Source organism: Siccirubricoccus deserti (assembly GCF_014283215.1).
Lineage (GTDB): Bacteria > Pseudomonadota > Alphaproteobacteria > Acetobacterales > Acetobacteraceae > Siccirubricoccus > Siccirubricoccus deserti.
Map to the genome: position 1 here is coordinate 1 of NZ_JACOMF010000036.1, position 53,037 is coordinate 53,037.

Here is a 53,037-nt window from a genome sequence, read left to right on the forward strand (position 1 = left end):
GCGATGCGGTCGGCGGCGTGACCCAGCAGGTCACCCTGGCCTCGGGCGAGTTCAACGGCACGCTCGATGCCGGCTTCTACCGGCCGGCCTCGCTCGGCGACTATGTCTTCGAGGACCGCAACGCCAATGGCATCCAGGACAGCGGCGAGGCCGGGATCGCCGGCGTCACCGTCGAGCTGCTGGATGCCACCGGCGCCGTGGTGGCGACCACCACCACCGGATCAGCCGGCGCGTACATGTTCTCCAGCCTGGTTCCTGGCGAATACAGTGTCCACTTCGTGACGCCCTTCGGCTATGTGCCAACCGTGGCCAACCAGGGCAGCGACGACGCCAAGGACAGCGACGCCAACAGCGACGGGTATACCCAGCAGATCACACTGCTCTCAGGCCAGCACAACAGCACGGTAGACGCCGGCCTCTACCTCGGGATCAGCAGCCCCGGCGTACGGACGCCGGGCTTCTGGAAGCAGAATGGCTGGCAGGATTTCTGGGACGGGGATGCCAGCGCGCCAAAGCAGGCGGGAAAGGCAGGCTTTGCCAATGGCGACATCCTCTACCAAACATACGGCTCCGCCGGCGTGGTCGATCCGGTGGGCGGTGCCAGGAAGCTCGGTATCCTGATCGGCGACTTCAACAAGAACGGCAAGACCGACGCCGGCGAGGTGACGATCTTCTACACCCAGAGCGAAGCCCTCACGGCGCTGAACGCGGCGGATTCGGCCGCGGATGCGCGCTTCATCCTGGACCGGGCGCTGGTGGCGACCTGGCTGAACTACCTGGCCGGCAATCCGCTCACCGATCCTGCCAACAACCCCGCCATCTTCGACGCGAAGGATGCGGTGACCCAGGGCATCACCTGGCTGCAGCGCCACTCCGCTGATGAGAATGGCGACGGAATGGGCGATGGCAGCCTGTCCCTGAGCGCGTCCAGCTGGAAAGTCGCCGCCAGCTCCGCCGCCTGGAACTCCACGGCGAACGGCATCACCGGCGGCGAGACGATCAAGAACTGGCTGGACGAGTACAACAACGACGGCACTCTGACCTACAATGGCGTCAAGACGGTCATTGCGGTGGACGACAGCGTCTGGGGATAGCCCGCGCGGCGGGCGCCCCTGGAATTCCCTACAAAACCGCTGCGCAGCTTTTTGGGAGGGGACCAATGGTCCCTCCCAATCCGCGCTTCGACACGCCTTCCGCAGCAACGCCGCGGAAGGACATTGGCGAGCACCCGGTTCGATAGGCGTTCTTACTCAGGCCGGGGTCTGGGGGGGACGCTCGCCCCCCAGCAGGGGTTCAGGCACAGTGTCCCCGGACCTGCCGCTGGCCTCTATTCCCCAGCGAGCCGCGCGGCCATGATCGGCGCCGCCAGCCGCATCATGCCGTTCACATCGGCCATGCGCTCCAGCCCGAGCACCGCATCCGCGAGCTGCGCCGCCCGCTCCGCCCCGAGCACGGCATCGACCAGCCCGTGGAACTTCGCGCGCAGCTCGGGCTCGGTCAGGAAATTCTCGGGCTCGCCCTTGGCGACGGTGATCTTGCGGACGAACTCCTGGCCGCGCGCCCGGATCGTCAGCTTGCCCGCCATATGGGTCGGGAACAGCGCCTGGATCTCCGGGTCCTCGACGCAGTTCACCTTCGGCAGCAGGCTGCGCACCGTGCTGTCGGACAGCAGCGCGTAGCTGTCCCAGCCCATGTGGCCGGTCGCCAGGCCGCAGGAGACGACGAAGGGCCCGCTGAACTGGCCATCCACCACATTCTGCGGATTCTGCTTGTAGGCCAGCGGCGCGCCGACCAGCAGCATGCCCTTGTTCGGCAGGCCCATGGTCACCGCCTCGATCTCCTCCGGCTTCAGGCCAAGCTCGGCGCGCAGCGCGATGGCGGCGTCGATGCAGGCGTGACCGTAGCGGCAGGAGGGATAGGGCTTCACCGCTGTGTTCATCAGCTCGAACTGGGTGCCGAGCCCCTGCAGCGCCCGCTCCGGCGTCGGGTTCGGCGCATAGGCGCGGAGGAAGCCGGCCTTGCCCTCGAAAGCCTCGGCGGCGCCGCGGAAGCCCTCGCGCGCCAGGGTCGCGGCGGCGAGGCCGTTCATGGCGCTCCAGCCCACCTGGAAGCGCTTGGTCCAGGCGCCATTGGCAAGGAATTGCAGGCTGCCGGCGGCCTGCGACAGGGCGATGCCGAAGGCATCCTGCATCGCCTTGGCATCCAGCCCGAACACCCGCCCGGCGGCGGCGGCGGCGCCGAAGGCGCCGCAGGTCGCGGTCGGATGGTAGCCGCGGTCGTAGTGGTCGCCGCCGGGCAGGGCGAGCGCCAGGCGGCAGGTCACCTCATAGCCGGCAACGATTGCCGAGAGCACGGTGCGGCCATCGGCGCCGACCATCTCCGCCGCCGCCAGCGTCGCCGGGATCACCGGCGCGCCGGGGTGCAGGGTGCCGGCGGCGTGGGTGTCGTCGAAATCGAGGCTGTGGGCCAGGGCGCCGTTCAGCATCGCGGCCCCGGCCGGAGTGTAGCGGGCGCTGTCGCCGAGCACGGCGGAGCCGCCGGCGGCCAGCCCCAGGGCGCGGGCCATGGCCAGCAGGGCAGGGGTGCTCTCGGCGTCGTGCCGGCCACGGACGATGTTGCCAACCAGATCCAGCAGCAGGAACCGGGTGCGCTCCCGCACATCGCCGGGCAGGGTGGCGAAGTCCAGGCTTGCGCAGTAGGTGGCGATGGTTTCGGTAACGGCGGCCATGGGGTTCCTCCGGGCTTCCGGCCGATCCTAGCCACCGCGCGGGGGCGGGCCAAGCCACCAGGCCCGTCCGGGCCTTGGCGCGGTCTCCGGAGGGCTTGGTCAAGGAGCCGGACATACTCCTGGCGCAGAAGCTGGCGGATGATCCCCCGACTCTCCGCGTTGCGGCGGCGCCGCAGCCATGGCACCTGTGCACCGATGCACCCCAGGCGTTCCTTTCTCGCCGGAGTCGCCGCCCTGTCGGCGACCACCGATGCCTTCGCCCAGGGCGATGGCGGCTTCAACGCATTCCTCGACGGCGTGCGCGCCGATGCCCGGCGTGCCGGCATCTCCACCGCGGCCGTCAACCGGGCCTTCGCCGGGCTGCGGCCCAATGCCCGGGTCATCGAGCTCGACCGGCGCCAGGCCGAGGGCGGACTGACCTGGGAGGATTACCGCGACCGGATCATGGTCTCGCCCACCCGTGTCGCCAATGCGCAGCGGAACTACCTGGAGAACGCCACCCTGCTGCGCGCCATCGAGACGCGCTACCGGGTTTCGCCGCGGGTGGTGGTGGCGATCTGGGGTGTCGAGACGAATTTCGGCGGCAACACCGGCGGCTTCGGCATCATCGAGGCGCTGGCGACCCTGGCCTGGGAGGGCCGCCGCGCCAGCTATTTCCGCGCCGAGCTGCTGGCCGCGCTCCGGGTGCTGGACGGCGGCCATATCTCGCCCGAGCGGATGCGCGGCTCCTGGGCCGGGGCAATGGGCCAGCCGCAATTCATGCCCTCGAACTTCGAGCGGCTGGCGGTGGATTTCGACGGAGACGGGCGGCGCGATATCTGGGACAGCCGGGCCGATGCGCTGGCCTCCATCGCGCATTACTTCCAGCGCAGCGGCTGGCGCGAGGGCGAGCCCTGGGGGCGGGAGATCCGGCCGCCGCCGGGCTTCGACCGCGACCGCGTCGACACCGACAGCAAGCGCAGCCTGCGTGACTTCGCCCGGCTCGGCTTCCGTGCCGCCGATGGCGGTGCGCTGCCGGCCAGCGATCTCGAGGGACAACTGGTGTTGCCGAGCCGCGGTGCCGGCCAGATCTTCCTCGGTCACCACAATCTGCGGGTCATCCGCCGCTATAACTCGCCGGTCAATTACGGGCTTGCGGTGGGGCTGCTCTCGGACCGGGTGGCTTGACTGCTCTGGGTGCGGGAAGCACCGCACGGCAGGACAGGCTGAAGCGCCCGGTTCGGTTTCGCCTCGGGCTAGCGGTGGCGCTGGGCCTGACGGTACCGGCCGGCTGCAACCGCCAGCCGCTGCCGGTGCCCCAGGCCCGCTACGTGGTCGGGGAGCCCTATTCGCTCGGCAATCTCTGGTCCTACCCGCGCGAGGATTTCGCCCTGGTCGAGACCGGCCTCGCCAGCACCCTGCCGGACCGCCGCGCCGGGCGGCGCACCACCAATGGCGAGGTCTTCGACCCGGGCCGGCTGGTCGGTGCGCATCGCACGCTGCAGCTTCCCGTCATTCTGCGGGTACGGAACCTCGACACCGGGCACGAGATCCGGCTGCGGGTGAACGACCGCGGGCCGGTGCAGCCGGGCCGGATCCTCGGCCTTTCCGAACGCGCCGCGACGCTGCTGGGCGGGACACCGGGCGACGCCATCCCGGTACGCATCGAGGTGGATGAGGCGCCGAGCCGGGCGCTTGCCCGCGGCCTGCCGAACCAGGAGACCGCCACCCTGGCGATCGCCGCCGCGCCGCGCGGCGCGGTGCAGGCGGAGGCTTTGGCGCCGCCGCCCGGCGCCCGCGTCGCTGCTCGCGGCCCGGCGCCGGCGCCACGCGCCGAAGGCCGGCCGGCGGTGGAGGTGGCCATGCCCTTGCCGCCCGACCCACTGCCGGAGGAGGTCATCCATGGCCATGCCCAGCCCGGCCGGCTGTTCATTGAAACCGGCGTCTTCTTCCGCCACGACCAGGCGCAGCGCCAGGCGGCCCGCATAGCCGGGGCCGGGGCCCGGGTCGAGGCGGTCGGCAGCGGGCGGCAGGCACAGTTCCGGGTCCGCCTCGGTCCCTTTGCAGATGCTGCGGCGGCCGATCGCACCCTGGCGCTGGTGCATCGCGCCGGGGTGGCGGATCCACGAATTCTCATCGACTAGCCGGCCCATCCTCACCTCATGCTTGAGCCGTACCGGCAACAGCGCGTATCCGATGCCGCAACGCCCGCAGGAGCCCGCCCACCATGCCCCGCAGCCCAGCCCCCGAGACGGCCGGTCTGATACAAGCAGACCGGTCTACTGACTGGTCCGAGGCCGCGACGGGAGTCCATGAACGTTGCGACGCAACATCCATGGGCTCCCGGCATGCGGTCCGCGGCCAGTGCCGCGACGCTGAGCAAGCCAGAGGTTCGTGCCCGGCGTCCAAGGGGGGGGTGAACATGTCAATGTTCGGGGCCGCTGATGGGCTCCCGCGCCGCAGCCTCGTCGTACCTGCGGCGGCGGCCCTCACATCCGCCGTGCTGCCCCTGTCCGCCCTGGCACAGCCGCGCCGGGCAGGGACGCCGCGCCCGGCCCCGCCGCCCTCCTCGCCGGCGACGACGCCGCTCGGGCCGCTCGACACCCAGGCGCGCCAGGCGCTGATCATCGACTTCGACACTGACGCGGTGCTCCTCGACAAGAACGCGGATGAGCGGATGCCGCCCTCCTCCATGTCGAAGCTGATGACCATGTACATGGTCTTCGACATGCTGAAGCAGGGCAGGCTGAAGCTCGACCAGGAACTGCCGGTCAGCGAGCGCGCCTGGCGCATGGGCGGCAGCAAGATGTTCGTCCAGGTCGGCACCACCGTGCCGGTGGCAGCGCTGATGCGTGGCGTCATCGTGCAGTCTGGCAACGACGCCTGCGTGGTCTTCGCCGAGGCGATCAGCGGCAGCGAGCAGCAATTTGCCGAGGCGATGAACGACAAGGCCCGCGAACTCGGCCTGACCAGCAGCAATTTCCGCAACAGCACCGGCTGGCCGGATCCCGAGCACCGGACGACCTGCCGTGATCTGGCACGGCTGGCCAAGCGCATCATCCTCGACTTCCCAGAATACTACCCGGTCTACAACGAGCGCAGCTTCCGCTGGAACGACATCAGCCAGGACAACCGCAATCCGGCCCTGTCCCGCGTCGCGGGCGCCGACGGCCTCAAGACCGGCCATACCGAGGAGGCCGGCTACGGCCTGACCGCCAGCGCGAAACGCGGCGAGCGGCGGCTGATCCTGGTGTTCAACGGCCTCAACAGCATGCGGGCGCGGGCGGAGGAGAGCGAGCGGCTGCTGGAATGGGGCTTCCGCGAATTCGAGAATGTGGTGCTGTTCCGCGCCGCCGATGTGATCGAGGAAGTGCCGGTGCACCTGGGTGACCGCCGCAGCGTGCCGCTGGTGGGCGGCCGCGACGTGGTGGTCACCCTGCCGAAGCAGTGGCGCCGGAGCCTGCAGGCGCGGCTGCGCTACGACGCGCCGGTGGCGGCGCCGGTGCTGAAGGGGACGGAACTCGGCCGGCTGGAGGTTTCCGGCCAGGGCGTTCCGCCGATGTCGCTGCCGTTGATGGCGGGCGCCGACGTCGAGCGGCTTGGCCTCATCTCCCGCATCCCGGCGGTGATCGGCCGCTGGGTCTCCGGCGGCTGAAGCAGGTGGGGCGCGGCCGCTTCATCACGCTGGAAGGCGGGGAGGGGGCGGGAAAATCCACCCAGGCCCGGACCCTGGCCGGCGCCCTCGCCGACGCCGGCCTGCCGGTGCTGCTGACGCGGGAGCCGGGCGGCGCGCCGGGGGCGGAGGCGGTGCGTGACCTGCTGCTCGGCCGTGGCTGGGACGGCATCGCCGAATGCCTGCTGCATTTCGCCGCGCGGCGGGAGCATGCGGCGCGGATGATCGAGCCGGCGCTGGCCGCCGGCATCTGGGTGGTCTGCGACCGCTTCGCCGATTCCACCCTGGCCTATCAGGTGCACGGCCAGGGCGTGCCGCGCGCCGCCTTCGATGCCATCGCCGGCGCGGCGCTGCAGGGGCTGCGGCCGGACCTCACCCTGGTGCTGGACGTGCCGCCGGGCCTCGGCATGGCGCGGGTACAGGCGCGGGGCGAGGTCAACCGTTACGATCGGCTCGACGCCGGTTTTCATGAGCGTGTGCGGGACGGCTTCGCCGCCGTTCTCGCCGCCGAGCCGGGGCGGTGCCTGCGCATCGACGCCAGCGCCACGGCACCGGAGGTGGCGGCGGCGATCCTGGGCGCGGTTACCGCCCGCCTGCTGCCGGCATGATCCCGCCGGAGCCCCGCGCCAACCCCGATCTCGTCGGCCATGACGCGGCGGCCCGCAGCCTGGAGGAGGCGGCGCGGGCGACCCGGCTGCACCATGCCTGGCTGATCACCGGCCCGGTCGGGGTCGGCAAGGCGACCCTGGCCTATCGCTTCGCCCGCTGGCTGCTGGCCGGGCAGCCGCCCGCCATTTGTGGCCAGCCGCCGCTGGCGGTGCCGGAGAGCCACCCCGCCTTCCGCCGCATCGCCGCCGGCGCGCACGCCGACCTCTTCACCATGGCGCCCAACACCGGCGACAGGGGCAAGAAGGAGATCCTGCGCGCCGACGACGCCCGCGCCGCCGTGCGCTTCCTGGCGCATACCGCCGCCGAGGGCGGCTGGCGGGTCATCGTCGTCGAGGAGCTGGATCGGGCGGAGCGGGAGGTCGTGCCGAACATCTTGCTGAAGACGCTGGAGGAACCGCCACCACGCACCATCCAGCTCATTGTCACCAGCCAGCCTGGCGCGCTGCTGCCGACCATCCGCAGCCGGTGCCGGCGGCTCGACCTCTATCCACTGCCCGGAGAGGCCATGGACGGGCTGCTGGCGCGCTGGCTGCCGGAGCTGCCGGCGGCGGAGCGGGCCGGGCTGTGCCGCATTGCCGACGGCAGCCCCGGCCGCGCGCTGGCCCTGGCAGAAGGCGAGGGGCTGGCCTTGCAGGCGGTGGTGGAGGAGGTGCTGCGCGGCCTGCCGCAACTCGACCCGCGCGTCGCGCTCGATATCGCCGATCGGGTCGCGGCGCGGCGCGAGACCACCGCGCTTGGCACCTTCTTCGCATTGCTGCGGCGGGCGCTATCGGCCGGGCTGCGGGAGGCGGGGAAGGGCGGTGACCAGGCGTCCTGGCTGGCTGGCCGGTCGCTTGCTGACTGGGCCACCGTATGGGACAAGCTCGGCCTCCTCGCGGACGAGACCGAGCGGTTGAACCTCGACCGCAAGCAGGCTGTGCTGACCGGTCTGGGCCTGCTCTCCGTACGCTGAAAGATAGCCGTGATGGCAAAGACTTATCTGACCACGCCGATCTACTACGTGAACGACCGGCCGCATATCGGGCACGCGTATACCTCGCTGGCCACCGATGTGCTGGCGCGCTGGAAGCGGCTGGACGGGCAGGAGGTGTACTTCCTGACCGGCACCGACGAGCATGGCCAGAAGGTGGAGAAGGCGGCGCAGGACGCGGGCATGGACCCGCAGGCCTTCACCGACCAGGTGAGCCAGCATTTCCGAACCCTGGCGGATCGCATGGGCTTCTCCCACGACGATTTCATCCGCACCACGGAACCGCGGCACAAGGCGGCCTGCCAGGCGCTGTGGCGGCGCCTCGCGGAGCGGGACGAGATCTACCTCGGCGCCTATGAGGGCTGGTACGCGGTGCGCGACGAGGCCTTCTACGGCCCTGACGAGCTGGTCGAGCGTGACGGGGTGAAATACGCCCCGAGCGGCGCGCCGGTCACCTGGGTGAAGGAGCCTTCCTACTTCTTCCGCCTGTCCAAGTGGCGCGACTGGCTGCTGGACTACTACGAGGAGAACCGCAGCTTCATCGCGCCGGAAAGCCGGCGGAACGAGGTGATCAGCTTCATCAAGGGCGGGCTCAGCGACCTCTCCATCAGCCGCACCAGCTTCCGCTGGGGCGTTCCGGTGCCAGGCGACGATGCCCATGTGATGTATGTCTGGCTGGATGCGCTGACGAATTACATCTCCGCCCTCGGCTACCCGGATGAGAGCCATCCGCTCTGGCGCTTCTGGCCGGCCGATGTGCATTTCGTCGGCAAGGACATCATCCGCTTCCATACCATCTACTGGCCGGCCTTCCTGAAGGCCGCGGGCCTTGAGCCGCCGCGCCGGGTCTTCGCCCATGGCTGGTGGACGAATGAAGGGCAGAAGATCTCGAAGTCGCTCGGCAATGTCATCGACCCGCTGGCGCTGGTCGAGGAATACGGGCTGGATCCGGTGCGGTATTTCCTGCTGCGCGAGGTGCCCTTCGGCAATGACGGCGACTTCTCCCGCGCCGCGCTCATCGGACGACTGAACGGAGAGCTGGCGGACGCGCTGGGCAATCTGGCGAACCGCACCCTGTCGCTCATCCAGCGCAATTGCGACGGCAATCTGCCGCCGCCGGCCGATGCGGTGGAGGCGGATGCCGCCTTGCTGGAGCCGGTGGCGGGGTTGGCGGCCAGGGTCGGTGCCCATCTCGACCGCCAGGAATTCCATCTGGTGCTGGAGGCGATCTTCGCCGAGGTGCGCGGCGCCAACGGCTACATCACCCAGCAACAGCCCTGGGCGCTGAAGAAGACCGACCTGGTGCGGATGGCAGCGGTGCTACGGCATTTGCACACTGCGTTGCGCGGTTTCGCCACGGTGCTGCAGCCCTTCATGCCCGGTACCATGGCGGCGCTGCTCGACCAGCTCGGCGTGCCGGCCGAGGCGCGCAGCCTGGCAGCGCTGGCGGAGCCGCTGCCCGGTGGCATCGCCCTGCCACCGCCGAGCCCGCTGTTCCGCAAGATCGAAATGGTGACCTGAGCCGATGCTGGTCGATTCCCATTGCCACCTCGACTACTTCGTCGAGGCGGAGATCGAAGCCGTGCTTGCCCGGGCGCGGGACGCCGGCATCGGCCGCATGGTCACCATCGGCACCCGCGTCGGCCAGGCTGCCGCGGTGAAGGCGCTGACCGAGCGGTTCCCGGATGTCTGGGGCACGGTGGGTGTTCACCCGCACAATGCCGGCGAGCCCGAGGGACTGCCGAGCGTTGAGGCGCTGGCGGCGCTGGCCGACCATCCCCGGATCATCGGCCTCGGCGAGAGCGGCCTCGATTATTTCTACGACAAGGCCCCGCGCGAGGCGCAGCAGGAGGGCTTCCGCCGTCATATCCGGGCCGCACGGATCACCGGCTTGCCGCTGGCGATCCATGCCCGTCAGGCGGATGACGACATCATCGGCATCTTGCGGGAGGAGCATGCGGCCGCCGGCGGCTTTCCCTTCCTGCTGCACTGCTTCTCCTCCGGCCCCGAACTGGCGCGGCAGGCGGTGGCGCTCGGCGGCTATGTCTCCTTCTCCGGCATCCTGACCTTCCCGAAATCCACCGAGCTGCGGGCGCTGGCCGCCGAGTTGCCGGCTGAGCGGCTGTTGGTGGAAACCGACAGCCCCTACCTCGCCCCGGTGCCGCTGCGCGGGAAGCGCTGCGAGCCGGCCTATGTTGCTCATACCGCCCGCGTGCTGGCCGAGGCCCGGGGCATCGGCATCGCCGAGGTGGAGGTACTGACCACGGCGAATTTCTTCCGCCTCTACCCGAAGGCCGCCTGAGCCGTGCTGCGAGTCACCATCCTGGGCTGCGGTGGCTCCGGCGGCGTGCCGCTGATCGGCGGGGCGGGCGAGGGGGGTGAATGGGGGGATTGCGACCCGGATGAGCCGCGCAACCGCCGCACCCGCACCTCCGCCCTGATCGAAGGGCCGGAAGGCGGCCGGCTGCTGGTGGATGCCGGGCCGGATCTGCGGCAGCAGCTTCTGGCCGTGGGCGCCGCCCGGCTCGATGCCGTTCTGTTCACCCATGCCCATGCCGACCACATCCTCGGCATCGACGACATCCGTCAGGTCAATCGGATCACCGGCCGGGCGCTCGATGCCTATGGCACAAGGACGACCCTGCAGAAGCTGGACGATCGTTTCGATTACGCCTTCATCGGCCCGACGCCGCCATTCTTCTACCGCCCGGCGCTGGAGCCGATCCGGCTGGCCTATGGCGACCGGGTGATCATGGCCGGGCTGCCGGTCCAGGTGTTCCGCCAGGACCATGGGGTGATGGACACGCTCGGGCTGCGGATCGGTGGCTTTGCCTATTCGACCGACGTGGTGATGTTGCCGGAGGAGAGCCTGGAGGCGCTGGCTGGCCTCGACACCTGGGTGGTCGGCTGCTTCCAGCTTCGGCCGCACAAGGTCCATGCGAACCTCGACCAGGTGCTGGAATGGGTGGAGCGGCTAAAGCCCCGGCGCACGGTGCTAACCCATATGGGAACGGCCATGGATTACCGAAGCCTGCTGCGCAGCCTGCCGCCGGGGGTCGAGCCGGCCCATGACGGCATGATCCTGGAAATCCCAGAGATCTAAATCCTGGAAATCCCAGAGATCTGACCTGCCAAATCCCCAAATCCATCCACAGATTTTTATTCCATAATATACCTTATGCGGTGAGCCTGGATGTGAACGGACGCGTGGATGGAATTGCCTGCTGCGCCCTCTCCTTGCGGTGCTGTCCGAGTTGTCCCGACTCGGCGCGCCACCGCGTCTCTTGGTTTTCGTTAGGGACTTTTATATGGCCCATGGTTCGGCCGCTACCGCTTGCGAGGGATCTCCGATGACGACACCGCCTGAGGCAGCCCTGGCTCGGCTTCTTGAGATCATGGTGCGGCTGCGCGCACCGGTCGGTGGGTGCCTTTGGGACCGAGAGCAGAGGTTCGAGACGATCGCGCCCTACACCGTCGAGGAGGCCTATGAGGTGGCCGAGGCGATTGGGCGCGGGCCAGAGATGGGCGCCTTGCTGGATGAGCTGGGCGATTTGCTGTTCCAGGTCGTCTACCACGCGAGGATGGCAGAGGAGGCTGGCGTCTTCGGTTTCGCGGATGTGGCGGAGGCGATCAGCCACAAGATGATCCGACGGCATCCCCACGTCTTCGGTGATGCGGCGGCAGGGAATCCTGGTTGGGAGGCGCTGAAGCAGGCAGAGCGGAGTTCAGCGAAGGATGACGGGGTGCTGGCAGGCGTGCCGGCCGCCCTCCCCGCTTTGACTCGGGCGTTGAAGCTGACTCGGCGGGCCGCCCGAGTCGGGTTCGATTGGCCGGATACCGACTCGGTGCTCTTAAAGTTGACCGAGGAGGTCGAGGAACTACGAGCGGAGATCCCGGCTGCGAAGCCTGAACGCCTGGCCGATGAGCTCGGGGACATGCTGTTCGTCGTAGCCAATCTGGGACGGAAATTGGGCCTGGATCCGGAGGCCTGCCTGCAGGCGGCGAATGCCAAATTCGCCCGGCGGTTCAATGCTGTGGAGGCGCAATTGGCCGAGCGCGGCGCCACCCCTGCCGAGGTCGGTCTGGAGACCATGGAAGCGGAATGGCAGGCCGCTAAGAAATCTGAGCGGACCGCAAAAACACCCCATCTGCCCGACCAGTAAGACCGGAAGGCATGCCGAGTCGGGAGAGTCGACAGCGAATCAAATTGACGCCGGGATGATGAACGGGGCCGCCAATCAGGGTCTGATCAGCGCCTCATGCACTGCCTGCCAGGCTTCGCGGTCCGGGGCACAGATCATCCCGCCAGTGGTGACCAGCGGGCTATAGGCGCTGCCATCGAACCGGGCGGCGTAGCCCCCTGCCTCGCGGTGCAACAACCAGCCGGCGGCGTGGTCCCAGGGCAGCAGCCGGTTGTAGATCAGCGCATGGACATGGCCATCGGCGGCCAGCCGGTACTCATGTGCCGCGCAGCGCATTCCGATGGCGGCGCCGAGCCGCGGCAGGCGAGAGGCGACCTGGCTCTTCAGCGGCTCCGGCATGAAGCCCCAGGACACCGCCGCGACCATCTGCCCGACCGGGACCGACGCGGCGACCCGCATGGCGCGGCGCGTGCCCTCGGTGTCTTCGATCCAGGCCCCCTCCCCGCGCAGCGCGATGGTGGTGTCGTCGCCGAGCGGATCATGGATCCAACCCGCTACCACCTCGCCATGCACCACCGCCGCCGCCATGCAGCCGTAGAGCGGCAGGCCGGCAGTGAAATTGGCGGTGCCATCCACCGGATCCACGACGAAGGCCAGCTCGGCCCCCTGTAGCCGCTGCAGCACCGTGGCATCGGCCGCGGTGGCTTCCTCGCCGACCACGACGCAGCCCGGAAAGCGCGCCTCAAGGCCGGCGGCGATCACCCGCTCGGCCGCCTCATCGGCATCGGTCACCAGGTCGAGCGGACCGGATTTGGTCCGTACCGCGCCGGCTGCCAGCCGCCGCCAACGCGGCAGGATCTCCGCCTGGGCGGCGGCGCGGAGCAGCTGCGCGACCTCCGTCGCCTGGCGATGGTTGAAACGGAGGGTCACGCCCGCGGCTGCTCGAACCGCGCCCGGTCGGCGGCGGAGAGCCGGACGGTGACGCGGACATCGCCCTCCGCCTCATGCCGCTCCACCACCTCGCCATGGCGGTAGAGCCAAGCGAGCTTGGCGCCATCGGCGGCGGGGATGGCGTATTCCACCGTCTCCAGCCCGGCCGCGAGCCGCGCATCCAATACTGCGCGGAGGTCGTCCAGTCCCTCCCCGGTCAGCGCCGAGACGGCGACGGTGCCGTCCGAACTGTCCTCCACCCGTCCGGTGCCGCCCAGCAGATCGGCCTTGTTCAGCACTTCGATGACACGCGACTCCCAGGCGGGGTCGAGCGTCGGGTTGGCGCCTTCCGCCATCTCCCGCAGCACGGTGAGGACATCGGCGCGCTGCGCCGCGGTGTCCGGGTGGGCGATGTCGCGGACATGCAGGATGATGTCGGCCGAGGCCACCTCCTCCAGGGTCGCGCGGAACGCTTCCACCAATTGGGTCGGCAGGTCGGAGACGAAGCCCACCGTGTCGGAAAGGATGCCGCGCCGGCCGGATGGCAGGCGGATGCCGCGCATGGTCGGGTCGAGGGTGGCGAAGAGCTGGTCCTGGGCGTAGACGCCGGCGCCGGTCAGGGCGTTGAACAGCGTCGATTTGCCGGCATTGGTGTAGCCGACCAGGGCGATGACCGGATAGGGCACGCGCTCCCGCTGCCGGCGGTGCAGCCCGCGGGTCCGGCGGACCTGCTCCAGTTCCTTCTTCAGCTTCACCATGCGGTCGGTGATCAGCCGGCGGTCGATCTCGATCTGCGACTCACCGGGGCCGCCGAGGAAGCCGAAGCCGCCACGCTGCCGCTCGAGGTGGGTCCAGGACCGCACCAGCCGGGTCCGCTGGTAGTCCAGATGCGCCAGTTCGACCTGCAGCGCGCCCTCCTTGGTGCGGGCGCGCTCGCCGAAGATCTCGAGGATCAGCCCGGTGCGGTCGATGACCTTGCAGCGCCACTCGCGCTCCAGGTTGCGTTGCTGCACCGGGGTGAGCGCCGCATCGACGATGACCACGGCAACCCGCTGGTCGGCAATTGCCTGCTTCGCCGCCGCCACCTGGCCTTCGCCAAGCAGGCTGCTCGGCCGCCGCTCGCGCAGCGGAAAGACGGCGGTATGGACGATGGTCACGCCGATGCTGGCGGCCAGCCCCACGGCTTCCGCCAAGCGTGCATCCGCGGCCCGGGGCGCCGCCTCCGACACCAGGGCAACCACACGCTGCGGCCGCTCATAGGGCAGGATGACGGCGGCCCGTGTGGGCCCGGAATCGGTGCCATCCCCGCGATCATTCGCCGGGGGAGGCAGGCCGTTCTCAGTCGCTGCCGACAGGATTGACCTCGCGGCTCATGGTCAGGGTCGTGCCCTCGCGCGTGACCTGGGCGACGGCGCCCTCGCGGGCAGCGGTGGCGTCGAAGAGCTGGATCGGCGCGCCCGGCATCACCGTGCTGATCGCATGCTTGTAGACAAGCTGGGTGTGCCCGTCCCGGCGAAGCAGGACCGAAAAATTATCGAACCAGGTGATGATGCCCTGTAGCTTGACGCCATTGACCAGGAAGATCGTCACGGGGGTCTTGCTCTTGCGAACGTGGTTCAGGAACACGTCCTGCACGTTCTGGGACTTCTCGGCTGCCACGGCACGGTCCTTCTTTTTCTTGGCGACCCGTATTCGACGGTTCCGCCGCGGCGGGTCCGGCCCCGCCTGGAGGCCCCAACATCGATCACCGGGCCACGGTTTGCAAGACGTTGCAGTGCACCATTTCACGTGTTGCGTGAGCGTCATGGTTCAGGCGTGCGGTACCCGGGCCGATGTCATGCCCTCCGGCGCGCCAGGATGATGTCCTGGTATCCGCCGATGCCGCCGTCTTCGGCCTCCAGTATATCGAAATGCCGGCTCCAGACCTGCCGGATATAGGAAATGGCATGGCTGACCCCGCGGTAGACGTTGGGGTCGGGGATCACCCCCACCAGATCCTGGCTCGGGCCGAAATCAGTGAAGCCGGTCCGCTGCCAGCGCAGGAAGTCCTTGAACCGGCGTGGGAAGCGCGACCAGGCAGCCTTGCCGAAGGTGGTCAGCAGAGCGACTCCGCCCGGTCGCAGCACCCGCTCCAGCTCAGCCAGCCAGAGCCGCTGGTGGGCCTCCGTCAGAGTGAGTGAAGACCGAGACGCCGATGACGCAGTCGACGCCGCCGGTGGCGAAAGGCAGGGGCGGATCGGTGCTGATCACCTCGAAGCGTCCCCCTGGCAGGTTGGCCCGGCACCAGCCGATGGCGCCAGCGTCCGGATCCACGCCGACATAGCGGCCGGGCAGCGCCGGCAGCAGATACCGCCCCACCCGGGCGCAGCCGCAGCCCCAGTCCAGCACGGTACCGAAGCTGGCGAAGCCACCCGGCACCCGGCGTTCCAGCACCCGGGCCAGCAGATGGGCGATGGTGCAGCCGGTGCGGTCGAAGCCTGCGGCATCGCCCGGTCCGTGCACCCGCTGGCGCAGCATTTCCGGCGGCTGCGGGACCGGTGCGGCAGAGACCCAGATGTCCTGCGACGGGGCGATCGGCCTGCCGCTTGGCTCGCGAAGCGACAGATGCAGCAGCGCCGGGTCGCCCACCGCCGCCAGCGGCAGGCCGAAGCGAAATCGTGGCCGCTCGAAGCGCCCGGCGAGGCCCAATGGGTCGACGATGAAAGGCTCGCTACGGCGCAGCCAAGTCATCTCGGCCGGGGCGCCGTTCACCTGCAGTCGCAGCGGCCGTGGCTGGCCATAGGGCGGCACGGCCCAGCCCCGAACCGACCAGCCTTTCGCCCTGCACCTGCACCACATCCAGCGCCCAGAGCCCCTGCCCCAGCGCCTCCTGCTTCCAGGCGCGGTAGAGTTCCTCCGCCGCGGTGGTGAGACGGGCCTCGGCATGCTCGAAGATCACGCTGCCATCGGCGGCGGCAAGCAGGCGCAGCCGCTGCGGCGCGGGGTCACAAAACCGCGGCGGCACCGCCCAGGCGAAGCCGCCGCGGCCATCGCCGAGGCCGTCCTTGGCCAGGTCGGGACGCAGGAGGTCGGGGGTAAACTCGCGGCGACCTCGCCGTTCACCTCCACCCGGATCGCCGGGGCGCGGCCCGCTTGATGGTCCCAGGCCCAGCCGATCAGCCGGCCCAGATGCAGGCGCTCGGCCCGGCCGGCGTAGCGCTCGCCGCCCGGTGTCACGTCGCCGGGGTCCGCCGCAGCCAAGCAGCCAGCGCATTGCCATCGGCGAAGGCAAGGTCGGGCGCCGCATTGGCCACCCCGCCATCATGGGCCGCATCGCCGAACAGCACCGCGGTGCAGCCGGCGGCGCGCGCCGCCTGCATGTCGAGCCCCGTGTCGCCGATGTACCAGACCGCCGGCCCCGCCACTTCGCCCAGCGCCGGCAGCGCCAGGTGGAAGGGTGCCGGGTCCGGCTTGTCGGCGGCAGCGTCGCCGGCGCCGAGCAGAATCCGGAAATGCCCGTCCCAGCCAAGATGCGCCGCCTCCGCCCGCAGCAGCGGCCCCTGCTTGTTGCTGATCACGCCCTGCGGGATGGCCGCCGCGGCGACCGCGAGCACCGCCTCGATGGCACCTGGCATCGGCTGCAGCACCCGCAGGTGGTGGGCGCGGACCGCGGCGTAGAACACCTCCCGCGCATCCTCCCAGGCGGCGCCGAAGAGTTCCGGAAAGCTCTCCCGCAGGCTGCGGCGGACCCGCGCCTTCACCTCCTCCAGCGTCCATTTGGGCAGGCCATGCGCCGCGAAGGCGGCGTTCAGCCCGGCGGCGATGGCCAGCCAGCCATCGACCAGGGTGTTGTCCCAATCCCAGAGGATCGCCCGCGGCGGCCCTACATCAGGGCGGCCGAAGGCCGACATCGGCGCAGGCGCCATCACGCCGCGTTCCTGCGGTCGCCCTTCACATGCCGCGCGAAGATCTCGAACAGCCGGCGCACCACCGGGCCGACCTCGCCGTCGCCAACCGGGGCGCCGTCGATCCGGGTGATCGGCTTCACGAAGGAGGTCGCAGAGGTGAGGAAGGCCTCCCGCGCCCGGCGCATCTCCTCGATGGAGAAGTCGCGCTCCTCGAAGGCGATGCCGGCCGCTTCCAGCTCCGCCAGCAGCGCGCCGCGGGTGCAGCCGGGCAGGATGACGTGGTCGAGGTGGCGGGTGCGGATGACGCCGTGCTCGTCGACGATCCAGAAATTGGTGGCGGCGCCCTCGGTCACCGTGCCGGAATCCGGGTCGAACAGGATGGCCTCGATCGCCCCCTGCTCCCGCGCCGCCTGGCGGGCCAGGCAGTTGGGCAGCAGGTTGATCGATTTGATGTCACGCCGCGCCCAGCGCAGGTCCGGCAGGGTGATGCAGGCGCCGGCCCAGCGGTCGACATCGGTCGGGTAGGCGGCGATGCGCTTCACCGTCACCACCAGCGCCGGGGGCACCGACCGGGCGGGGAAGGCATGGTCGCGACGGGCGACGCCACGGGTGACCTGCATGTAGAGCAGGCCCTCGGTTACCCGGTTGCGCCGCGCCACCTCGGCCAGCACATGGCGGAGCGCCGGGCGCGACACCGGCATCGGCAGGCGGATCTCGCGCAGCGAGCGTTCCAGCCGGTCGAGGTGGCGATCCTCGTCGATGAAGCGGCCATTGTAGAGGTGCACCACCTCATAGATGCCGTCGCCGAATTGGTAGCCACGGTCCTCGATATTCACTTCGGCCAGCCGCTGGTCGAGGTAGCGGCCGTTCACATAGGCGATGCGCGACATGATCACCCCGGAGAGAGAGCCACGATCATAGCCCCTCACCCGCACGAAACCCAGGCCGGTCCACGGCACGCCCATGCCCTGGCGGATGGGGCCAGGGGAAGGCAGCGCCTTCCCCGGCACGCCCGCTAAAGCGCGTTCCCTGCGGCAGCCGCCGGCGCCCGATCCTCCGCCTGCACACCAAGGAATTTCAGCTTCCGGTGCAGCGCGCTGCGCTCCATGCCGACGAAATTCGCGGTGCGGCTGATGTTGCCGCCGAAGCGCAGCAACTGCGCTTCCAGATACTGCTTCTCGAACAGCTCCCGCGCCTCGCGCAGCGGCAGGGTCATGATCTCCGAGCTGCGGTCGAGCTTCAGCATCGCCGGCGCGGCGGAGCCCACCTCGGGAGGCAGCATGTCGGCGCGGATCGCATCCCTTGCGTCGCCCGGGGCCATGATCAGCAGCCAGTCGATCAGGTTGCGCAGCTGGCGGACATTGCCCGGCCAGTCATAGGCCTGCAGCGCCGCCAGCGCATCCTCGGCGATCTCCCGCGGCGCCATGCCGGACGTCTCGCCGGAGCGCGCCATGAAATGCCGGGCCAGCCCCGGCACATCCTCCCGCCGCTCGCGCAGCGCCGGAATCTTCAGCGGCACCACGGCGAGGCGGTAGTAGAGATCCTCGCGGAATCGCCCGGCGGCGATCTCGGCCTGCAGGTCGCGGTTGGTGGTCGCCAGCACCCGGACATCGACCTTCACCCGCGTGGCGCCGCCGATCCGCTCGAACCCCTGCTCCTGCAGGGCGCGGACGATCTTGCCCTGGGTCTCCAGCGGCATGTCGGCCACCTCGTCGAGCACCAGCGTGCCGCCATGGGCGCGCTCCAGCATGCCGGCGCGGCGCGGCTGCCCGATCGGGTCCACGCCGGCCTCGACGCCGAACAGCTCCTCCTCGAAGCGGGCAGGGTTCAGCGTGGCGCAGTTCAAGGCGACAAAGGGTCCATCGGCGCGGCGGCTGCGGGCGTGGATCATCCGCGCCGCCACCTCCTTGCCCGAACCCGCCGGGCCGGTGATCAGCACCCGGCTGCCGGTCGGCGCGACGCGGTCGATGGCGGCGCGCAGCTGGGCGATGCCGGCGGAGACCCCGACCAGCTCGGTCTCCGGCCCGGCGCGCAGGCGAAGCTCGGAATTCTCCCGCTTCAGCCGCGCCGCCTCCAGTGCCCGGGCGACGATCAGCAGCAGCCGGTCCGACTTGAACGGCTTCTCGATGAAGTCGTAGGCGCCGTTCTGGATCGCCTGCACCGCGGTCTCGATGGTGCCGTGGCCGGAGATCATCACCACCGGCACCTGCGGCTCCTCCCGGTGCAGCGCCTCCAGGATGCCGAGCCCGTCGAGCCTCGAATTATGCAGCCAGATGTCGAGCACCACCAGGGACGGCCGCCGGGCCTTGAAAGCGGCCAGCGCGGTGTCGCTGTTGTGGGCCTGGCGGGTCTCGTAGCCCTCGTCGGACAGGATACCCTCGATCAGGGCGCGGATGTCCGGCTCGTCGTCGACGATCAGGATCTCATGCGCCATGCATCCGCCTCATGCTGCCATCCGGACGTTCCGCTTCCAAACCCGCCGGCCGATCCTGGGCCGGCCGCCACGGCAGGGTGAGCACCGCGCGGGCCCCACCGGAGGGCGCGTCCTCGCCTGCCTCCTCCGGTCCAGTCCCGGGCGGCCGATCCTCCAGCCCCATCCTGCCGCCATGGTCCTCCATGATCTTCTTGACGATGGCAAGGCCGAGACCGGTTCCTTTTGCCTTGTGGGTAACATAGGGCTCGGTAAGGCTGTCCCGCTCATCCCCCTGCGGCAGGCCGATCCCGTCATCCTCGACGGCGATGGAGACACTGTCCTCGGCAGGCTCGATGCGCACGACGATGTGACCATGCACTGTCCCGGGCGGCCGTGGCGGGGCCTCCGTTCCCTCCGGCTGCACCCGCGTGGCGATGGCGTCGGCGGCGTTCTGCAGCAGGTTGGTCAGCGCCTGGTTCATCAGCCGGCGGTCGCATGGCACCACCGGGGCAGCCTCTGGCAGCTCCAGCCGGTACTCCACCTCGGGATGGGCGTCACGCTGCAGCACCAGCGCCTCCCTCACCACCTGGGACAGATCCTCCGGCTTGATCACCGGCTGCGGCATCCGGGCGAAGGCGGAGAATTCATCGACCATCCGGCCGATGTCACCCACCTGGCGGACGATGGTGTCGGTGCAGGCGACGAAGGTCTCGGGGTCGGCGGTGATCTGCTTCAGGTAACGCCGCTTCAGCCGTTCCGCCGAGAGCTGGATCGGGGTCAGCGGGTTCTTGATCTCGTGCGCGATGCGGCGGGCGACATCGGCCCAGGCTGCCTTGCGCTGGGCGCTGAGCAGCTCGGTGATATCGTCGAAGGTCAGCACATAGCCGGCAATCCCGTCGCCGCTGGCCGGCCGCTCCACCCCGATCCGCGCCAGCAGGGTGCGGCGGTGGGAGGGCGGGCCGATGCGGATCTCCTCGGTATGCGGCTTCTCGTTCGTCGAACCCGCGGCATCCTGCATCGCCTGCAGCAGCGGGGCGAACTCCGGCACCGCCGATGCCATCGGCAGGCCGATGGCGGCATCGAGGTCGAGGCCGAGCAGCTCGCTCGCCCGGCGGTTCGGCAGGTTGATCCGGCCATCGGTCTCCAGCCCCACCACCCCGGCCGAGACGCCGGCCAGCACGGTTTCGGTGAAGCGCCGGCGCTCGTCGATCTGCCGGTAGGCCTGCAGCAGCTCCGACCGCTGGGCGGCGAGCTGGTTGGTCATGCGGTTGAAGGCGCGGGCGAGGCTGGCGATCTCCTCATCCACCGCCCCCTCCTCGACCCGGGTCGCCAGGTCGCCCGCGCGCACCCGCTCCGCGGCGACGATCAGCCGGCCGATCGGCCGCGCCAGCTGATTGGCCAGGACGAGGCCGATCAGCACCGCCGCCAGCAGCACCAGCAGCGCGGCGATGGCGAAAATCATGACGAAGGTGATCTGCAGGCCGGAACGGTTGCGATCGAGCTCGTTGTACTCGGCAACCGACTGCTCGACCGAACGCTGGTGCAGCAGCACGGTGGTATCGAGCGGCCGGCCGATCAGCAGCATCCAGCCGCCGGAGGTTTGCGGGCCGATGTCGAGCGCGACGACGGCCCGCACCCGATCCTCCGCCGGCAGCACTGCGACGTCGCCAAGGCGGGCGGTTGCGATCGCATCCTCCGGCGGCGGGTCAAGGGTGAAGCTGGTAGTGTAGCCGGCATGGGCGATCACCTGCTGGGTCGCCGGGTCGAAGACGATGGCCTCGGTCAGGTTGCGCAGCGCGGTATGGGTCGCCAGCAACCGGGCGAAGGCGATGCCGTTGTCCGGCAGCAGGACCCGGGCGCGGGAAAGGTCGGCGGCCATCGCCAGCGCGTCGCCGCGGATGGTGTTGCGGTGTTCCTCCAGGTAGCCGCGGCTGGCCTGCAGGCTGGCTTCCAGCGTGCTGCGCACCCGGTCGCTGAACCAGGTCTCGATGCCGAGGTTGAAGAACAGCGCGGCGAAGGCGGCGACCAGCAGCGCCGGCACCACCGCCACCACGCCGAACAGCAGCACCAGCCGAACATGCAGCCGCGACCCCGCCGAGCCGCGCCGCCGCTCCGCCCAGACCCGCACCAGCCGCCCGGCCAGCGAGCCCAGCAGCAGCAGCAACACCGCCAGGTTGACCAGCACGATGCCGACGACCATGCCGGGCTTGGTCGGGCCGAAGGGGCTGCCGTCCGACAGCACCGAAAAGGTGGCGACGCCGAGCAGCAGCGCGCCGACCGCGAGGCCCAGCGTCATCCCGCGCCCGAGCAGCAGATCCGCCAGCCGATGCGCCGGGCCGCGGCGTTTCGGCTCCGTCATCACGGCATCCTGGCCTGCCGCCGCCCCGCGCTCGGCCTGCTGCGAGGCGCGGGCGCGGAACAGCGCCATCAGCCGAGCCCGCGCACCACGGGCAGGTCGAGCTCGCGAATCTTCTTGCGCAAGGTGTTGCGATTGAGCCCGAGCATCGCCGCCGCCTTGATCTGGTTGCCACGGGTCGCGCCGAGTACCAGCCGCAGCAGCGGCCGCTCCACCTCGGCCAGCACCCGGTCATAGAGGTCGCGCACCGGCAGCCCGTCCTTATGGGCGGCGACGAAGGCCTTCAAATGGCGCTCCACCGCCTGCTCCAACGTCTCCGGTCCGCGCGCGCCGGCCTCAGCCGGCGGCTCGGCCTCCGACAGCTCGGCGTTGACCGCCTCGGCGTCGATGGTTTCCTGGGCGTAGAGCGCCGCGAGGCGCCGCATCAGATTCTCCAGCTCGCGCGCATTGCCCGGCCAGGCGTGCTGCTTCAGCCGATCCAGCGCCTCCGGGCTCAGCTGCTTCGCCGGCAGGCCGGAGGCCTTGGCGCGGTCGAGGAAATGCCGCGCCAGCAGCGGGATGTCCTCCAGCCGCTCGCGCAGCGGCGGCAGGCGGATGGGAACGACGTTGAGCCGGTAGAACAGATCCTCGCGGAACAGGCCCTGGCGAATCGACTGGCGCAGATCGCGATGGGTGGCGGCGACGATGCGGACATTGGCCTTGATCGGGGTACGGCCGCCAACGGTGGTGAACTCGCCTTCCTGCAGCACCCGCAGCAGCCGGGTCTGCGCCTCGGGCGGCATGTCGCCGATCTCGTCGAGGAAGAGGGTGCCGCCGGCGGCCTGCTCGAAGCGGCCGACGCCGCGATTCAGCGCGCCGGTGAAGGCGCCGCGCTCATGGCCGAACAGCTCGCTCTCGATCAGCTCGCGCGGGATCGCCGCCATGTTGATGGCGATGAAGGGGCCGCCGCGGCGGCGGCCGTAATCGTGCAGCGCACGGGAGACCAGCTCCTTGCCGGTGCCCGACTCGCCGGTGATCATCACCGTGAGGTCAGTGGTCGTCAGCCGGGCGACGGTCCGGTAGATCTCCTGCATGGCGGCGCTGCGGCCGACCAGCGGCAACCGCTCGCCGGCATCCTCGCCCTCGGTGACGGCGGGCGCCTGGGGTGCGGCCAGGGCGCGCTCCACCACCGCCAGCAGCTCCTTCAGGTCGAAGGGCTTCGGCAGGTACTCGAAGGCGCCGCGCTGCGCTGCCTTCAGCGCGGTCATGAAGGTGCTCTGCGCCGACATCACCACCACGCGCAGGTCGGGCCGCACCCGCTTGATGCGGGGGACGAGGTCGAGACCGTTCTCGTCCGGCATGACGACATCGGTGATGACGAGATCGCCCTCGCCATCCTCCACCCAGCGCCACAGGGTGGCGGCGGAGGAGGTGGCGCGCACCTGGTAGCCGGAACGGCCGAGCGCCTGGCTCAATACGGTACGGATCGCCCGGTCGTCATCGGCAATCAGGATGGTACGGCTGTCGGTCATCAGGAATCCCTGGGGCCTGGGCCGGCCCCGTTGCCGCTGCGCTGCCCTGGAGTGGCGGTGCTCCGCGTCCCGGCTGGCGGCATCGCCAGCGAGAGCCGGAACACCGTCCGCCCCGGACGGCTGTCGCATTCGATGAGGCCGCCCTGGTCGGCGACCAGCTTGGCCACCAGCGCCAGGCCGAGGCCCTGGCCGCCACGCTTGGTGGTGACGAAAGGCTCGAACAGCGTGGCGCGCAGGGCTTCGGCTATGCCTGGGCCATTGTCGCGCACGCTGACCTGCAAGGGCAGGTGCACGCGTTCCCGGCTGCCGGGGACGGCGATGCGCATGCCGTGATGGTAGGATGTGCTGAGGACGACCTCGCCGCCGACCGGGTCCACCGCCTCGGCGGCGTTCTTCACCAGGTTCAGTAGAATCTGCACCAGCTGGTCGCGGTTGCCCCAGACCTGCGGCAGCGACGGATCGTAATCCTCGACGATCCGGAGATGCGCGGCGAAGCCGGTCTGCGCCACCCGCTTCACATGGTCCAGCACCTGGTGGATGTTCACCGCCGCCAGATCCACCGGCCGGTCGGAAAACATGTCCATCCGGTCGACCAGGTTGCGGATCCGGTCGACCTCGTCCTGGATCAGCAGGCAGAGTTCCTGGTCGGCCTCCGCCGCGCCCTGCTCCAGCAACTGGGCGGCGCCGCGGATGCCGGAGAGCGGGTTCTTCACCTCATGCGCCAGCATCTCCGCCATCGCCGAGGCGCCGCGCGCCGCGCCGAGGAAGTTGAGCTGGCGGTTCATCATCTGCGCGGTGGAGCCATCCTGCAGCGTCAGCACCACCCCGCCCGGCATCTCCGGCAGCGGCGCGCCATGGGCGGCGACGCCACGCCGGTGCAGCCGCGGGCTGTCGAGGGTGAGGTCGTGGTCGGAGACCGGCGCCTCATGTGCCCGCACCTGGTCGAGCAGCGCCAGCAGCCGACTGTCCTCCGGCAGCAGATCGGAGAGGCGCAGCCCCGCCAACGTCGGGAAGCTGAGCTGGAAGAACAGCTCAGCCGCCGGGTTGGCGTAGCGGAAGCGGTTCTCGACATCGATCACCACCGCCGCCATCGGCAGCGCGGCCAGCATGGCGGCGGCATCCGGCAGCGCCGTGGAGCGGTTGCCGGCATGGGCACGCCTCACCGGCGGCGGGTGGATCACGGCAGCGGCGGCCCTCATGCTGCCATCCGCTCCGCGGCCTCCTCGGCGTGGCCGCGCGCCTGGAAGGCGGCACGCACCGCTTCCAGCCCCTGGTCGAGCAGCGGCTGGTAGTAATCTTGGATCAGCGCCTCCACCGCCGCCGGGGTCTCCACCTGGTTGACCCTGGAACGGAACTCGGCCGAGCCCGGCAGACCCTTGGAATACCAGGCGACATGCTTGCGGGCGAGGCGGACGCCGGTCTGGCTGCCGTGGTGCGAGAGCATGTCGCGGTAATGCGCCAGCAGCACCGCCAATTGCTCGGCCAGCGCCGGCTCGGCCGGGGCGATGCCGGTGGTGAGGTATTCCGCCACCTGGCGGGGGAACCAGGGCCTTCCGTAGCAGCCGCGGCCGATCATCACCCCATCGGCGCCGGATTGCCGGAGCGCCTCGGCGGCATGTTCCGGCGTGAGAATGTCACCATTCACCAGCACCGGGATGCCGACCGCCGCCTTCACCTGCCGGACGAACCCCCAGTCGGCGGTGCCGGTATAGAGCTGCTGACGGGTGCGGCCGTGGATGGTGACCAGCCGAATGCCGCAGGCCTCGGCGATGCGGGCGAGATTCGGTGCGTTCAGCGAGGCATGGTCCCAGCCCATGCGCATCTTCAAGGTGACCGGGACCGGCACCGCCCGCACCGTCGCTTCCAGGATCGCCGCGGCGCGGCGCTCGTCGCGCATCAGCGCGCTGCCGGCCTGCTGGCCGACCGCCACCTTCTTCACCGGGCAGCCGAAGTTGATGTCAACGATGGCGGCGCCGTGGTCGACCGCCAGCTTCGCCGCCTCGGCCATCACCGCCGGCTCGCAGCCGGCGAGCTGGACCGCGGAGGGTGCGCCGAAGCCGTCGACCTCGGCCATCTTCAGGGTTTGCCGGTTCTCCCGCACCATCGCCTGGCTGGCAATCATTTCGCTGACCACCATGCCGGTGCCCTGGGCGCGGGCGAGGCGGCGGAAGGGCAGGTCGGTCACGCCCGACATCGGCGCCAGGTACACGGGCGTCGCAATTCGGATCGGGCCGACCGAAATCGGCTGCAATCGAGGCAGGAGAGCAGGGTCGGTCGGGGATTCCGGCAGGTTGATGCTCATGATTTGAGCAAAATAGTCGATGCACGGGCGCTCGGCAACGCGTCCTGCCTGCCGAGCCGCGACCAAATAAAAAAATTGCGGCGACGCAGCATGGCGCGCTCGGTCCGCCAGCGATTTCGCTCCGGCGCGGCGCTGGCCTATACCGGCGCCGATGACGATCACCGCCTTGCTCATGGCCGCCGGCCGTGGCCTGCGCTTCGGGGCCGAAAGCCCGAAGCAGTACCTGCCGCTCGCCGGCCGCCCGGTGCTGCGCCATGCCGCCGAGGCCCTGTTGGCCGGCGGTGCGGTCACCACCATCCAGCCGGTCTGCGCCGCCGGGGAGGAAGCCCGGGTGGCCGCGATCCTGGAGGGCCTCCCTGCCCTGCCCCCGGTCGCTGGCGGCGAGACCCGCCAGGCCAGCGTCCGCGCCGGGCTGGAGGCGCTGGCCGGCCGGTCCACCCCACCCGCGGTGGTGCTGGTGCATGACGCCGCCCGGCCGGTGGTGCCGCCCGGCACCATCGCAGCGCTGCTCGCCGCGCTGGAACGCGCCCCCGGCGCCATCCCTGCCCAGCCGGTGGCGGATACGCTGAAGCGCGCCGCGGATGGGGTGATCGGCGAGACGGTGCCGCGTGCCGGCCTCTATCGCGCCCAGACACCGCAGGCCTTCCGCTTCGCGCCGCTGCTGGCCGCCCATCGCGCCGCCACCGCCGAGGCGACGGACGACGCGCAGCTGCTGGAGCTGGCCGGCGCCGCCGTGGCGCTGGTGCCCGGCGCCGAGACCAATGTGAAGATCACCTTCCCGGAGGATCTGGACCGGGTGGAGGCCCTGCTGATGGCGCGCCTGATTCCCCGCGTGGGCACCGGCTTCGACGTCCACCGCATCGAGGCCGGGCGGCCGATGGTGCTGTGCGGCGTGACGGTGCCCTGCGACTTCGGCCTGGAGGGCCATTCCGACGCCGATGTCGGCATCCATGCGCTGTGCGATGCGATCTATGGCGCGCTGGCGGAAGGCGACATCGGCCGCTGGTTCCCGCCGTCCGAGATGAAGTGGAAGGATGCCGACAGCGCGCAATTCCTCCGCCATGCCGCAGGGCGGATCGCCGTGCGGGGCGGCATCCTGGCCAATGCCGATGTCACCCTGCTGTGCGAGCGACCACGCATCGGCCCGCACCGCGATGCCATGCAGGCGCGGCTGGCCGAGTTGCTGGGGGTGGAGCCTGGCCGGATCGGGGTGAAGGCAACGACCACCGAGCGCCTCGGCTTCACCGGCCGCGGCGAAGGCATCGCGGCGCAGGCCGCCGCGATGCTGCTGTTGCCGGGCTAGGGCGGATCGATGCTCCGGGGCGTTCATGCCTCGCCGCGATCCGCGCTAATCCACCCGCGCGCCTGACACCTTCACAAGCTCCGCGAACAGCGCATCCTGCTGGCCACGGAAGCTGGCGAAATCCTCCGGCGTGGTCCACCAGGCGGTCGCCGCATTGTCGTCGAAGATGCGCAGCAGATCCTCGCTCTCCAGCGCCCGCTTGGTGAGCCCCGAGAGCCGGTTCACCACCGGCAGCGGCAGCCCGGCCGGCCCGACCAGGCCTCCCCAGGAGGTGACCTCGAAGCCGGGATAGAACTCCATCATCGTGGGAACATCCGGCAATGCCTTGCTGCGGGTGGCGCCGGTCACCGCCAGCGGGCGCAGCCTCTTGTCGCGCACGGCGCCGATCGCCGTCGGGATGTTGTCGAACATCAGCTGGATCCGCCCGCCCATCAGATCGACCATCGCCGGTGCCCCGCCGCGATAGGGCGCGTGGATGATGTCGAGCCCGGCGCGCTGCTTGAACCACTCCATGGTCAGATGCGGCGTGGTGCCGGAGCCGCCGGAGCCATAGACGTAGCGGCCCGGCCGGCTGCGGATCAGCGACACCAGCTCCGGTACGCTGCGAACCGGCAGGTCATTGTTGCAGAACAGCAGGTTGGGCACCTGCCAGATGCCGGAGACGTAGGTGAAGTCGCGCGCCGGGTCATAGGGCAGGCTCGGGTAGAGCGAGGGCGCCACCGCCAGCGAGGCGACGCTGCCGAGGCCGAGGGTGTAGCCATCCGGCACCGCCTTGGCGATCGCCGCCTGGCCCACCGTGCCGCCGGCGCCGGCCCGGTTCTCGACGACGAATTGCTGGCCGGCGAGCTCGCTCATCTTGGCGCAATAGGCGCGCGAGAGGATGTCGGTGGCACCGCCCGGGACGAAGAGGTTGATGTAGCGGACGGTCTGCTGCGGATAGCCGGATTGGGCCTGCGCGGCGGTGGACAGCACCGCGACGCCTGCCCCATGCAGTATTACGCGCCGCGGCACAAGCCGGGCGCGTCCAACGGAACGGAACATGGGTAGCCTCCCTGCCCGGCTCTTTGGCGGCCGGGTGGCGACCGCATACGTCAGGCCGGAGGGGAGTGGCGCTCACCTTGCCGTGCGCGGCATTGGCCTCAGGAGGGCTTTGTGGACTCCCGCACCCAGGCGAGGAAGTCGGCATCCCCGACCACCGCCGGCAGGGCAAGGATCGCCGGCGTGGTGTAGCTGTGCAGCGTGCGAATGCGGGCGCGCAGCGCCTCGAACCGTGCCGCCGTGGTCTTGGCGACGAAGGCCGCTTCCGCTGCCTCCTCCACCCTGCCCTCCCAACGGTAGATCGCAGTGTGGCCAGGCAGGATATTGGCGCAGGCGGCCAGCCCTTCCTCGACCAGCACACGGCCGATCCGCCGCGCCTCGGCCGTGTCGGCCGCCGTCACATAGACCCAAAGGACATCATCGCCCATTTGCCGACCCATGGGATTCAGGGGCCTTCGGCCCCTGGCGGAGGGGGACCGGGGAAGGCAGTGCCTTCCCTGGAAAGGTCACGCCCGCTCCAGGATCGACACGTAATTGGCGACCGCCGCGCCGCCCATGTTGAAGATGCCGCCGACATCGGCCTTCGGCAGCTGCATCGCCCCCGCCGTGCCGGTGAGCTGCATCGCCGTCAGCACATGCATGGAAATGCCGGTGGCGCCGATCGGGTGGCCCTTCGACTTCAGCCCGCCGGAGCGGTTGACCGGCAGCCTTCCATCCGCCGCGGTCCAGCCCTCCAGCGCCGCCCGCGCTCCCTGGCCTTCCGGCGTCAGCCCCATCGCCTCGTATTCCAGCAGCTCGGCGATGGTGAAGCAGTCATGCGTCTCGACGAAGGAGAGGTCGGTCACGGCACCAAGCCCGGCCTGGTCGAGAGCGCGCTTCCAGGCCTCACGCGGGCCCTCGAAGCGGATGATGTCGCGGGCGGCGATCGGCAGATGGTCGTTCACCTGCACCGCCGCGCGGAAGCGGACCGCCTTCTGCATCGCCTTCGCCGTCTCGGCATCGGTGATCACCAGCGCCGCGGCGCCGTCCGAGACCAGGCTGCAATCGGTGCGCTTCAGCGGCGGGGCGACGAAGGGGTTCTTCTCGCTCTCGGCGCGGCAGAAGGCGTAGCCCAGGTCCTTGCGCATCTGCGCCCAGGGGTTGTCGACGCCATTCTTGTGATTCTTCGCGGCGATCGCCGCCAGCGCATCGGACTGGTCGCCATGGCGCTGGAAATAGCTCTCGGCGATGCGGCCGAAGACGCCGGCGAAGCCGCCCTGGATGTCCTGCTCGGTCTTGCGGTAGCTGGCGTTCAGCAGGATCTCGCCGACCTGGGCGCCCGGCGTCGCGGTCATCTTCTCGGCGCCGAGGACGAGGGCGAAGCGACCGCGCTTCGCCGCCAGGAAATCCAGGGCGCCATGGATCGCGGCGGTGCCGGTGGCGCAGGCGTTCTCGTAGCGGGTGATCGGCTTGAACCGCAGTTCCGGCACACTCTGCAGGATCAGCGAGGAGGGAAAGCCCTGGTTGGTGAAGCCCTCGCCGAAGACGCCGACGAAGCCGGCGTCGATCTCGGCGGGGGTGATCCCGGCATCCTCGATGGCGGCGCGGCCAACGCGGGCCAAAAGGGATTCCAGATCAGGCTCCTCCAGCCGGCCGAAGGGCGTATGTGCCCAGCCGATGATGCAGGCTTCCGGCGCCGCCACGGTGGTCTCGGGCATGGGGGTCCTCCTCCGCTTCTGGCCCGGAAGATAGGCAGCCGGGCCGCGCCCGGCTACCGTCCTGCGCCGCCCCGTGCTTCCCTGGCCGCAAAGCTGGAGGAATGGCAATGAGCTGGCAGCCCGAACTGGATGAATTGCGCGCCCGCGAGGCAATGGCCAAGGCGATGGGTGGGCCGGAGAAGGTGGCGCGTCAGCACGCCGGCGGGCGGCTGACGGTGCGGGAACGGATCGATGCCATGCTCGATGCGCATTCCTTTCACGAGATCGGCGCCATCGCCGGCAAGGCCAGCTACGGTCCAGACGGCAGGCTGCTGGAATTCACCCCCTCCAACTGCGTGATGGGGCGCGGCCGGGTGGATGGAAGGCCGGTGGTGATCGTCGGCGATGATTTCACCGTCCGTGGCGGCAGCGCCGACGCCACTATTCGCGAGAAGCCGATCATGGCGGAGCGCATGGCGGCCGAGCTTCGCCTGCCGATCATCCGCATCATCGAAGGCTCGGGCGGCGGCGGCTCGGTCAAGACCATCGAGACCACGGGCCGCGCCAACCTGCCGGGCGGCGTCGGCGGCACCTGGCTCTATCACCACACCGGCGACAATCTCTCCCGCGTGCCGGTGGTCGCGCTCGGCCTCGGCTCGGTGGCCGGGCTCGGCGCGGCTCGCCTCGCCGCCTCGCATTTCTCGGTGATGACGAAGGAGACCTCGGCGATGTTCGTCGCCGGGCCGCCGGTGGTGAATGCGCTCGGCAACAACCTTTCTAAGGCCGAGCTTGGCGGTTGGGAGATCCAGTGCAAGGCCGGCGCCGTCGACCATGCCGTGGACAGCGAGGAGGAGGCCTTCGAGGCGGCGCGGCGGTTCCTCTCCTACCTGCCTGGCTCGGTCTTCGAACTGCCGCGGCGATTGCCGTCCGAAGATGATGCGATGCGCAGCGACGAGAGCTGGCTGTCCGTCATTCCGCGCAGTCTCAGAACGCCCTACCGCGCCCGCGCGGTGATGGAGGGGCTGATGGACCGCGGCTCGGTGTTCGAGATGGGGCGCTACTTCGGCCGCTCCGTCATCACCGCCTTCGCCCGGCTGGACGGCATGCCGGTGGCGGTGATCGCCGGCGACCCGATGTTCTACGCCGGCTCCTGGACCGCGGACGCCTGCGCGAAGATCATCCGCTTCGTCGATTTGGCGGAGACCTTCCACCTGCCGGTGGTGCATCTGATGGACTGCCCGGGCTTCATGATCGGGCTGGAGGCGGAGCAGCGCGCCACCATTCGCTGGGGCGTGCGCGCCATGGCGGCGATCAACCAATGCACCGTGCCCTGGTGCACCGTGGTGCTGCGCAATGCCTTCGGCGTCGCCGGCGCCATCCACCAGCCGGCCGGGCGCTACACCATGCGCTACGCCTGGCCCTCCGCGCGCTGGGGTAGCCTGCCGCTGGAGGGGGGGATCGAGGCGGCCTACCGCGCCGATCTCGACGCCGCCAAGGACCGCGCCGCGACGCTCGCCGAAATCGAGACCCGGCTGCAGCAGCTGCGCAGTCCGCTGCGGACGGCCGAGGCGTTCTGGGCGGAGGAGATCATCGACCCGCGGCAGACCCGCCGGCTGCTCTGCGAGTTCTCGGCGCTGGCGGAGCGGGTTCTGGAGCCGGGCCAGCGGTCGCACGGCATGCGGCCGTAACGCGGCATCGGCGGGCGCGGCGGCCGGCATTCATGCGCCAGGCGAGATCCGGACGCCCGCTATTCCCGACATTCGATGACCGGCCCACGGCAGGGCGGTTGCCGTAGGGTTGTGGCGCGGGACGAGGCCCGCGCCACCCCCCGGCACGCCGCCAAGGGCGCCGCACCGCCGCCGCCCCACGCCCTCTCGCGGCCATGGCCGCGTCACCTCCGCGGCCAATCGCCTATCCCGGCCGGGATGTCCGAACAGTACAGAGGAAACACCATGTCAGTGCTACGTCGTCATCTGCTCGGCGCTGTGGGGGCCGGCGCGGTCCTGCCGCTGTCCGGGGGCCGCGCCCAGACCGGCAACCAGCCCATCCTCCGCATCGGCGTGATGAGCGATCAATCCGGCCCCTACAGTGGCGGCGCCGGCGCCACCTCCGTCGCCTGCACCCGCCAGGCGATCGAGGAATTCGCCGCCGCCAACCCCGGCATCCGGGCCGAGGTGCTGGTCGGCGATCATCAAAACAAGGCGGATGTCGGCTCCAACATCGCCCGGCAGTGGTTCGACCGCGACGGCGTGGATGTGATCCTCGACGTCTCCAATAGCGCGGTGGCGCTGGCGGTGCATGGCATCGCCCGGGAGAAGGACCGCATTCACCTCAACTCCTCCGCCGCCACCGCCGATCTGACCGGTCGCCTCTGCTCGCCCAACACCATCCACTGGACCTATGACACCTGGATGCTGGCCAATGGCACCGGCAATGCGGTGGTGCGCACCGGCGGCGACAGCTGGTTCTTCATCGTTGCCAATTTCGCCTTCGGCCATGCGCTGGAACGCGACACGGCGGATGCGGTGCGCAAGGCTGGTGGCCGGGTACTTGGCCGCGCCGCGCATCCGGCGCCGGGCACCACGGATTTCTCCTCCTACCTGCTGCAGGCCCAGGCCAGCCGCGCCAAGGTGATCGGCCTGGCCCATGCCGGGGAGGATGGGGTCAACACCATCAAGCAGGCGGCCGAATTCGGCATCACCCGCAGTGGCCAGCAGCGGCTGGCGGCGCTGCTGCTCTACATCAACGATGTCCATGCCATCGGCCTGCCCACCGCCCAGGGGCTCCTGCTGACCGAAAGCTTCTATTGGGACCTGAACGACCGCACTCGCGCCTTTACCCAGCGGGTGCTGCCGAAGACCGGCGGACAGCGGCCGAATATGGCCCAGGCCGGCTGCTATTCGGCGACCATGCATTATTTGAAGGCCGCGGCGGGGATGGGCGTCGCCGAGGCAAAGCGCAGCGGCGCCGCCACCATCGCGCGGATGAAGGCAATGCCGACCGATGACGATGTCTTCGGCGCAGGCCGCATTCGCCCGGATGGCCGCAAGCTGCACCCGGTCTATTTGTTCCGGGTGAAGCGCCCGGAGGAAAGCCGTGGCCCCTGGGATTATTATGCGCTTCAGGCCACCACTGGCACCGAGGAAGCATTCCGGCCGGAGGCCGAAGGTGGCTGCGCGCTGGTCGCCGGCTGAACCGCTGGGGCCTGGCGCGGCTGGCGCGCCGGGCTCCGGCCTATTCCGCCCGGATCCCGGCGCCCTGAATCATTTTGAATTGGGAATTACTAATGTAAGCTCGGTGCTTTGCCTCCAGGCCCCCATCGGGGAGACGATCGCCCCCCTGGACCCGCCGTTATTTATGGGCGTGCCGTTCCAACAGCCGACTCACGGCAGGGTCCGGGGCCGAGCCTCGGCCCCGGCGGCGGCCTGGGGGCAGCGCCCCCAAAACTTTACGCCTTGGGGTTTCCATTCGACACTCCCGCTCGCCCTCGGGAAGTCCCCCGCATGCACCGCCCTTCCCTTCTATCCCTGCTCACGGCGCCCGGCGCCCGGGCGCAGCCGCGCCATCCCATCCGCATCCTGGTCGGCTCCGCCGCCGGGCACATCCGCCGCGACCGCGCCTGCTGGGCAGGCGTCGCCGCTGCGGGCAATATCCGCGCCGACTGAACAGGATTCCGCAATGGCCGCGCCGCTTTCCCTCGGGATCGACATCGGGGGCACCTTCACCGATCTGGTCGTGCTCGACCCGCGCGATGGCAGGGCGGTGATCTGGAAGGAGAGCACCACCCCGGACGACCCGGCCTGCGGCGCCATGGAAGGCACGCGGCAGGTGCTGGCCAAGGCCGGCGTGGCGCCCGGTGCGATCGGCCGCGTGGTGCATGCGACGACGCTCTTCACCAATGCGCTGATCGAGCGCAAGGGCGCGAAGACCGGGCTGCTGACCACGGCTGGCTTCCGCGACACGCTGGAGATCGGGCGGGAGCGGAAATACGAGCTCTACGATCTGTTCATCGAGATGCCGAAGCCGCTGGTCCCCCGCCCCTGGCGGCGCGAGGCGCGCGAACGGCTGGCGCCGGACGGCAGGGTGGAGGTACCGCTCGACCTCGATGCCGCGCTGCGCGAGGTGGAGGCGCTGGTGGCGGCCGGCGTCGAGAGCCTCGCCGTGGTATTCCTGCACGCCTATGCCAATCCGGCGCATGAGCGCGCGGTGGCCGAGGCGGTGGCGCGGCGCTTCCCGGGACTGTCGGTCTCGCTGTCTTCGGCTATCGCGCCGGAGATCCGCGAATATCCGCGCGCCAGCACCACCGTCGCCAACGCCTATGTGCGGCCGATGGCGGAGACCTACCTGGAACGGCTGGAGGGCGCGCTGCGCGCCGCCGGCATCCCCGGCCGGCTGTTCCTGATGCTGTCGAACGGCGGGCTGACGCATGTCGAGGAAGCGAAGCGCGCCCCCGTCCAATTGCTGGAAAGCGGCCCCGCCGCCGGGGCGCTGGCCGGCGCCTGGTTCGGCCGCAATGCCGGGCTCGGCCGGGTGCTGGCCTTCGACATGGGCGGCACCACGGCCAAGCTGGCGCTGGTCGATGATGGCGAGCCGCTGGTCGCCTGGGGGTTCGAGGCGGCGCGGGAGAAGCGGTTCCTGCGCGGCTCCGGCCTGCCGATCCAGATCGCCACGGTGGAGCTGATCGAGATCGGCGCCGGCGGCGGCAGCATCGCCCGGCGCAGCGGGCTCGGCACCCTGAACGTCGGGCCGGAGAGCAGCGGCGCCCAACCGGGTCCGGCCTGCTACGGCCGCGGCGGCACCGAGCCGACGGTGACGGATGCCGACCTCGCCCTCGGCTATCTGAATGCCGATTTCTTCCTGGGCGGCGCCATGCGGATCGACGCGGCGGCGGCGGGGGTGGCGCTGGATGGGCTGGCCGGGGCGTTGGGCGTGCCGGCGGAGCGCGCCGCCTTCGGCGTGCATGATGTGGTGAACGAGAACATGGCCGGCGCCGCCCGGGTGGCGATCGCCGAGCGCGGCCGCATCCCGGCGGAGTATGCGCTGCTGGCCACCGGCGGCGCAGCGCCGGTGCATGCCTGGCATGTCGCCCGCAAGCTGGGCGTCACCCGCGTCGCCTGCCCGCCGGGTGCGGGGGCCGGCAGCACCATCGGCATGCTGATGGCGCCGGCCCGGGTCGATCGCGTCGCCAGCTTCAACGCGCCCCTCGCCGGCGCGGATTACGCCGCGGCGGAGGCGATCTTCCGGGGCCTGGAGGCGGAGGCGCTCTCGGTGCTGCGGGAAACCGGTGCCGAGGCAGAAGGCCGGGTGGTCCGGCGCTTCGCCGACATGCGCTACATCGGTCAAGGTAGCGAGATCACCGTAGCCCTGCCCGATACCCTGGCCGAGGCGCCGGTGCGTGAGGCCTTCGAGGAGGCCTACCGGCAGCTCTTCGCCCGTACGCCGCCGGGCGCTGCGGCGCAGTTCGTGGCGCTCCGCCTCTCGCTGACCGCACCGATGCCCGGCGCCGGCGGCAGCCTCGCCCTGCCGAAGCATGCTGGCGGCGCGGCGCTGAAGGGCAGGCGCGCGGTCTTCTTCCCCGATGCCGGCGCGACCCTGCCGGCGGCGGTCTACGACCGCTATGCCCTGGCGCCCGGCGCCGAGGTCGCCGGCCCCGCGGTGTTCGAGGAAGACGAGAGCACCTTCATCATCGGCCCCGGCGCCACGGCCCGCGTCCTGGCCGATGGCACCATCCTGGCGGAGATCGCGTAATGGCCCGGAGCTTCGATGCGGTCGAGCTGGAGCTGCTCTGGCGCCGGCTGATCTCGCTGGTGGATGAAGCGGCGGCGGCGCTGGTGCGGACCAGCTTCTCCACCCTGGTGCGGGAGAGCTATGATTTCTCCTGCATCGTCACCGATGCGCGCGGCCAGTCGCTGGTGCAGGCGACCGAGAGCATCCCGAGCTTCATCGGCACCCTGCCGGAGACGGTGAAGCATTTCCTGAAGGCCTATCCGCCGGAGGCGCTGGAGCCCGGCGACGTGCTGATCACCAACGACATCTGGCTCGGCACCGGGCATCTGCCCGACATCACCGTGGCGAAGCCGATCTTCCTCGATGGCCGCCTGGTGGCCTTCAGCGCCAGCACCGCGCATTCCCCCGACATCGGCGGCAAGATCCGCAGCCCTGAGCCGCGCGAGGTGTTCGAGGAAGGCTTGCAGATCCCGCCGCTCAAGCTGATGCGCCGCGGCACGGCGGATGAGACGCTGGTTGCCATGATCCGCAAGAACGTCCGCACCCCGGACCAGACGCTGGGCGACCTCTGGGCCCAGGTGGTGGCGCTGGATCTGATGGAGGACCGGCTGCTCGGGCTGATGCGGAACTACGGCCTGCCTGACCTGACCGATCTCGCCGCCGAGATCCAGGGCCGTTGCGAGGCGGCGATGCGTGAGGCGATCCGCGCCTTGCCGGATGGCACCTACCGCAGCGAGTTGCAGACCGACGGGCTGCTCGACGTGCCGGTGACCATCCGCATGGCGCTGACCATCACCGGCGACAGCATCAGCATGGATTTCACCGGCACCGATGCCCAGGTCGATCGCGCCATCAACTGCGCCTATTGCTACACCTACGCGATGTGCATGTATGGGGTAAAGGTCTGCACCAACCCCTCCCTGCCGAACAATGAGGGCGCCTGGCGGCCGATCACCGTCAGCGCGCCGCCGGGCTGCATCGTCAATCCGCAATTTCCCGCCTCGGGCGGCTCGCGCATGCTGATCGGGCATTACCTGCCGATGTTGGTCTTCGGCTGCCTTGGTCAGGTGGTGCCGGAGCGGGTGATGGCCGCCTGCGGCTCGCCCATGTGGGGCATGAACCAGTCCGGCGTGCGCGACGGCGAATCCTTCGCCAACATGTTCTTCTTCAATGGCGGCATGGGCGGCAATGTGCGGGGCGATGGGGTGACGACACTCTCCTGGCCCTCCAACGTCTCCTCCACCAGCATCGAGATCAGCGAGCACATCGCGCCGCTGCGCTTCCACCACAAGGCGTTGCGGCCGGACAGCGGCGGGCCGGGGCGGCATCGCGGCGGGCTGGGGCAGGAGATCCTGGTGGAGTCCCTCAGCGACACGCCGATCGCCGTCTCCTTCCTTGCCGAGCGCACCATCTTCCCGGCCTTCGGCATCGAGGGCGGCGCCGCCGGCGCACCGGGCGAACTCCGGATCAATGGCGAGAAGACAGACCCGAAGCGGCAATACGTGCTTGGCCGGGGCGACACCGTCATGCTGCGGACGCCGGGCGGCGGCGGCCATGGCGACCCGCGCGAGCGCGACCCGGCGGCGCTGGAGCAGGACATCGCCCAGGGCTATGTGACGGACGCCGCGCCCTACCGCGACTGAGCGCGCATCCAGGCGTCCTGCGGCGGCGTCGTCGCGGGGCTGCGCCAGCGCAGCTCGTAATAGGGCGCCATGCGCTGCCATTCGTCGGAGGCGCGGCGCAGGTCGGTGATGGCATCGGGCGAGAAATCGACCCGCAAATCGACCAGCGGATGCGCCTCGACGTGATGCACCTTCACCGCCGCTGAACGCTCCGGCAGCGGGCCATCGGCGCCGCGCTGGCCGCCGGCATCGCGGGCGCCTTCCAGCGCCCGCAGCAGGCGCTCGGCCAGCGGCTGTCCGGCGCTGCCTTCGAAGCCCGCGATCATCGCCTGCACCACGGCCTCCCCGGCCAACACATTGCCGCAGGCGACGCAGCCCCTGCCCGCCGCCTGCCCCGCCCAGCCGCGGCAATGCGGCCCGGTGTGGCCCACCGCGCGGCCGGCGGCATCGACCAGGCTGATCTGCCGCCAGGCGAAATCCGGGTCGCTGGCGCGCAGCCCTTCCATCACTTCGGGCGCCGGAAGCCCCTGCTCCAGGAGTTGGACGCCGAGCAGGCTGAGCGGCGGGCTGGCGAAGCCCTGGCTCATGATCGCGCCCCTGCCCGTCGCCGCCCGCGCCCGCGTGCCGCAGGCCAGGGAATAGGTGGCGACGGCGACGCCGACCGCGCCGGTCTCCGGGCAATGCGCGGCGATGCTAAAGGTCATGGCGTGGCTCCCTGCTCCTGCCGCATCATCATCATCCCGACAATGCCGGAGACCAACCCAGGTCGGCCACCCTGATCCGCCACGCCACCTGTTGATTGTGTGGAACGCTGCCGCCAAGGGCCACGCCTATGCGCGCGGGGCCGATCTCTGGCTGAGGGACGGCAAGGTGGCCGCCACGCCGCCGGCATGGACCACGGCCTTCTCGCTCATTGCCCGCTGCGCGGCCACCGGCCTGTTTGGCGCGGCCGTCACCACCTCCTCCATCGTGGCCCGCAGCCGCTGCGCCTTCGCCGCCGCCGGGCTGGGGCTGTGTTGCCTCAGCACCGCACTGACCCTCGGCTTGGGGAATGGAGGCTGTGGAGGCCCCCGGCGGCGGGCATGGCGAGGTCACCTCTGCCAGCCTGCTGGCGGTCTGGCGGGAGATGTTTCCCTATCTCGGCTTGCAGGTCGAAGGCCATGGTACACTGGCGACGGTGCCAGCGCTGCGGGTCGAGCATGCGCCGCTGGCCGAGAAGAACCCCGTGCAACGCTCCGGCCCTGGATACCCCGGCGGTGACCTGACGCCGGGCCGGGCTGAACTCCCCTCCGCGCCGGCCGTTGCTGCCGGGGAAAGTGGGAGTTCGGCGCATGAGCATCTTCGGCAGCATCTGGGAGAAGATCACCGGCCGGGCCAAGGCCGAGACCGGCAGCACGCAGGGCGGCCCGGCTACCGGCGGTGGCGCGGCCGCGCCGCAGGGCGACCGGCCGGCCCCATCGCCGGACGCGGCGCCGGCCCGGATGCAGGCGGTGGATGTCGCCGCCATCATGGACGGGCTGGCGCGGGAGAACCCGCAGAGGCTCGACTGGCGGCACTCGATCGTCGACCTGATGAAGCTGCTCGGGCTCGACAGCAGCCAGACCGCGCGGCGCGAATTGGCGCAGGAGTTGCACTACAGCGGCGATCCATCGGACAGCGCGGCGATGAACATGTGGCTGCACCGCCAAGTGATGCAGAAGCTGGCGGAGAATGGCGGCAAGGTACCGGAGGATCTGCGGCGCTAGCGGCCCGGTCCTGGCACCCGATCCCGGGCGCCAGGGGTTCGGCCTTCCAGCCGGCTGGCGCCATGGTCCGGCCCCTGGAGGGAGGATCAAGCCATGGCGCCACCTTCGCCCGCGGAGACTCTGCGGCGCTGGTTCGAGGAGGTCTGGAACCGGCGCGACCCAAGCCGGGTGGAACGTTATTTCGCCCCGGATACGCTGCTGCACTCGCTCGGCGACAGCGGCACGGATATTGTCGGCCCGGAAGCCTTCAAGGCCTTCCTGCAGCGCTACCTCGACAGCTTTTCCGATATTGCCATCACCGTGCATGAGGTGGTCGAGGCCGGCTCGATGGTGGCCGGGCGCTGGACCGCGAGCATGACCCACACCGGCGACGGCCTCGGCATTCCGCCGACCGGGCGCCGCGTGACCATCACCGGCATGTCGCTGGCCAGGATCGAGGACGGGACGATCCGCGAGGCCTGGGATGAGTGGGACCGGCTGGGGCTGGCGCGGGCGCTCGGGACCATCCCGGGTTGAGCCGGTGCGGCCCGTATTGATGTCAATGACCCAGTGCTTGGCCGGTCCGAGCGTGCTTCTTCGCGCCGCTCAGTGGCGCGGAGCCAAGGCCTGCGGATGCGGGCCGCCCGGCGTTTGAGACGCTTTGGAACTATCGGTTCGCCGCCTTGTGGGTGCCGACGTTCTCATGCCACTCCACCGGCAGGCCGTCCCAGCTGGTGATCTGCTTGCCCGGCCATTTGCGCCGGACATAGACGTGGAAGCCATCCGCGGTAGCCTCCACATGGCCGGTCTTGCTGTCGGTCAGACGCAGGTGTTGGGCCAGCGCCTCGGCCTGTTCCTGCATGTAGCTGTCGCTCATCGCGCTGATCCTCCGGCGGGCTGGCGCCGAAACGCCCGGCGCGGAGGGCCGTTCGCCCCGGTTTCCCCTGGCGACTGGCGGCCCGTCGCCCGCCGATCATCCTGGACCGCGGCGCGGCTTGGCGCCAGATTGGCGCCTTGTCATGTGACCTCGGCGGGCAAGGGGATTGGCTGCAATGAAGACTCGCGCTGCGGTGGCCTGGGCGGCCGGCAAGCCGCTTTCGATTGAGACCATCGAGATCGGCGGGCCGCTGGCCGGCGAGGTGCTGGTCGAAGTCATGGCGACCGGCATCTGCCACACCGACCAATATACTCTCAGTGGCCGCGACCCCGAGGGGCTGTTCCCGGCCATCCTCGGCCATGAGGGTGCCGGCATCGTCCGTGAGGTGGGCGCCGGCGTCACCACGCTGAAGCCGGGTGACCATGTCATCCCGCTCTACACGCCGGAATGCCGGCAGTGCAAAACCTGCCTGTCGCGGCGGTCCAACCTCTGCACCGCGATCCGCGCCACCCAGGGCCGCGGGGTGATGCCGGACGGCACCAGCCGCTTCTCCTGCGACGGCGCGCAGATCATGCACTACATGGGCTGCTCGACCTTCGCCAATTTCACCGTGCTGCCGGAGATCGCCCTGGCCAAGGTCCGGGAAGACGCCCCCTTCGACAAGATCTGCTACATCGGCTGCGGCGTGACCACCGGAGTCGGCGCGGTGATCAACACCGCCAAGGTCTGGCCGGGCGCCAATGTCGCGGTGTTCGGCCTCGGCGGCATCGGGCTGAACGTGCTGCAAGGCGCCCGCATGGTCGGCGCCGACAAGATCATCGGCATCGACCTCAACCCGGCGCGGGAGGCGATGGCGCGGAAGTTCGGCCTGACCCATTTCATCAACCCGAGCGAGATCGGCGTCGACGAGGTGGTACAGGCGATCGTTGACCTGACCGGCGGCGGCGCCGATTTCAGCTTCGAGTGCATCGGCAACACCAAGGTCATGCGCCAGGCGCTGGAATGCACCCATCGCGGCTGGGGCGAGAGCATCATCGTTGGCGTCGCTGGTGCCGGCGAGGAGATCAGCACCCGCCCCTTCCAGCTCGTCACCGGCCGCAACTGGCGCGGCACCGCCTTCGGCGGCGCGCGTGGCCGGACCGATGTACCGCAAATCGTCGACTGGTACATGCAGGGGAAGATCGACATCGACAGCCTGATCACGCACACCATGCCGCTGGATCAGATCAATCGCGGATTCGAATTGATGGAAAAAGGCGAGAGCATCCGCTCGGTGGTGATCTACTGATGCATCGTCGAGCACTCCTTGCCGGGCTGGTCGCCGCTCCGGCGTTGGTGCAGGCGCAGCCGGCCTGGCCTGACAGACCGCTGCGCCTCGTGATCCCCTGGCCGCCGGGGGGCACCAACGACATCGTCGGCCGGCTGGTGACGGAAGCCATGGCGGCGAAGCTCGGCCAGCCGATCGTCATCGAGAATCGCGGCGGCGCCGGCGGCATGCTGGGATCGGATGTCGTCGCCAAATCCTCGCCGGACGGCTACACCCTGCTGCTCGGCGGCAGCGGCAGCCTGACCATCACCAGCCTGGTGCAGGCCCGCGTGCCCTATGACGTGGCGACGGCCTTCGCGCCGATCGGCATGATATGCCAGGGTCCCAACGTCATCGTCGTGCATCCTTCCCTGCCGGTGCGTAGCCTGAAGGAGCTGCAGGCGGTGGCGAAGGCGGCGAAGCCGCCGCTCTCCTACGCCTCCCCCGGCGTCGGCAGCACCGGCCATGCGGCGGGGGCGATGATCGCCCAGGTGCTGGGGGTGGAGATGGACCACATCCCCTATCGCGGCACCGGCCCGGCGCTGAACGACGTGCTGGCCGGGCGGATACCGGTCTTCACCAATGCGCTGGCGCCGATGCAGCCGCATGTCCAGGCCGGCTCGCTGCGGGCCCTCGCCATCGCCGGCGCCCGCCGCAGCGCCGTCATGCCCGATCTGCCGACCACGGCCGAGGAAGGCTTCCCGCAGATCGAGGCCAGCACCTGGTTCGCCCTGCTGGCCGTCGCCGGCACCCCGCCGGACCGCATCGCCCGCCTGCATGCGGTGCTTAACGAGGTGCTGGCCGAGCCGGAGATTCGCCGGAAGCTGCTGGAGGGCGGCGCCGAGGTGGAGCCGAGCGAGAGCCCGGAAGCCTTCGGCCGCTACTTTGCCGCCGACCGCGCCCGCTGGGCGCCGGTGGTGCGGGCGGCGGGGATGCGGGCCGATTGAACGGACCGGTCGGGGGCGCCTTGCCCCCGATCCACCCCGTGCCTGCCGGGCCGGGGATCAGCCTTCGATGGTGATCCTGGCCTCGCGCACCACCTTGCCCCAGCGCGCGCGCTCGGCCCTCAGGTGTTCGGCGAACCGCGCCGGGCCGTAGCCTTGCTGGCTGAAGCCGTTGCTCCGCAGCGTCTCGGCGAAGTCGCTGGTGGCCAGCACCTCGGCCACCGCGGCGTGCAGGCTCTCGGCCACCGTACCCGGCGTGCCGGGCGCCGCCAGCAGCCCGATCCAGGCATCCGCCACCACCGGCAGGCCGAGCTCGGTCAGGGTGGGAACTTCCGGCACCAGCGGGAAACGCTCGGCGGAGGCAACGCCGAGCATCACCGAACGGCTGCGCTGCGGATTGCCGACGGCGACCGGCACCACCGTGCAATCCACCTGATCGGCGGTGACGGCGAGGATCGCCGGCCCGGCGCCGCCATAGGGCACATGCGTCATGTCGATGCCGCTGGCCTGCTTCAGCATCTCACCCGCCGCATGCGAGACGGTGGCGACGCCGTAGGAGCCATAGGCCAGCCCCGGCCTTGCGGTACGGGCGCGTTCAAGGAATTGCTGAACATTGGTGACGCCGAGCCCGGGCCGCGCGATCAGCGCCATCACCGTCGTGGCCACGCCGGTCACCGGCACGAATTCCGCGGCATTGTACGGCAGCCGGGGGTTGGCGGCCGGCATGATCGTATGGGTGTCGCAGGTGGCGAAGATCAGCGCATGGCCATCGGCCGGCGCGCCGAGCAGGTTCTGGGTGGCAACCACGCCGACGCCGCCCGGCCGGTTCTCCACCACCAGCGGCTGGCCGAGCCGGTTGCCGAGCCCCTGGGCGACCAGCCGCGCCAGCATGTCGGTGGCGCCCCCCGGCGGGAAGGGCACGATGATGCGCACCGGGCGGTTCGGCCGCCATGCCGGCTGGGCGATGGCGAAGCGCGGCAGGGCCGCGGCGGCCAGGGCAAGCGGCGCCAGGCCACGGCGGGTGATGCTAGGCGACATGCGACGTTCCTCAGAGTGGTTGCCGCCAGGATGGCGGGGCCCGGCGTGCTGCACCGGGCCGGCGGACCGGAGGGCTTTATCGCATCCGCGCCGCTGCGGCCATCCGGCCGCCGGCTCCCGTCACTCGTCGATGATCGCCACCGCCCTTGTCCAGCCAGCCGAGCCGCGATGCACCTTCACCGGGAAGCACACCACCTGGAAGCCATCCGGCGGCAATACTTCCAGATTGTGCAGCTTCTCGATGTGCGAATAGCCGATCTCCCGGCCGGCGCGATGGCCTTCCCAGATCAGCGACGGGTCGCCGCCTTCCCGGATGCGGCGCCGCGTGTGGCTGAACGGCGCGTCCCAGGACCAGCCATCGGTGCCGACCAGGCGGATGCCGCGCTCCAGCAGCCATAACGTCGCCGCCTTGCCCATGCCGCAGCCGCTGTCGATGTAGTCATCCTCGCCGTAGCGGCTGCCGGCGCGGGTGTTGACCACGACGATCTCAAGCGGCCGCAGCGTATGGCCGATCCGCTTCAGCTCCGCCTCGACATCATCCGGCTGCACCACATAGCCGTCCTCGAAGTGACGGAAATCGAGCTTCACCGCGGGATTGTGGCACCATTCCAGCGGCACCTCGTCGATCCGCCAGGAAGGCTCCCCGCCCGGCTTCAGCCGCTCGTTCATGCGGGAGAAGTAGTGGTAGGGCGCGTCCAGATGGGTGCCGTTGTGGGTGCTGATCTCCACCCGCTCCACCGCGGCGTACTCGCCTTCCGGCAGGGCGGAGACCGGCACGCCCATGTATTCCGCCATGCGGGGCGCCGACTGGTGGTGGTCGACGTACTGGATCTTCGGCTCCATGCCGGGCGGGTCGCTCTTGATCCCGGCCTTCAGCGGGACGGAAATGTCGATGAAGCGGCGGGCCATGGGCGTCTCCTCAAGCTGAGGCTGGTTCGGGGCGGCGCAATCATGGCCTCGCCCCCTCCCCCGTTGTTCGCCGCGGAGGCTAGAACAGCGAATAGCCGCCGTCGATCACCAGCGTATCGCCGGTGTGGAAGGCACTCGCGCTGCTCATCAGGTAGACGGCGATGCCGCCGAAATCCGACCCGGTGCCCCAGCGCCGCATCGGCACACGCGGCAGCACGTTGCCGGCGAATTTCGGATCGGCGACGGAGCGCGCTGTCATCTCCGTCTCGATCCAGCCGGGCAGGATGGAATGGGCGCGGATGCCGTGCCGGGCCAGTTCCACCGCCAACGCCCGCACCATGGAGACCATGCCGCCCTTGCTGGCGCCGTAATGCTCGTTGCGCGCCGCGCCCTCGATGGCGGCCAGCGAGGCGGTGCCGACCAGCACGCCGCCCTTGTCCCCGGCGTCGGCTCGCGCCTTCATGTGCTGCGCCGCGGCGCGGAAGGTGAGGAAGGCGCCGGTCAGATTGACCCGCAGCACCCGGTCCCATTGTTCCCTGGTGCGCTCCAGGAAGGGCGAGGAGCGGCCGCCGGAGATGCCGGCATTGGCGAAGCAGCCATCGACCCGGCCCATCACCCGCAGCGTCTCCGCGAAGGCCGCCTCCACCTGCTCTTCCTCGGAGACGTCGCAGCGCAGCGCCAGCACGCGGCGGCCGGTCGCTTCCAACTGTGCCTTCGCCGCGGCGTTCTTGGCCTCGTTGGTGCCCCAGATGGCGATATCGGCGCCGGCCTGGGCCAGCGCCTCCGCCATGCCGAGGCCGATCCCGCCATTCCCGCCGGTGACCAGCGCCACCTTGCCGGTCAGGTCGAATGCCGCGTAGCCCATCGATGCGTTCCTCCTTGCGTGGGCACGCAGACTGCACCGCCGCGGCGCGGCTTGAAACCGACGGCTTGAAACGCAGTGCCAGCCGGCGCAGGTTGCGCGCAACGATTCCCTGGGAAACTGCCATGCTTACACGTCGTACCGCCGTCATCGCCGCCGCCCTGGCGCCGCTCGCCCGCCCCGCGCTTGCCCAGGCCGGCTGGCCGGAAAGGCCGGTTCGAATGGTGGTTCCCTTCGGTGCCGGCGGCAATCTCGACACGCTGATCCGCATCGTCTCGCCGATGATGAGCCAGAAGCTCGGCCAGCCGGTGGTCATCGAGAACCGCCCGGGCGCCGGCGGCAACCTCGGCGCCGAGGCGGTCGCCCGCGCCGCGCCGGATGGCTACACCGTGCTGGTCGCAGCGAATGGCTCGCTGGTGAACAACCCGCTGCTGATGGTGCGGATGCCCTATGATGCGGTGAAGGATTTCGTCCCGATCGGCCTCGGCTTCCGCACCCCAAATGTGCTGGTCGTCTCGCCACGCTACCCGCAGCAGACCCTGGCGGCCTTCTTCGCCGATGCCAAGGCGCGGCCGGGCCAGGTGAGCTGCGCCTCGGCCGGCGTCGGCACCACCAACCACCTGCTGATCGAATTGCTGAACGCGGCGACCGGCGCCGGGCTGGTGCATATCCCCTACCGCGCCAGCGGCGCGTCCACCCCCGATCTGATCAGCGGCACCCTGTCCTCGGCGGTGGACCAGATCACCACCGCCCTGCCGCAGCACCGCGACGGCGCGCTGAAGATCCTCGGCATCGGCATGCCCGAGCGCATCGCGCTGCTGCCCGATGTGCCGAGCTTCACCGAGGTCGGGCTGGAGGGCGGCGGCATCACCTCCTTCATCGGCCTGCTGGTGCCGGCGGCGACCCCGGCCGGGCCAATTGCCCGGCTGCAGGCGGCCTTCGCCGCGGCGCTGGCCGATCCGGCGGTGCGCGCCAGGGTCGAAGCGATCGGCAACCTCATTGCCACGCCGGAGGAACAGACTCCGGGCGGCTTCGCCAAGGCGCTGGAGGTGGAGCGGGAGCTGGCCCGGCGCGCGGTGCAGCTCGCCGGGCTGAAGCCGGAGTAGCACCACAGCCATGGGCCGCCCTGACGGCTTGCATCCGCGGCCGCGGTGCGCAGGATGCGCCGCGACGCGACCAGGCAGGTCAGGGTGGAGGCAGCGCTATGCCGCAGATCGTTTTCGTGCAGCCGGATGGCGGGCGGCAGACACTGGCCACCGCTGGCGAGCCGACGGTGATGCACCTCGCGATCCGGCACGACGTGGCCGGGCTGCCGGCGGAATGCGGCGGCCAGCTGGTCTGCGCCACCTGCATGGTGGATGTGGCGGCGGAATGGGTGGCGCGGGTCGGCCCGCCGGGCGAGGATGAGCGGGACATGATCGAGGATACGCTGGGCCAGGTGCCGGAAGGCCGCCGGCTGTGCTGCCGGATCACGGTGACGGAGGCGCTGGACGGGCTGGTGCTGCACGTCCCGCCGGTCCAGGGCTGAGCACCATGGACCCCGCCCCGCCCCTGCTGCCTGACGCCACCCGCAGCCTTGCCGGCTTCGCCGCCGGTCTGCGCTTCGCCGCGATCCCGGCGGCGGTGATCGCGCATGCGAAGCTCGCACTGCTGGATGGCATCGGCGTCTGCCTGCATGGCGCCACCCTGCCCTGGACCCGGCATGTCCATGCCATGCTGCTGGCGGAAGGCGGCGCGCCGGCGGCGACGCTCTGGGGCACCGGGCGGCGGGTCTCGCTGGCCCAGGCGGCGCTCGGCAATGGCACGGCGGGCCATGCCTTCGAGATGGACGATATCCACAGGGACAGCGTGCTGCATCCGAACTCGCTGACCACTCCCATCGCGCTCGGCCAGGCCGAGGCGGAGGGTGGGTTGCCGGGCCAGGCGGTGCTGGCGGCGATCGTCGCCGGCTATGAGGTCGGCGCCCGGGTCGGCAATGCGGCGACGACCGCGCTGTTCCTCAACGGCTTTCATCCGCAGGGCACCACCGGCACCTTCTGCGCGGCGGCGACGGCGGGGCATCTGCTGGGGCTGGATGCCGGGCGGATGCAGCATGCGCTCGGCATCGCCGGATCGATGGGGGCGGGGCTGATGGCGGCACAGGAAGGCGCGATGGTGAAGCGCCTGCATGCCGGTCGCGCCGCGGAAAGCGGCGTGCGTGCGGCGGCGCTGGCGGGGCGCGGCTTCACCGGCATCACCGATGTGCTGGAGGCGCCCTATGGCGGCTTCCTTTCGGCCATTGCCCGCACCCCGATCCCGGCGAAGCTGACCGCCGGGCTTGGCGAGGTGTGGGAAACGGCGAACACCGGCTTCAAAATGTATCCCTCCGTCACCTCGATCCACAGCGCGCTGGATGCGCTGCGGGCGGTGATGGCCGAGCACGCGCTGGATGCATCCCAGATCGCCCGCATCAAGGTCGGCGTCGGCCATATGACCTATGTGCACACCGCCTGGCCCTACAAGCCGGCCGGGGTGACAGCGGCGCAGATGAACATCTTCTACGGCTTGGCGGTGACCGCGCTGCATGGCGCGGCGACCGCCGTCCATTACCGCGAGGACCGGCTGGAGGATCCCGCCATCCTGGGCTTCATCCCACGCATCGCGGTCACCGAGGATACCGGGCTGGAAGCCATGGGCGCCGCCTTCCGCCACGCCTGCCGCCTGGCGGTGCATACCACCGATGGCAAGGTGCTGCGGCAGGAGGTGCTGCACCGCCGGGCCAGCCCCGAGAACCCGGTGACGGCGGCGGAGGTGGAGGCGAAGTTCCGCGCCAATGTCGCCGGGATGCTGACGGAAGCGCAGGCGGATGAGGTGGCGGCGCTGGTTGGCCGGCTGGAGACGCTGGACAGTACCGCAGCCCTGACCGGGCTGCTGGCCGCTACAGGCTGAGCCTGCCGCTCAGCCCTTCCCCGGCAGCGTCCCGAACACCGTCTCCGCCTCGATCTGCAGCACGTTCTCCGGCCGTGGGAAGGGCGCGGGCGGCGCCTCGTCCGCGCTCCGCGGGCGGCCGATGCGGGCAAAGAAGCTCTCCAGACCGCCGGGCAGGATGATCCAGGCGAAGGTCAGCGGGCCGGCGCCGGTGTTGTGGAAGGAATGCGCGCGGCTGCGCGGGAAGAAGAAGCAGCTTCCCTGGCGCATCGGATGGCTGGCGCCCTCGATGCGCGCCTCGCCCTCGCCTTCCAGGACGAAGATCACCTCCTCATTCGCATCGTGCAGGTGTTCCCGCACATGGCAGCCAGGGTCGACGGTCTGGGTGCCCATGGCGAAGGGCGTCTCCGCGCCGGTCGTCGCGCTGTCCAGCAGGCAGCGGACGAAGCCATTGGCTGGCACCGGCTGCCAGAAGCTCGGCGCCTCCTCCGGCTGGCGGATGACGAGGCGGGCGGGGCTAGGGGTGGCGTCGGGCATGGCGGGCCTCCTGCCGCAGAGCATGGGCGTTGCCGGCACCCACGGGCAAGGCTTGCGGATAGCGTCCCGGGTATGAAACGCTTCGGGCGGGAGACTGCGCTGCAACGGCGAACCACGCTGGGAGAGTGATCCGATGCTGTCGAGACTCGCTGCCGTGCGACTGGTCTGGGGCCTGGCGCTCGGCCTCGCCTGCGCCCTGCCCGCCCGGGCCCAGACCCGTTGGGTGATGGCGACCCCCTATGCGGAGAATTTCCACACGCTGAACATCCGGCAGTTCATCGCCGATGTTGAGGCCGCGACTAGGGGCGGGCTGACGATCCAGCTCCACCCCAATGCCTCGCTGCTGCCGATGGCGCAGATCAAGCGTGGCGTGCAGACCGGCCAGGTGCAGCTCGGCGAGATCCTGCTCTCGGCCTATGCAAACGAGGACCCATTCTTCGAGGTGGATGGCGTGCCCTTCCTCGCCTGGACCTGGCCGCAGGCCGAGGCGCTCAACGCCGCCACCGAGCCCTTCATCCGCACCCGGCTGGAGCGCCAGGGGCTGACCCTGCTCTACATGGTGCACTGGGACGCCCAGGGCTTCTACGCGCGCAACGAGCTGCGCAGCGTGCAGGATCTGCGCGGCACCCGCTTCCGCGCCTACAACAATGTCACCGCCCGGATGGCGGAGCTGATGGGCGCGACGCCGGTGACGGTCCAGGCCGCCGAGGTGGCGCAGGCCTTCGCCACCAATGTCATCCAGTCGATGTTCACCTCGGCGCAGACCGGGGTGAACGTCACCGCCTGGGACTTCACCCGCTACTGGTACAATGTCGGCGGGATGCGCACGCGGAATGCGGTCTTCGCCAATAGCCGGGCTCTGGCGGCGCTGGATCCGCCGAGCCGCGCCGCGCTGCTCGCCGCCGCGGCGACCGCGGCGGAGCGCGGCAAGACAATGGCGAAGGAGGCCGAGGTGGCCATGGCCAACCGGCTGCGTAGCCAAGGCATGCAGCTGCCGACGCCATCCGAGCAGATGATGTCGGAACTGCGCGCCATCGGCGAGACCCAGACCGCCGAATGGGTGCAGCGCGCCGGCCCCGAGGGCACCCAGATGCTGGAGCGCTACCGCGCCGCGCTGAAGTAACCCGCGCGTCTTGCCCTGAGCGGCAGCGGGCGCATATGCGCGGCATGCACCCGCTGCTGATCGGCTCGGAGATCTACCGCCATTCCTCCTACGAGCCGAAGCACCCGCTGGCCATCCCGCGGGTCTCCACCACCCTCTACCTGATCGCGGCGCTTGGCTGGCTGCCGCCGGGCGGCTGGATCCCCTCGCCGCTGGCGACACCCGAGGCGCTCACCCGGTTCCACGACCCGGCCTATGTCGCGGCGTTGCAGCGGGCCGAGGCGACGCAGCAGGTCTCGCCCGAGGATCGCGCGCGCTTCCACATCGGCGCCCATGGCAACCCGGTCTACCGCGAGATCTTCTCCCGCCCCGCAACCGGTGCCGGCGGCACCATGCTGGCGGCGCGGCTGACCGCCGGCGGCGGCATCGCCCATGTACCGGGCGGCGGCACCCACCATGGGCTGCGCGACCGGGCCAGCGGCTTCTGCTACCTGAACGACCCGGTGCTCGGGCTGCTGGAATGGCTCGACGCCGGACTCGACAACATCCTCTACGTCGACATCGACGCGCATCATGGCGATGGCGTGGAACTGGCCTTCGCCGCGGACCCGCGGGTCTTCACTCTCTCGGTGCACGAGGCGGATCGCTGGCCCTTCACCGGGCGGGTGGAGGACCGGGCTGGCGGCCATGCCCGGAACCTGCCGGTGCCGGCCGGCTTCAACGATTCCGAGATGCTCTGGCTGCTGCACCAGGCGGTCCTGCCGATCGCCCGGCGCCTGCGGCCTCAGGCCATCATGCTGCAATGCGGCGCCGATGCGCTCGAAGAGGATCCGCTGTCGCGGCTCGCGCTGTCGAACAACGCCCATTGGGGCGTGGTGCGGGCGCTGATGGGGCTGGCACCACGCTTCATCCTGCTCGGCGGCGGCGGCTACAACCCATGGAGCGTCGCGCGCTGCTGGGCCGGCGCCTGGGGCGTGCTGAACGGCTTTGAGCCGCCGGAGCGCCTGCCGCCGGCGGCCGAGGCGGTGCTGCGCGGCCTGGCCTTCCACCGCGCCGCCGGGCGCAACCCGCCGGAGGCCTGGTTCACCACCCTGCGGGATGCGCCGCGTCCGGGGGTGGTGCGCGCGGCGGTGCAGCGGGTTGCGGTGGCGGCGGTGCGCGACCTGCCGCCGGCCGCGGTTGCGCCGTGCAGGCTGCATCCCACCGGCCTTGCCTTGACCGGCCTGCCCTCCCCAATGCCCTAGGCATGAGCGCCGCGCCCCGCTGCGGCACCGCCCTGCACCGCATCGGCAGGAGGTCTGCGGCCTCCTGCCCGCACCGCAGCCTCAGCCATGCAGCCGATGCAGGGCCGAAGCGGGACCGCCCGGTCGGGCGCAATGCCACCACCTCGGCTTGACCTTGGCTGCTTCCGACCACAGCATCCAGCCGCAGTCATGGTGGAGCTGATTGCCAATACTGCAATACGAAAAATCAAACCAAAAAATCAGCGGAGAGAAACCCCAAATATGAATCGCCGTGCACTGAACCTGTCCCTGCTTTCCTTGTCGGCGGCCCCGGGTCTTGCTTTCGCGCAGAACACGCCCGGTTCCATCAAGGTTGGCGTGCTCACCGACCTGTCCGGCCCCTTCATGGATATCGTCGGGCCGGGTTCGGTCGAAGCTGCGCGGATGGCAGCCGAGGATGCCGGCGGCAGCGTGGCCGGCCGCCGCGTCGAGATCGTCGCCGCCGACCATCTCAACCGGCCGGACAATGCCGTCTCGATCGCCCGCCGCTGGTATGACAATGAGGATGTGTCGGTGATCGCCGACCTGCCGCTTTCCTCGGTCGCGCTGGCGGTGCAGGCGCTGGGGCGGGACCGCAAGCGCATCTCGCTGGTTACCGCCTCCGGCAGTGATGCGCTGACCAATGAGGATTGCTCGCCCTACAGCATCGACTGGACCTTCACCGCAAGCGGCCTGTCGGCCGGCACGGTCAAGGCCCTGCTGTCCCAGGGCCATGACAGCTGGTTCTTCATCACCGCGGATTATGCCTTCGGCCATTCGCTGGAAGCTGCGGCGTCCGCCATGGTGCGCCAGGCTGGCGGCCAGGTGCTGGGCAGCGTGCGGCACCCGGTCAACTCGAATGACATGTCGTCCTATCTGCTGCAGGCACGGCAGAGCCGGGCCAAGGTGATCGCCATCGCCAGCACCGGGCCGGATGCGCAGAACGTCGTCAAGGGCGCGGCGGATTTCGGGCTGACGGCGGCCGGGCAAAAGCTCGCCGCGCTGCTGATGTACGACAGCGATGTCCGCGCCCTTGGCCTGCAGGCGGCGCAGGGGCTGATCCTCACCCTGGCCTATTACTGGGACCTCGACGAAGGAACGCGCCGCTTCGCCGAACGCTTCTTTGCGCGGCGCAAGGTCAAGCCCAACATGCTGCATGCCGGACTCTATTCCGCCGTCTCGCACTACCTGAAGGCAGTGGCGGCGACGGCGACGACCGACCCGGACCCGGTGATGGCCTGGATCCGCGCCAATCCGGTGAACGACTTCTTCGCCCGGAACGGCGTGGTGCGACAGGATGGGCTTATGGTGCACGACATGTTCGTGCTGCAGGTCAAGAGCCTGGCCGACTCCACCGGCCCATGGGACATCCTCAAGCCCCTGCAGCGCATCCCCGGCGATCAGGCCTTCCCGCCGCTTTCGGCAAGTACCTGCAAGCTCCTGGCAGGTTGAAGCCGGTCATCAAACCCAGGCCGGGGGCTGGGGGGGGGACGCTCGTCCCCCCCAAGCGGGGCGCGGGGCAGCGCTCCGCCTTCAGCCCGCAGCGAGGCGCCCGACCTCCGCCAGCACCGCGTTCCGCTCCTCATCCGACGCCTGCGCCCCGGTGTAATAGGCCGCGACCAGGATCGGCGGGCGGCTCGGCGGCCAGAGGATGGCGATGTCGTTCGTCGTATTGTGCCCGCCGCTGCCGGTCTTGTCGCCGGCCCGCCAGCCCTTCGGTACCCCGGCCCGCAGCCGCTTGTCGCCGGTCCGGCAGGCCACCAGCCAGGCAGTCAGCTGCGCGCAGGAGTCAGCCGAGAGCGTGTCCTCGACCAGCAGCCGGCGCATCAGCCCAAGCATGGCCAGCGGCGTGGTGGTGTCGCGCGGATCGCCCGGCGTCGCCTCGTTCAGCGCGGTTTCCCACCGGTCCAGCCGTGTGAATTCGTCACCAAGCGAGCGCAGCCAGCCGGTCAGCCCCGCCGGCCCGCCGAAGCTGGCGAGCAGCAGGTTCCCCGCCGTATTGTCGCTGAGGGTTACCGCGGCGTCGCAGAGTTCGGCGACGGTCATCCCCGCGGCGCCGGCATGCGGCCCGGTGACCGGGGAATAGGGTACCAGCGCCTCCCGCCCATAGATGATGCGGCGGCCGAGGCTCTCCTCCTGCCGATCCACTCGCGCCAGGGCGCAGGCGGCGGCGAGAAACTTGAAGGTGCTGGCCATGGGGAAGCGCTCCTCGCCACGCTGCGCGAGCGGCTCGGCGCCCGCGGTATCGAAAAGCGCGACGCCAAGGCGGCCGCCGTGGCGGCGTTCCAGCGCGGACAGACCTTGGCGGAGCGTCGCCTGACGATCAGCGGCCCGGGCCGGCAGCACGGGCGCGGCAAGCAGCGCGCCGCTCAGCATTCGGCGTGAGATCATTGTGGGCTCCCCCTTCGGCATGCGGGGGCGTGGCATAGGTGTGGTCCGGGGGCCGAGGCAAGCCGCTGCCACCAGGCCACCCGCCCCATCATGCCAACTTCACATGACTCCTTTTGCGTTCATGTTGCATTGTTGAAACCCTGTGGTGGGCGACCTGAGGAGCATCAGGTTGTGGGTGAGGACCCGCAGGATGATTTCGCGCGCCTGCGCGGCACCGCTGCGAGCGCTCAGAGCCGAGCCGAGGCGTCGTTT

General features: G+C 70.3%; 50 protein-coding genes. 26 read left to right on the plus strand and 24 right to left on the minus strand.

Annotation, left to right across the window (positions count from 1 at the left end):
- On the plus strand, positions 1-1,094 hold a 1,094-nt coding region (locus tag H7965_RS21220; protein ID WP_186772587.1), incomplete at its 5' end, for an SdrD B-like domain-containing protein.
- 233 nt (positions 1,095-1,327) lie between these two features.
- Here the strand turns inward: H7965_RS21220 and H7965_RS21225 are convergent.
- Positions 1,328-2,728 carry an MmgE/PrpD family protein gene (locus tag H7965_RS21225; RefSeq protein ID WP_186772588.1) on the minus strand — a complete coding sequence of 467 codons (1,401 nt, stop codon included), beginning with the start codon at positions 2,726-2,728 and terminating at the stop codon, positions 1,328-1,330.
- Positions 2,729-2,866: 138 nt separating this feature from the next.
- Between H7965_RS21225 and H7965_RS21230 the strand changes: the two genes are divergently transcribed.
- The 9 genes from H7965_RS21230 (at position 2,867) to mazG (ending at position 12,182) form a co-directional block, all read left to right on the plus strand.
- Positions 2,867-3,895 carry a lytic murein transglycosylase gene (locus tag H7965_RS21230; protein ID WP_229682640.1) on the plus strand — a complete coding sequence of 343 codons (1,029 nt, stop codon included), beginning with the start codon at positions 2,867-2,869 and terminating at the stop codon, positions 3,893-3,895.
- Between the two features lie 74 nt (positions 3,896-3,969).
- The gene (locus tag H7965_RS21235; protein WP_186772589.1) at positions 3,970-4,851 is read left to right on the plus strand and encodes an RlpA-like double-psi beta-barrel domain-containing protein; all 882 of its coding nucleotides are present in this window, start codon (positions 3,970-3,972) and stop codon (positions 4,849-4,851) included.
- Between the two features lie 356 nt (positions 4,852-5,207).
- Positions 5,208-6,362: a D-alanyl-D-alanine carboxypeptidase family protein gene (locus H7965_RS21240; RefSeq protein WP_229682641.1), complete on the plus strand. Its 1,155-nt coding sequence runs from the start codon at positions 5,208-5,210 to the stop codon at positions 6,360-6,362.
- Positions 6,363-6,367: 5 nt separating this feature from the next.
- Positions 6,368-6,988 carry a dTMP kinase gene (gene tmk / locus H7965_RS21245; protein ID WP_186772590.1) on the plus strand — a complete coding sequence of 207 codons (621 nt, stop codon included), beginning with the start codon at positions 6,368-6,370 and terminating at the stop codon, positions 6,986-6,988.
- Positions 6,985-8,001, plus strand: coding sequence for a DNA polymerase III subunit delta' (locus tag H7965_RS21250; protein WP_186772591.1), 1,017 nt, complete (start codon positions 6,985-6,987; stop codon positions 7,999-8,001). The genes tmk and H7965_RS21250 overlap by 4 nt, the downstream gene beginning before the upstream one ends.
- Before the next feature lie 12 nt (positions 8,002-8,013).
- The gene (gene metG / locus H7965_RS21255) at positions 8,014-9,540 is read left to right on the plus strand and encodes a methionine--tRNA ligase (protein WP_186772592.1); all 1,527 of its coding nucleotides are present in this window, start codon (positions 8,014-8,016) and stop codon (positions 9,538-9,540) included.
- 4 nt (positions 9,541-9,544) lie between these two features.
- A complete protein-coding gene (locus H7965_RS21260) occupies positions 9,545-10,321 on the plus strand; it encodes a TatD family hydrolase (RefSeq protein WP_186772593.1) in 777 nt (258 codons plus the stop codon).
- Positions 10,322-10,327: 6 nt separating this feature from the next.
- Entirely contained in the window at positions 10,328-11,122 is a 795-nt protein-coding gene (locus H7965_RS21265) for an MBL fold metallo-hydrolase (RefSeq protein WP_186772630.1), read from the plus strand.
- 247 nt (positions 11,123-11,369) lie between these two features.
- Positions 11,370-12,182 carry a nucleoside triphosphate pyrophosphohydrolase gene (gene mazG, locus H7965_RS21270; protein ID WP_186772594.1) on the plus strand — a complete coding sequence of 271 codons (813 nt, stop codon included), beginning with the start codon at positions 11,370-11,372 and terminating at the stop codon, positions 12,180-12,182.
- Between the two features lie 75 nt (positions 12,183-12,257).
- Here the strand turns inward: mazG and H7965_RS21275 are convergent, their stop codons facing one another.
- The 13 genes from H7965_RS21275 to dusB form a co-directional block, all read right to left on the minus strand.
- On the minus strand, positions 12,258-13,091 hold the full coding sequence (locus tag H7965_RS21275; protein WP_186772595.1) for an inositol monophosphatase family protein: 834 nt from the start codon (positions 13,089-13,091) through the stop codon (positions 12,258-12,260).
- Positions 13,088-14,422 carry a GTPase HflX gene (gene hflX / locus H7965_RS21280; protein ID WP_186772631.1) on the minus strand — a complete coding sequence of 445 codons (1,335 nt, stop codon included), beginning with the start codon at positions 14,420-14,422 and terminating at the stop codon, positions 13,088-13,090. The genes H7965_RS21275 and hflX overlap by 4 nt, the downstream gene beginning before the upstream one ends.
- A 7-nt stretch (positions 14,423-14,429) precedes the next feature.
- Positions 14,430-14,750, minus strand: a complete 321-nt coding sequence (gene hfq, locus H7965_RS21285) for an RNA chaperone Hfq (protein WP_186772596.1) — start codon at positions 14,748-14,750, stop codon at positions 14,430-14,432.
- A gap of 176 nt (positions 14,751-14,926) precedes the next feature.
- Positions 14,927-15,217: a hypothetical protein gene (locus tag H7965_RS21290; RefSeq protein ID WP_186772597.1), complete on the minus strand. Its 291-nt coding sequence runs from the start codon at positions 15,215-15,217 to the stop codon at positions 14,927-14,929.
- Between the two features lie 10 nt (positions 15,218-15,227).
- Positions 15,228-15,881 (minus strand): class I SAM-dependent methyltransferase, encoded by a 654-nt coding sequence (locus H7965_RS31800; RefSeq protein ID WP_186772598.1) that lies wholly within the window; start codon positions 15,879-15,881, stop codon positions 15,228-15,230.
- Positions 15,802-16,095 carry a hypothetical protein gene (locus tag H7965_RS21300; protein WP_186772599.1) on the minus strand — a complete coding sequence of 98 codons (294 nt, stop codon included), beginning with the start codon at positions 16,093-16,095 and terminating at the stop codon, positions 15,802-15,804. Before H7965_RS21300 ends, H7965_RS31800 begins: the two co-directional genes overlap by 80 nt.
- A 208-nt stretch (positions 16,096-16,303) precedes the next feature.
- Positions 16,304-16,996 (minus strand): HAD family hydrolase, encoded by a 693-nt coding sequence (locus H7965_RS21305; protein ID WP_229682642.1) that lies wholly within the window; start codon positions 16,994-16,996, stop codon positions 16,304-16,306.
- Positions 16,996-17,868: a D-amino-acid transaminase gene (locus H7965_RS21310; protein WP_186772633.1), complete on the minus strand. Its 873-nt coding sequence runs from the start codon at positions 17,866-17,868 to the stop codon at positions 16,996-16,998. The genes H7965_RS21305 and H7965_RS21310 overlap by 1 nt, the downstream gene beginning before the upstream one ends.
- Positions 17,869-17,993: 125 nt before the next feature.
- Positions 17,994-19,412, minus strand: a complete 1,419-nt coding sequence (gene ntrX / locus H7965_RS21315; protein ID WP_186772600.1) for a nitrogen assimilation response regulator NtrX — start codon at positions 19,410-19,412, stop codon at positions 17,994-17,996.
- Entirely contained in the window at positions 19,402-21,750 is a 2,349-nt protein-coding gene (locus tag H7965_RS21320) for a sensor histidine kinase NtrY-like (RefSeq protein WP_186772634.1), read from the minus strand. Before H7965_RS21320 ends, ntrX begins: the two co-directional genes overlap by 11 nt.
- 68 nt (positions 21,751-21,818) lie before the next feature.
- Positions 21,819-23,258: a nitrogen regulation protein NR(I) gene (gene ntrC / locus H7965_RS21325; protein WP_186772601.1), complete on the minus strand. Its 1,440-nt coding sequence runs from the start codon at positions 23,256-23,258 to the stop codon at positions 21,819-21,821.
- A complete protein-coding gene (locus H7965_RS21330) occupies positions 23,258-24,367 on the minus strand; it encodes a two-component system sensor histidine kinase NtrB (protein WP_186772635.1) in 1,110 nt (369 codons plus the stop codon). The genes ntrC and H7965_RS21330 overlap by 1 nt, the downstream gene beginning before the upstream one ends.
- Positions 24,368-24,453: 86 nt before the next feature.
- Positions 24,454-25,560 (minus strand): tRNA dihydrouridine synthase DusB, encoded by a 1,107-nt coding sequence (gene dusB / locus H7965_RS21335; RefSeq protein WP_186772602.1) that lies wholly within the window; start codon positions 25,558-25,560, stop codon positions 24,454-24,456.
- Between the two features lie 151 nt (positions 25,561-25,711).
- On the opposite strand from dusB, the gene H7965_RS21340 reads away from it, so the two are divergent.
- On the plus strand, positions 25,712-26,863 hold the full coding sequence (locus tag H7965_RS21340) for a bifunctional 2-C-methyl-D-erythritol 4-phosphate cytidylyltransferase/2-C-methyl-D-erythritol 2,4-cyclodiphosphate synthase (RefSeq protein ID WP_186772603.1): 1,152 nt from the start codon (positions 25,712-25,714) through the stop codon (positions 26,861-26,863).
- 45 nt (positions 26,864-26,908) lie between these two features.
- Here H7965_RS21340 and H7965_RS21345 read toward each other — a convergent pair whose 3' ends face one another.
- From H7965_RS21345 to H7965_RS21355, 3 genes are all read right to left on the minus strand, one after another.
- On the minus strand, positions 26,909-27,904 hold the full coding sequence (locus H7965_RS21345; protein WP_186772604.1) for a Bug family tripartite tricarboxylate transporter substrate binding protein: 996 nt from the start codon (positions 27,902-27,904) through the stop codon (positions 26,909-26,911).
- A 98-nt stretch (positions 27,905-28,002) separates the two neighbouring features.
- Positions 28,003-28,329 carry a divalent-cation tolerance protein CutA gene (cutA, locus tag H7965_RS21350; RefSeq protein ID WP_186772605.1) on the minus strand — a complete coding sequence of 109 codons (327 nt, stop codon included), beginning with the start codon at positions 28,327-28,329 and terminating at the stop codon, positions 28,003-28,005.
- A 78-nt stretch (positions 28,330-28,407) separates the two neighbouring features.
- On the minus strand, positions 28,408-29,598 hold the full coding sequence (locus H7965_RS21355) for an acetyl-CoA acetyltransferase (RefSeq protein WP_186772606.1): 1,191 nt from the start codon (positions 29,596-29,598) through the stop codon (positions 28,408-28,410).
- 107 nt (positions 29,599-29,705) lie between these two features.
- On the opposite strand from H7965_RS21355, the gene H7965_RS21360 reads away from it, so the two are divergent.
- From H7965_RS21360 to H7965_RS21380, 5 genes are all read left to right on the plus strand, one after another.
- The gene (locus H7965_RS21360) at positions 29,706-31,265 is read left to right on the plus strand and encodes an acyl-CoA carboxylase subunit beta (protein ID WP_186772607.1); all 1,560 of its coding nucleotides are present in this window, start codon (positions 29,706-29,708) and stop codon (positions 31,263-31,265) included.
- A gap of 264 nt (positions 31,266-31,529) precedes the next feature.
- Positions 31,530-32,771 carry an ABC transporter substrate-binding protein gene (locus H7965_RS21365; RefSeq protein WP_186772608.1) on the plus strand — a complete coding sequence of 414 codons (1,242 nt, stop codon included), beginning with the start codon at positions 31,530-31,532 and terminating at the stop codon, positions 32,769-32,771.
- Positions 32,772-33,080: 309 nt separating this feature from the next.
- Entirely contained in the window at positions 33,081-33,242 is a 162-nt protein-coding gene (locus H7965_RS21370) for a hypothetical protein (protein WP_186772609.1), read from the plus strand.
- Between the two features lie 13 nt (positions 33,243-33,255).
- Positions 33,256-35,325: a hydantoinase/oxoprolinase family protein gene (locus H7965_RS21375; RefSeq protein WP_186772610.1), complete on the plus strand. Its 2,070-nt coding sequence runs from the start codon at positions 33,256-33,258 to the stop codon at positions 35,323-35,325.
- Complete coding sequence (locus H7965_RS21380; protein WP_186772611.1) at positions 35,325-36,947, plus strand: hydantoinase B/oxoprolinase family protein; 1,623 nt, start codon at positions 35,325-35,327, stop codon at positions 36,945-36,947. Before H7965_RS21375 ends, H7965_RS21380 begins: the two co-directional genes overlap by 1 nt.
- On the opposite strand, the gene H7965_RS21385 is transcribed toward H7965_RS21380, so the two are convergent.
- The gene (locus tag H7965_RS21385) at positions 36,935-37,630 is read right to left on the minus strand and encodes a DUF1028 domain-containing protein (RefSeq protein WP_186772612.1); all 696 of its coding nucleotides are present in this window, start codon (positions 37,628-37,630) and stop codon (positions 36,935-36,937) included. The two genes, H7965_RS21380 and H7965_RS21385, sit on opposite strands and share 13 nt — an antisense overlap.
- Positions 37,631-38,257: 627 nt before the next feature.
- Here H7965_RS21385 and H7965_RS21390 point away from each other — a divergent pair.
- Positions 38,258-38,671: a DUF3597 domain-containing protein gene (locus H7965_RS21390; protein WP_186772613.1), complete on the plus strand. Its 414-nt coding sequence runs from the start codon at positions 38,258-38,260 to the stop codon at positions 38,669-38,671.
- Positions 38,672-38,764: 93 nt separating this feature from the next.
- The gene (locus tag H7965_RS21395) at positions 38,765-39,187 is read left to right on the plus strand and encodes an ester cyclase (protein WP_186772614.1); all 423 of its coding nucleotides are present in this window, start codon (positions 38,765-38,767) and stop codon (positions 39,185-39,187) included.
- Positions 39,188-39,317: 130 nt separating this feature from the next.
- On the opposite strand, the gene H7965_RS21400 is transcribed toward H7965_RS21395, so the two are convergent.
- Positions 39,318-39,527 (minus strand): hypothetical protein, encoded by a 210-nt coding sequence (locus tag H7965_RS21400; protein ID WP_186772615.1) that lies wholly within the window; start codon positions 39,525-39,527, stop codon positions 39,318-39,320.
- A 175-nt stretch (positions 39,528-39,702) separates the two neighbouring features.
- Between H7965_RS21400 and H7965_RS21405 the strand changes: the two genes are divergently transcribed.
- Both H7965_RS21405 and H7965_RS21410 read left to right on the plus strand, forming a co-directional pair.
- Positions 39,703-40,815: an S-(hydroxymethyl)glutathione dehydrogenase/class III alcohol dehydrogenase gene (locus H7965_RS21405; RefSeq protein ID WP_186772616.1), complete on the plus strand. Its 1,113-nt coding sequence runs from the start codon at positions 39,703-39,705 to the stop codon at positions 40,813-40,815.
- The gene (locus tag H7965_RS21410; RefSeq protein ID WP_186772617.1) at positions 40,815-41,780 is read left to right on the plus strand and encodes a Bug family tripartite tricarboxylate transporter substrate binding protein; all 966 of its coding nucleotides are present in this window, start codon (positions 40,815-40,817) and stop codon (positions 41,778-41,780) included. Before H7965_RS21405 ends, H7965_RS21410 begins: the two co-directional genes overlap by 1 nt.
- 57 nt (positions 41,781-41,837) lie before the next feature.
- Here the strand turns inward: H7965_RS21410 and H7965_RS21415 are convergent, their stop codons facing one another.
- The 3 genes from H7965_RS21415 to H7965_RS21425 form a co-directional block, all read right to left on the minus strand.
- A complete protein-coding gene (locus H7965_RS21415) occupies positions 41,838-42,815 on the minus strand; it encodes a Bug family tripartite tricarboxylate transporter substrate binding protein (RefSeq protein WP_186772618.1) in 978 nt (325 codons plus the stop codon).
- A 120-nt stretch (positions 42,816-42,935) separates the two neighbouring features.
- A complete protein-coding gene (locus tag H7965_RS21420) occupies positions 42,936-43,724 on the minus strand; it encodes a cyclase family protein (protein ID WP_186772619.1) in 789 nt (262 codons plus the stop codon).
- A 79-nt stretch (positions 43,725-43,803) separates the two neighbouring features.
- Positions 43,804-44,589: an SDR family NAD(P)-dependent oxidoreductase gene (locus tag H7965_RS21425; RefSeq protein ID WP_186772620.1), complete on the minus strand. Its 786-nt coding sequence runs from the start codon at positions 44,587-44,589 to the stop codon at positions 43,804-43,806.
- Positions 44,590-44,711: 122 nt separating this feature from the next.
- Between H7965_RS21425 and H7965_RS21430 the strand changes: the two genes are divergently transcribed.
- The 3 genes from H7965_RS21430 to H7965_RS21440 all read left to right on the plus strand — a co-directional run bounded on the left by H7965_RS21430 (position 44,712) and on the right by H7965_RS21440 (position 47,514).
- Positions 44,712-45,692, plus strand: coding sequence for a Bug family tripartite tricarboxylate transporter substrate binding protein (locus H7965_RS21430; protein ID WP_186772621.1), 981 nt, complete (start codon positions 44,712-44,714; stop codon positions 45,690-45,692).
- 98 nt (positions 45,693-45,790) lie between these two features.
- Positions 45,791-46,114 (plus strand): 2Fe-2S iron-sulfur cluster-binding protein, encoded by a 324-nt coding sequence (locus tag H7965_RS21435; protein WP_186772622.1) that lies wholly within the window; start codon positions 45,791-45,793, stop codon positions 46,112-46,114.
- Between the two features lie 5 nt (positions 46,115-46,119).
- The gene (locus H7965_RS21440; protein WP_186772623.1) at positions 46,120-47,514 is read left to right on the plus strand and encodes an MmgE/PrpD family protein; all 1,395 of its coding nucleotides are present in this window, start codon (positions 46,120-46,122) and stop codon (positions 47,512-47,514) included.
- A 9-nt stretch (positions 47,515-47,523) separates the two neighbouring features.
- Here H7965_RS21440 and H7965_RS21445 read toward each other — a convergent pair whose 3' ends face one another.
- Positions 47,524-48,030, minus strand: a complete 507-nt coding sequence (locus H7965_RS21445; RefSeq protein ID WP_186772624.1) for a cupin domain-containing protein — start codon at positions 48,028-48,030, stop codon at positions 47,524-47,526.
- Positions 48,031-48,163: 133 nt separating this feature from the next.
- Here H7965_RS21445 and H7965_RS21450 point away from each other — a divergent pair, with 133 nt between their 5' ends.
- From H7965_RS21450 to H7965_RS21460, 3 genes are all read left to right on the plus strand, one after another.
- Positions 48,164-49,153 (plus strand): TRAP transporter substrate-binding protein, encoded by a 990-nt coding sequence (locus tag H7965_RS21450; RefSeq protein WP_186772625.1) that lies wholly within the window; start codon positions 48,164-48,166, stop codon positions 49,151-49,153.
- A 35-nt stretch (positions 49,154-49,188) separates the two neighbouring features.
- Positions 49,189-50,376: an acetoin utilization protein AcuC gene (locus H7965_RS21455; RefSeq protein WP_456308191.1), complete on the plus strand. Its 1,188-nt coding sequence runs from the start codon at positions 49,189-49,191 to the stop codon at positions 50,374-50,376.
- Between the two features lie 261 nt (positions 50,377-50,637).
- The gene (locus H7965_RS21460) at positions 50,638-51,846 is read left to right on the plus strand and encodes an ABC transporter substrate-binding protein (protein WP_186772626.1); all 1,209 of its coding nucleotides are present in this window, start codon (positions 50,638-50,640) and stop codon (positions 51,844-51,846) included.
- Positions 51,847-51,927: 81 nt separating this feature from the next.
- On the opposite strand, the gene bla is transcribed toward H7965_RS21460, so the two are convergent.
- Complete coding sequence (gene bla / locus H7965_RS21465) at positions 51,928-52,785, minus strand: class A beta-lactamase (RefSeq protein ID WP_186772627.1); 858 nt, start codon at positions 52,783-52,785, stop codon at positions 51,928-51,930.
- Positions 52,786-53,037 lie beyond the last annotated feature (252 nt).

Bases quoted from the DNA above. Each gene is read 5' to 3' on its own strand.
- H7965_RS21225 (WP_186772588.1), bottom strand. From the start codon at position 2,728: ATGGCCGCCGTTACCGAAACCATCGCCACCTACTGCGCAAGCCTGGAC.
- H7965_RS21230 (WP_229682640.1), top strand. From the start codon at position 2,867: ATGATCCCCCGACTCTCCGCGTTGCGGCGGCGCCGCAGCCATGGCACC.
- H7965_RS21250 (WP_186772591.1), top strand. From the start codon at position 6,985: ATGATCCCGCCGGAGCCCCGCGCCAACCCCGATCTCGTCGGCCATGAC.
- metG (WP_186772592.1), top strand. From the start codon at position 8,014: ATGGCAAAGACTTATCTGACCACGCCGATCTACTACGTGAACGACCGG.
- H7965_RS21260 (WP_186772593.1), top strand. From the start codon at position 9,545: ATGCTGGTCGATTCCCATTGCCACCTCGACTACTTCGTCGAGGCGGAG.
- mazG (WP_186772594.1), top strand. From the start codon at position 11,370: ATGACGACACCGCCTGAGGCAGCCCTGGCTCGGCTTCTTGAGATCATG.
- H7965_RS21305 (WP_229682642.1), bottom strand. From the start codon at position 16,996: ATGGCGCCTGCGCCGATGTCGGCCTTCGGCCGCCCTGATGTAGGGCCG.
- H7965_RS21310 (WP_186772633.1), bottom strand. From the start codon at position 17,868: ATGTCGCGCATCGCCTATGTGAACGGCCGCTACCTCGACCAGCGGCTG.
- ntrX (WP_186772600.1), bottom strand. From the start codon at position 19,412: ATGGCGCATGAGATCCTGATCGTCGACGACGAGCCGGACATCCGCGCC.
- H7965_RS21320 (WP_186772634.1), bottom strand. From the start codon at position 21,750: ATGACGGAGCCGAAACGCCGCGGCCCGGCGCATCGGCTGGCGGATCTG.
- ntrC (WP_186772601.1), bottom strand. From the start codon at position 23,258: ATGACCGACAGCCGTACCATCCTGATTGCCGATGACGACCGGGCGATC.
- H7965_RS21330 (WP_186772635.1), bottom strand. From the start codon at position 24,367: ATGCTGGCCGCGCTGCCGATGGCGGCGGTGGTGATCGATGTCGAGAAC.
- dusB (WP_186772602.1), bottom strand. From the start codon at position 25,560: ATGAGCATCAACCTGCCGGAATCCCCGACCGACCCTGCTCTCCTGCCT.
- H7965_RS21340 (WP_186772603.1), top strand. From the start codon at position 25,712: ATGACGATCACCGCCTTGCTCATGGCCGCCGGCCGTGGCCTGCGCTTC.
- H7965_RS21345 (WP_186772604.1), bottom strand. From the start codon at position 27,904: ATGTTCCGTTCCGTTGGACGCGCCCGGCTTGTGCCGCGGCGCGTAATA.
- cutA (WP_186772605.1), bottom strand. From the start codon at position 28,329: ATGGGCGATGATGTCCTTTGGGTCTATGTGACGGCGGCCGACACGGCC.
- H7965_RS21355 (WP_186772606.1), bottom strand. From the start codon at position 29,598: ATGCCCGAGACCACCGTGGCGGCGCCGGAAGCCTGCATCATCGGCTGG.
- H7965_RS21360 (WP_186772607.1), top strand. From the start codon at position 29,706: ATGAGCTGGCAGCCCGAACTGGATGAATTGCGCGCCCGCGAGGCAATG.
- H7965_RS21365 (WP_186772608.1), top strand. From the start codon at position 31,530: ATGTCAGTGCTACGTCGTCATCTGCTCGGCGCTGTGGGGGCCGGCGCG.
- H7965_RS21370 (WP_186772609.1), top strand. From the start codon at position 33,081: ATGCACCGCCCTTCCCTTCTATCCCTGCTCACGGCGCCCGGCGCCCGG.
- H7965_RS21375 (WP_186772610.1), top strand. From the start codon at position 33,256: ATGGCCGCGCCGCTTTCCCTCGGGATCGACATCGGGGGCACCTTCACC.
- H7965_RS21380 (WP_186772611.1), top strand. From the start codon at position 35,325: ATGGCCCGGAGCTTCGATGCGGTCGAGCTGGAGCTGCTCTGGCGCCGG.
- H7965_RS21385 (WP_186772612.1), bottom strand. From the start codon at position 37,630: ATGACCTTTAGCATCGCCGCGCATTGCCCGGAGACCGGCGCGGTCGGC.
- H7965_RS21390 (WP_186772613.1), top strand. From the start codon at position 38,258: ATGAGCATCTTCGGCAGCATCTGGGAGAAGATCACCGGCCGGGCCAAG.
- H7965_RS21395 (WP_186772614.1), top strand. From the start codon at position 38,765: ATGGCGCCACCTTCGCCCGCGGAGACTCTGCGGCGCTGGTTCGAGGAG.
- H7965_RS21400 (WP_186772615.1), bottom strand. From the start codon at position 39,527: ATGAGCGACAGCTACATGCAGGAACAGGCCGAGGCGCTGGCCCAACAC.
- H7965_RS21405 (WP_186772616.1), top strand. From the start codon at position 39,703: ATGAAGACTCGCGCTGCGGTGGCCTGGGCGGCCGGCAAGCCGCTTTCG.
- H7965_RS21410 (WP_186772617.1), top strand. From the start codon at position 40,815: ATGCATCGTCGAGCACTCCTTGCCGGGCTGGTCGCCGCTCCGGCGTTG.
- H7965_RS21415 (WP_186772618.1), bottom strand. From the start codon at position 42,815: ATGTCGCCTAGCATCACCCGCCGTGGCCTGGCGCCGCTTGCCCTGGCC.
- H7965_RS21420 (WP_186772619.1), bottom strand. From the start codon at position 43,724: ATGGCCCGCCGCTTCATCGACATTTCCGTCCCGCTGAAGGCCGGGATC.
- H7965_RS21425 (WP_186772620.1), bottom strand. From the start codon at position 44,589: ATGGGCTACGCGGCATTCGACCTGACCGGCAAGGTGGCGCTGGTCACC.
- H7965_RS21430 (WP_186772621.1), top strand. From the start codon at position 44,712: ATGCTTACACGTCGTACCGCCGTCATCGCCGCCGCCCTGGCGCCGCTC.
- H7965_RS21435 (WP_186772622.1), top strand. From the start codon at position 45,791: ATGCCGCAGATCGTTTTCGTGCAGCCGGATGGCGGGCGGCAGACACTG.
- H7965_RS21440 (WP_186772623.1), top strand. From the start codon at position 46,120: ATGGACCCCGCCCCGCCCCTGCTGCCTGACGCCACCCGCAGCCTTGCC.
- H7965_RS21445 (WP_186772624.1), bottom strand. From the start codon at position 48,030: ATGCCCGACGCCACCCCTAGCCCCGCCCGCCTCGTCATCCGCCAGCCG.
- H7965_RS21450 (WP_186772625.1), top strand. From the start codon at position 48,164: ATGCTGTCGAGACTCGCTGCCGTGCGACTGGTCTGGGGCCTGGCGCTC.
- H7965_RS21455 (WP_456308191.1), top strand. From the start codon at position 49,189: ATGCGCGGCATGCACCCGCTGCTGATCGGCTCGGAGATCTACCGCCAT.
- H7965_RS21460 (WP_186772626.1), top strand. From the start codon at position 50,638: ATGAATCGCCGTGCACTGAACCTGTCCCTGCTTTCCTTGTCGGCGGCC.
- bla (WP_186772627.1), bottom strand. From the start codon at position 52,785: ATGATCTCACGCCGAATGCTGAGCGGCGCGCTGCTTGCCGCGCCCGTG.